Below are 57,671 nucleotides of genomic sequence, written 5' to 3' on the forward strand. Positions count from 1 at the left end.
AATCAAAATTTATGTTTTTGCCAGGTAAAGATATAGATAAAAATGTAAATCTTAACGCATCTGCACCATAATTTATACCCTTTATTACATCAATAGGATCTATAACATTGCCTTTAGATTTAGACATTTTTTGTCCTTGTTTATCTCTAATTAAACCATGAATAAAAATTCGTTTAAAAGGTAATTCATTTATAAGTTTAAGTGTCATCATTATTAACCGAGATACCCAAAACGGTATAATATCAAAACCAGTAATTAAAACACTAGATGGATGAAATAAATTAAATGACTTTGTTCTTATTTGAGGCCAACCTATGGTAGTAAATGTCCATAATCCTGAACTAAACCAAGTATCTAGCACGTCTTGATCTTGATTTAATTTTGTTTTTAAGTTAATAGCATATTTACTTCTTATTTCTTCTTCATTACGTCCAACAAAAATTATATTATTTTTATCATACCAAGCAGGTATTCTATGTCCCCACCATAACTGCCTAGAAATACACCAATCTTTTAAGTTATACATCCAATTTATATATATTTTTTCATAATTTTTTGGTATAAATGTTATATTCCCATTTTTGACTGCATTGATAGCTAAATTAGCTAATTTTTTTATAGAAACAAACCATTGATCTGTTAGTAAAGGTTCAATAATTGCACATGATCGATCTCCACACGGCAACATTAGAAGATGATTATCTACTTTTTTTTCCAAAAACTTATTTTTTAATAAATCTTTAACTATATTCTTCCGTAAACTTTTTATAGACAATCCAACGTATACTTTAGGTAATTTAATTAAATTATACTTTAAAAGTATACCTGATTTTAAAATACATACTTCTGCTTTTTGACGAACTTTAAACCTATTATTAAACATATTTATAAATAGACTATTTTGACGTTTACCAATTTTATAATCAATTAAATTATGTGCTGGTGTTATTTTTACACAACCAGTGCCAAACTTAATATCAACAACTTCCTCCGATATAATGGGTAATATACGACCTATTAATGGTAAAACAACACATTTACCTATAAATGCTTTATAGCGCTTATCGAAAGGATGAACAGCAATGCAGGTATCGGCAAAAATAGTCTCTGGACGTGTTGTAGCAACGATTAAATAAGCTTTTTTTTGACAAAAAGCTTCAACCTTATGAATGTTTAATAAATGATAACGAATATACCATAGTTTACCAAGGTCTTGTAAGTTCTTTACTTCTATGTCAGACAAAGCTGTTAACAAGTTGGGATCCCAATTAATTAATCTTTTTCCTCTATAAATTAAACCTTCTTTGTAAAGTTTTATAAAAGCTTCCTGTACTGCTTGATAAAATCCATAATCCATAGTAAATCGTTCTTTTTTCCAATCAACACTCATACCTATACTCTTCATTTGTAATATTATTTTAGGTATAGTTTTATTACACCACTGTAGTGTTTTTTTTAAAAATAATTTTCGTCCCAAAAACATACGATTAACTTTATCATGAGATAGCTTTTTGTCCATTAGCAGTTGTGTTGCAATACCTGCATGGTCAGTACCAAATTGCAACAATGTCTTATAGCCTTGCATACCTTTTTGACGTATTATTGTATCGATTAATGTGTATTCAAAAGCGTGACCAATATGTATTTTTCCAGTTACATTAGGCGGAGGAATCATAATTGAAAAAGGTACACTAGTATACGTGTTTAGAAGCCGTTTAGTTGTTTCCCAATTTTTATGCCAATTATTATATTTCAAAAGATTTAAACTCCTTAATTACCATTTGTAGGCCATAAAAGCAATTGTATTTGTGGTTTTTGTTCTTTTGATGACGTGTGATATGTTACAAAAACTTGTAAAGTGCTTTTATTTAATTTATTATTTAATTTTCTTAGTTTATTATTTTAACTCTAATATAAAAAGAATACTATGAGCATTAACCCTAAAACTAAATTTAAAGATTTTTATAAATATATTTTACCACTTTATTCGCCTCAAAATAAAATTCCAGTTAAAGGGTATGGTAGTACAATCTGGGTACAAGATGGCAGAGATTATATTGATTTTTCAGGTGGAATAGCTGTTAACGCATTAGGACATAGTAATCCTGTTTTACTAGAAGCATTAAAAGAACAATCAAAAAAAGTATGGCATGTATCGAATAGTTATACGAATGAACCGTCTTTGTGTTTAGCAAAAAAGTTAGTAAAAAACACTTTTGCTGACAAAGTTTTCTTTTGTTCTAGTGGTGCAGAAGCCAATGAAGCTGCCTTAAAACTATCTAGACGTTATGCTTATAATCACTTTGGGTCAAAAAAAAATATTATTATTTCGTTTAAAAAATCTTTTCATGGACGTACTTTTTTTACTGTAAATGTAGGAGGTAAAAATAACTATTCTCATGGTTTTGGACCGTCTCCTTTTTGTATAATACATGCTGAATTTAATAACATACATAATTTTCGTAAAGTAATAAACAATTATACTTGTGCTGTTATTATAGAGCCAATACAAGGTGAAGGCGGTATAAATGTAGCTAATTATTCCTTTTTTAAACAACTACGTAATTTATGTAAAATCTATAATGCATTACTTATATTTGATGAAGTTCAATGTGGAATGGGCCGTATCGGAAAACTTTTTACATATATGCATTTCAAAATTAAACCAGACATAATTACTTTAGCTAAATCTATAGGGTGTGGTTTTCCTTTAGCTGCTATGTTGACAACTAATAAAGTTGGTGAAGCTTTTAGTATAGGTGTACATGGCTCAACATATGGTGGAAATCCATTGGCATGTGCGGTAGGAAATATAGCGTTTGATGTTATTTCAAATAAAGAAGTATTAAGTGGAGTAAAAAGAAAAAATAAGTTATTAAAACAGCATATAAAAAGAATAAATTTAGAATTTAATATATTTAAAGAAGTTCGAGGACTAGGTTTGCTTATAGGCATAGAATTAAATAAAAATTATATAAACCTCGGTAGAAAAATATTAAAAGTAGCTTTTGAAAATGGATTAATGTTATTAAATGCGGGTCCTAATGTATTAAGATTAGCTCCTTCTTTACTAATCTCTATTGAAGAAATAGAGGAAGGTATGAGCCGTTTGTACACAACTATTAAGTGCATTAAACAAAATTTTAAATACTTAGAATACTTATGTTAATAAATACAAAAAACATTCGTAATTTTGCAATTATAGCACATATAAATCATGGAAAGTCAACATTAGCTGATAGATTAATTCAACTGTGTGGTGGTTTGTACAAACGAGATTTTAAAAATCAAGTTTTAGACTCTTTGGATATAGAACGTGAACGAGGAATTACAATTAAATCACAAGCTGTAACATTGTTCTATAAAAGTAAACAAGGTAAAACCTATAGACTTAATTTAATAGATACTCCAGGACACGTTGATTTTATGTATGAAGTTTCCAGATCTTTATATGCTTGTGAAGGTGCATTATTACTTATTGATGCTTCTCAAGGTATAGAATCTCAAACTATAACAAATTTTTATACAGCATTTAAACGTGATTTAACAATTATTCCAGTTGTAAACAAAATAGATTTACCTCAAGCCAGTCCTAAATATACTATTTCAAATATAAAAAAAATATTCAATCTTCATTTTCAATCTGTATGTTGTATATCTACTAAGTTAGGTTTAGGCATAAAAGTTTTGTTAGAAACATTAATTAAAACTATTCATAACCCTAAAGGTGATCCCTATAAAAAATTACTAGCTTTAATTATTGATTCTTGGTTTTCAAAATATCTTGGGGTAATTTCTTTAGTTAGAATTTTTGATGGGAATTTAAAAAAAGGTGATCAAGTTATTATAAATTCAACAGGACAAAGTTGGTATATTCAAACAGTAGGTTTTTATACTCCTAAACGTTGTTTAACTTTAAAATTAAGTGCTGGTCAAGTTGGTTTCTTTGTTGCTGGTATAAAAGACATTCATGGTGCCCCAGTAGGAGATACAATCACACATGCAAATGCTAATACTGATCATAGGATCTCAGGCTTTAAAAAAGTTAAATCAAAAATATTTGCTGGTTTATATCCAGAAAACGTAAAAGATTTTAAACATTTTAGTACCGTACTTGAAAGATTAGCATTAAATGATGCTTCTTTAATTTATACGCCAGAAAATTCTAATGTTTATGGATGTGGTTTTCGTATTGGTTTTCTTGGTTCTTTGCACTTAGAAATAATTAAAGAACGTATAGAACGTGAACATGGTATAAAAATAATAATAACTTTGCCAAGCGTAAAATATAAAATAAAACTCAAAACTGGAAAAATAGAATATATTTATGACCCTTCTAAACTGCCAGAGAATTATAAATTATTTAAACTTTATGAACCTATAGTACTTGCTAGAATTATAGTTCCTAAAATTTACGTAGGTAATATTATTAAAGAATGTATAACTTTTAGAGGTAAACAGCTTTGTGTTGTTTTTATCAATAATTTCATTAAAATGATATACGAATTGCCAATGGCAGAAGTAATAACAAACTTTTTTAATAGACTTAAATCTGTTTCTAAAGGTTATGCATCATTAGATTATGAATTTTATCGGTTTAAAAAATCAAACATGGTTCGTTTAGATATATTAATAAATAACAATCGTATTGAAGCACTAACTATGATTGTTCCTTTTGATAAAGCATATAAACAAGGTCAATTTATTTTAAAAAGAATTAAACTATTATTATCTAAGCAGTTATTTGATTTAAACATAAAAGCAGTTTCTTATAAAAAAACCTTAGCAAAAACACAAATAAAAGCAATAAGAAAGAATGTTACTGCAAAATGTTATGGGGGAGATATTACTCGTAAAAAAAAGTTAATTGAAAAACAAAAAGAAGGTAAAAAACGTATGAAAAGCATTGGTAATATAGAAATTAAACTTAATAAAAATATATTTTTGTCTTTATTTAAAACCCCTAACCTATTTGACCAATTTAGCTAATGTTATTTCTTGTTTTCTTTGCTGTAATTATATAGACCCTATAAGTATTATTCTTCTTTTATTTTCTGACTTTAAACACTTTTTCTGCCCCTATTTTTTTAAACTTTTCTATAGTATATCTTTATTTACTGATTTTTTTTCGTTCATTATTCTTTTAACTTTTTTCTATTGCTTTGATCTATTTCGCTGTTACTAAATCTTTTTTTTCGTTCATTATTCTTTTAACCTTTATATTTTACCAATGACTACCTTTTTTTCCATCATTGTTGTCCTTTGTAGCGTGTTATTATAACCTTTTGTTTTCTTTGTAACCTACAATACAACCAATTTACTTTTATTATATATATACCTGATTTTTTTTAACTTATACAAATATATTTATTAAAGAACATAGTATCTAAGTACCTTTTTAGCTTTTACCTCAAACATCTAAAAACTAACCTTACACCTTATAACAAACTTACCTATAATACAGTACAGTACAGACCAGACCAGACTTATTTTATGAAATAACCATCTATTATATATTGATCCATATAGTCTACTTTTTTCTTCTACCAGATCCTTTGATTGTGAAACCAGTTGCGAACCTTATAAGTGTAGTATTTTGTTTAAATATGTATTTTTTGATGTTTAGATATATTTTGCCACTACTCTATTCATTCTTTTTAGTTTATAATCTGTCCTTGGTTTAATAGTTTTTGCAATACTACTTTTTTTCTTTTTTTACATCTAATATGTTATTACCTTATGTTTACTATTTAGTGTCTACCTGTTTCTTTTAACCTAACAAAAACCTAATCTTTTTTTTTAGTGCTAAACTACAAAACTTTTAGCTAAAGCACTAACTAACTAAGATCTCATACCATTTACCCCATCAGTACTATGAGGCATTTTGTTATTCTCGTCCTGATGATCTGCTATCATTGCTTCAGTTGTGATAATCATTCCACCTATTGAACCAGCTGATTGTAAAACTGTTCTAGTAACTTTAGCTGGATCTAAAACACCCATATTAATTAAATCACCAAACTCCCCAGTACTAACATTATATCCATAATTACCAACACCTTCTTTTACCTTATTTATTATAACTGATGCTTCTTCACCTGCGTTATTTACAATTTGTCTTAAAGGAGCTTCAAACGCTTTAAGAGCTATTTTTATTCCATGTGTTTGGTCTTCGTTGTTGCCTTTTAAATTTTGCAATTTATTTAAAATTCTGATTAAAGCAGTACCTCCTCCAGCTACAACACCTTCTTCAACAGCAGCGCGAGTCGAATGTAAAGCATCTTCTACTCTAGCTTTCTTTTCTTTCATTTCTATTTCAGTTGCTGCACCTACTTTTATAACAGCTACTCCACCAGATAATTTAGCTACTCTTTCTTGAAGTTTTTCTTTATCATAATCTGATGTTGTTTCTTCTATTTGTTTTCTGATTTGTTTCACTCTTGATTCAATATCTCTTTCTGAACCTGCACCATCTATGATCGTCGTATTTTCTTTTGACATCGTGATTCTACGAGCATTGCCTAAATTCTTTATTGTTACTTTTTCTATATTCAGCCCTATTTCATCCGAAATCACAGTACTACCTGTTAGTATTGCTAAATCTTGCAACATTGCTTTACGCCGATCACCAAAACCTGGTGCTTTAGCTGCCGCTACCTTTACTATGCCTCTCATATTGTTAACAACTAATGTTGCTAATGCATCACCTTCAATGTCTTCCGCTATAATCATCAATGGTTTTCCAGATTTAGCTACGTTTTCTAACAAGTGTAATAGTTCACGAATATTTGATATTTTTTTATCTACTATAAGTATATACGGTGATTCTAACTCTACAGTCATATTCTCTTGATTTGTTACAAAATAAGGTGAAATATAACCTCTATCAAATTGCATCCCTTCTACAACTTCTAGCTCGTCTTCAAAACCTCGACTTTCATCGACTGTTATTACACCTTTTTTACCAACTTTTTCCATTGATTTTGCTATTAATTGACCAATATTGCTGTCGCCATTAGCTGAAATTGTACCTACTTGAGCTATTGATCTTGAATCTGTACATTTTACAGAAAGTTTCTTGATCTCTTCTACCGAAGCTAATATAGCTTTATCTATACCTCTTTTTAAATCCATAGGACTTCTTCCTGAATTTATTTGTTTAATTCCTTCATTAACTATCGCTTGTGCTAATACGGTAGCTGTTGTAGTTCCATCTCCTGCTACATCTGCTGTTTTTGAAGCTACCTCTTTTACCATTTGAGCACCCATGTTTTCAAATTTATCTTTTAGTTCTATTTCTTTCGCTACAGAAACTCCATCTTTTGTTATTGTAGGGGCACCAAATGATTTTTCTAAAACCACATTACGACCTTTTGGACCTAAAGTTGTTTTAACTGCATCTGCTAGTGCATTTACACCTCGTACCATACGTGTTCGCGCATCTTCAGAAAATCTAATCTGTTTTGCTGCCATATTATTGTACCTTTAATAAGTATTAATGATTTTAATTACTCTAATATACCAAGAATATCAGATTCACTCATGATTATTACTTCTTCATCTTCGATCTTTTGTTTTTCGACTCCAAAGCTTTCTTTAAAAATCACTGTATCACCAATTTTAACATCTAAAGGACGGATAGCACCATTATTTAGTATTTTTCCTTTTCCAATAGCTACAACCTCACCGCGATTTTGTTTTTCTTGTGCATTTCCTGGCAAAACAATACCACCAGAAGTTTTTTGTTCAACTTCAATACAACGAACCACAACACGATCATGTAAAGGACGTATTTTCATTTTACGTTCTCCTGAATTACTTTATATTTTATCCTTTAAAATTATTTGTGGATAACTAAGTTGATTTCAAGTAGAAATAAAAGAGCATTTATATGTTGTTAAGTCGCTGCAATATTTTAACTGATTTATTTAAACTGTATTAAACTATCTGATTCCTTTAATTTGTATATACCTTTGTTAAATTCACATGCTGCATAATATGATTTTAATAACTATTGATCGGATTTTATGCCTATAATTACTACATTTCCTTTGTATAATTTTATTCTCACAATTCCGTTTACATATTTTTGAGAAGTATCAATTAACGCTTTTAACATTTTTATTTCTTTTGTCCACAAATTTACAGTGTAAACTTTTTCTGCATATAACGGCATTAAAATATCTTTTATTTGTAAAATTTCATGGTCTAAAGTAAAAGATTCTATTGCTCTATGTGCATGATATAAAATAGTTACACCTGGATTTTCATAACAGCATCTTGCCTTTAATCCAGATCCATAGTATCTTATTTTATTTACTCTACCAATCCCATGTTTACTACCTAAATTATTTAGTTTAATCATTATTTCATGTGATTTTAAAACTTCACTATTTATTGAAGTTGGATTTCCTTGCTTAAAAGTTATGTCTATATATGTTGGTTTATCGGGAGTGTTCTTAAAAAAATTACTCAAAATACATCTTTTTTTTTTGGCTTCATTCCATGTGTTATCTAAACAACCACATTTAGAAAAAATATGTAAGAAATCATTATTCACTGAACAAGAAATTTTATGTTTTTGAACAAATTCATTACTGAATTTCTTTTTTTTAAAATAAGTTCTTAGTTTGTTTTGAGATATAAAATTCAAATCACGCCACGGTGCAATTATTTTTATATATGGATTTAATGAATACGTACTTAAGTCTAATCTAATTAGATCTTTACTCTTCTTAGTTGTTCCATATGAAATATTAGTTGTTTTGTTTAATTTAGCAATTTCTATTAACCTTTTAATAATTAACGGCCGTACTATTGATGCACCTATTTTTTTTCCACATTCATAAATTGTATTTGCTCTAAACCTATGACATATATACTTTGTTACAAAACTTTCTTTTAAATCTTCTATATACATTTTTTTTATTCCTAATACTTTTGCTTTTTTGTAAGCTAATTCAATCTTTTTTTTTTCTTGTCCTAAGTCAGCAGTAAATGTAATGATTTCATAACCATAATTGCATTGTAACCAGTTTGCAATTACCGATTGTTTCTCCCCTCCCGAATAAGCAAGAATTACTTTTTTAGACATTTTTACAAATTCCTTATCTTTTTTTTATCAACCTTTTTAATTCCCCAGTTTTATACATTTCAAAGATAATGTCACTGCCTCCTATTAACTTGGAATTTATCCAAAGTTGAGGAAATGTTGGCCATTTAGACCATTTCGGTAATTCATGTCTAATGTGTACACTTTCTAATACATTTATATATTTAAAACGGTTTAAATATTTTTTTATAAACTTAACAGCTTGTGCAGAATATCCACATTGGGGTAAGTTCGGTGTTCCTTTCATATATAATATTATTTTGTTTTTTTTTATTTGGTTTTTTATTATTTCTATTGTTTTATTTTTCATCGTTTGTTTTGTGGAGCTTACCACATGACATCCTACATCCTACACTGCCAGTATTGAGCTTAAGCCCCCTATTTTGGTTTTTTTCTATACGTTCTTATTATATAATAAACTTATTGCTTTGGCTGGATGGCAGAATGGTTATGCAGCGGATTGCAAATCCGTTAAAATCGGTTCAATTCCGATTCCAGCCTCTTAAAATCTTAAACAAACTAAACATTAAAACATTGAAATCTTTAGCCCGAATGGCGAAAATGGTATACGCAGGGGACTTAAAATCCCCCGTCTTATAAGGCATGCTGGTTCAAGTCCGGCTTCGGGCAAATTATATTTTTTTACTTTTTTAAAAATCAAAATCTAAAATAAATAAAACTAATATCTACTAATCTACTATCTAAATACATATTGTTTCATTAGTTCCATAATAAGTAACCAATTTTATAGAAACCCTTTATCATAAACCATTACCTCATCAATTCTTTTATTCCATCTTTATAGCAACAACAACACCCTATCTTTATACCCTTTTTAGCAACAACAACACCCTATCTTTATACCCTTTTTAGCAACAACAACACCCTTTTTAGCTTTTTCTCCAACAACAACAAGCTATATCCTTCTTTGTTTAGTATGCCTTTTAACATCAAACATCAAACACATAACCTTTTATAATTAACATTTAAACATACAGCCCATCTACACAAATACACTGTATTAACACAACCATAACAAAAAGTAAACTATTATCATAGTACGACATATCTTGTACACACAAAACAAAAAGATAACAAAGACAATAAAAACCGTACACACAACAAATAAAGAAAACAAATAAAATCACAAAAAAAAATACAGCATAATCACAAAAAAAAAAGAGAAAAATACAAAACTTTAAATAGAACTAAATACTAACACAACACATAAGTTACTTAAGACAAAAAGAAAGTACAAATAAAGGGAAAACAACAACGAAAATAACATCAAAAAGTATTAAACATTTAATCAAAAAATAATACAAATTCATATAAAAATATAACAAAAAAAAAGAAGCGAAAAAGTAGTAGATGTATATTATTAAAGAGTAATAAATACTAAGATTTTATTAGCTATCAGCTTTAAATTAGTAGAAAACTTTCTGTTTATAAAAACAAAAGGAAATTTTATGATAAATATAAATTATATTATAGCTATAGCTTCTGGAAAAGGCGGAGTAGGGAAATCAACAATAACAGCTAATTTAGCGTTAGCGATGAACGTAAAAGGATATAAAGTAGGTTTGTTAGATGCTGATATCTATGGGTATAGTCAATCAACAATATTAAATGTAAAAAAAAAGATATTTATTAATAAAAAAAAAAGAATACAGCCAATTCCATATTACGGAATTAAAGCAATGTCTTTGGGTTTTATAGTTAAAAAACAAACAAAAGCTATTATAGGGCGTGGCCCTATAATCTCTAAATTGTTAGTAGATTTATTTACAAATACAAATTGGGGTTATTTAGATTATTTATTTATAGATATGCCTCCAGGAACTGGAGATATTATGTTATCTATATCAAAAAGTATAAGTGTATCTGGGGTAATTATCATCACAACACCTCAAGATGTTTCGTTATTAGGTGCATTTAAAGGAATAAATATGTTTAATAAAATTAAAATACCAATCATAGGTTTAATAGAAAATATGAGCTATTATACCTGTAAAAGCTGTGGTTATTCAACATCTATTTTTAATAATAAGTATAACAACATTTTAAAAAAATATAAAATAAAAAAAATTGGTTGTTTTGCTTTACATAAAACCCTTTGTGACAAAAAACCTATTTTGATAGCAAAACCAAATTCTAAAATAAGTGTTTTTTTAAAAGTTATAGCTGATATTGTTGACATTAAACTAAAACCACAATTTCGTATAGGACTATAGCTCATATTGGTTAGAGCACCACGTTGACATCGTGGTGGTAAGTGGTTCGAATCCGCTTAGTCCTAAAATATGGTTTTTATATAGTTATAAAAGATATAGTTAACTGAGTATAAAAGTATCTGAGCATCATAAAAAAACAAGTTATGTTAGGCTTAAGGAATAGTTCAAAAAATATACAAAAATTTATCTTAAATTAGCAAAAGAAAACATAGCTCAATAGTGAGTTATGAAGTGCAAATAGGAATATACTTGCATAAAGAATTGGATATCAACAAAATTCATGTAGAAAGAATAAAAGTAAAAGATAATAAAATTATTGTTGTTCCTATATTATGTGCATGTTTAAGTATGATGATGAATATTCAATAGTGCTCATATTTAGCTTAAAGGTAAAATGTCGTAACAAATTTTATTTTCTATTATTTTGTATCTTGTATCTTGTTTGTTGTTTGTTGTTAAATTTTTCTATTAGTTAAAGCTTTAGTCATAGGCTAGCAACATGAGTTAATTTGATTTCTTTAACAATTATGCTTAAAGAACAAGTTAAGAAAGTTGTATTAATTGCTTAATTAGTTAGCTTAGGTATAACAACATTTTAAATAGCACTATTAATAGTAAAATAAATACAGGTTCAACAAAAAAGAAAGTAATAAAAGATTGTTATATAATAATATGTATCTGTGATGCTTAAGTTAAGAAGAAGTTTTGGCATTAGATAAAAACAATAAAGTATAGTGGTAAGAAAAAAAACAAAAGATATAATATGTTACTATGGGTCGTTAGCTCAGTGGTAGAGCAGTTGGCTTTTAACCAATTGGTCGTAGGTTCAAATCCTACACGACCCATTTATATTCATAAAAAAATAATAACATGAAAAGAATTCTTATTTATAAAGAAATCATATCAGATTTAGATACTCCTCTTTCTCTTTATATGAAAGTAGCAAATTATCATTGGACTTTTTTATTAGAATCGATAGAAGGAAAAAAGCAATGGTGTAGATATTCTATAATTGGTTTACGCTGTCATCAAAGAATAGAAATATATAATAATAAAATAAATTTATTTAAAGACAAAATAAAAATTGAAAAAACAAAAAAAATAGATACGTTAGTTTGGCTTTCAAAATATATAAAAACAATAAAAAAAACTATTCTTAAAAAAAATAAAAGCAAAACAATATTGGATGGAGGCTTAGTAGGATATTTGGGCTATGATATAATAAGATTAATTGAACCAACTATTAAAACGTATAAGCAATATAATCCCATTAATACACCTGACATATTTTTGTTAAGAGCTAATGAACTATTGATAATAGATAAGTATTCAGGCAGATTAACAATCTTAGTAAATGTTAATATATATGATTTAAAAAAAGGTTTAGAACGCATAAAAATAATATTAAAGAAACTAAGTCTATGTGCAAATTTTAATAAAACAGAATTAGTTACACATTCATTCCAAACACATATCAAACATAAATATACACTTAAACCTATATTTTCTAGTTTTAATAAGTTTACTTTTCAAAATTATATTATTAACCTACAAAAATATATTAATTCTGGAGATGTAATGCAATGTGTACCTTCACAACGCATTATTATACCGTTTTATTCTCAACCATTTAATCTTTTTCGCGCATTAAGAGTTTTAAACCCATCACCATATATGTTGTTTTTTAATTTTAACGATCATTATGTTGTTGGTTCTTCTCCTGAGATTTTGGTAAGAGTAGATAATAAAACAATTACTTTAAGACCTATAGCTGGAACAATTCAAAAACGAAGTGGTATACACAATGAAATATTAAAGGATTATAAAGAAGTTTCAGAACATATTATGTTAATTGATTTAGGCCGTAATGATGTAGGAAAAGTTAGTAGTACTGTAAGAGTTCAAAATCAATTTTTAATAGAAAGATACTCACATGTAAGACATATAGTTTCAACATTAATTGGTATATTAAAACATAAAATAGATCTGATTGATATTGTACGCGCTACTTTTCCAGCTGGTACTATTGCTGGTGCACCAAAAATAAGAGCTTTAGAGATTATAAATACACTTGAACCTATTCGACGTGGTATATATTCAGGAGCAATAGGTTTTTTATCTTGGAATGGTAATATGAATATAGCTATTGCAATTAGAACAGCAATAGTTAAAAATTATAAACTACATATTCAAGCTGGTGTAGGAATTATAGAAGAATCTCAATATAAGAAAGAATGGAATGAAATATTAAATAAAAGTAGCGTTATATTGAAAGCCGCACTTATTGCTATAGTTGAAGAAAAAGGAGACAAAGTTGAGAATATTAATTATAGATAATTATGATAGTTTTACATTTAACATTGTACATTATTTTTTTGAATTAGGTGTTGATGTCAATATTATTCGTAATAATCTAAATATAAAAAATATAGAAAACGGTTATTTTACTCATTTAGTTATTTCACCAGGACCATGTACTCCGAATAAGGCTGGTTTTTCCATAGAAGTAATTAAGCATTTTGCAAATAAAATACCTATTTTAGGAATTTGTCTTGGTCATCAAATAATAGGACAAGTTTTTGGATGTAAAATGAGAAAATCAACACAACTTTTTCATGGAAAAACGTCAAGAATAAAACATATAAATAAAGGTTTATTTAAAGGATTTAAAACTCCTATTTTGATAAATAGATATCACTCGTTAATCATTGATAGAAAATATTTGCCTGATAATTTAGAAGTTACAGCTCAAACGGATTGTTACGATATAACGCCAAATGTTATTATGGGCATAAAACATAAACAATATAATATTGAAGGGTTACAATTTCATCCAGAATCAATTTTGTCTTTTAAAAGTCATGGATTATTAAAAAACTTTATAAAAAAGTAAATAATATGATTAATACAATTTTAAACAAATTAATAAATAAAAGAAATATAAAGTTTAATCAATTTTATAAAATAATGAAGGTTATCAATTTTGGTAAAATAAAATCAACACAACTAGCATCTATATTAACAGCATTATCTATCAAAAAAGAAACAAGTGATGAAATCGCAGCAACAGCTAAGGTAATTAATGATTATTATAGTTTTAATATACACAATAACAAGGTTATGGATTTAGTAGGTACAGGCAGTGATAACTTTAATTTTTTTAATATTTCCACATCTTCAAGTTTTGTTGTTGCTGCTGCAGGTTCAATAAACGTTGCTAAATTTGGTAGTAAAAGTATTTCATCATATTCAGGTAGTTTAGATTTGCTTAATGTCTTAGGGATAAATTTGTATTTGAAAAAAAAAGATATTAGAAAGTGTATAAAGCGGTTACAATTAGTTTTTTTAATATCTGAGTTTAAATATAAAAAAAAAATAAGAAAAATAAGAATGGATATAAGAATACCTACAATTTTTAATATTGTAGGTCCGTTAACAAATCCTATTAAACCGTTTAAACAATTAGTTGGAGTATATGATAGAAGGTTATTAAATATATTTTCTAAAGTTTTTATGAAATTAGGTAGCAAAAAAACGTTGATAATACACTCAAAAGAAGGTTCAGATGAAATATCTTTAAATAAAGCCACTTATATTTCTGAATTAAATAATGGTAAAATTATAAACTTCTTAATAAATCCTACAAAATTTTTTTTAAAAAAAAACACATTAGATTTTATACAAATCAAGAGTGTTTTACAAAGTTTAGATATCGTAATTCATTCTATAAAAGGGCATTTTGGTTTAGCTTTTGAAATGATTTTATTAAATGCTGGAACAGCTTTATATGTCTCTGGAATAGTCAATAATATTCATAATGGACTTGAATTGTCGAAATATATATTGATTTCTGGAAAAGCATATAAAAAGTTAAAAACAATTGTTTTTTTTACTAAATGTTTTAAAAAAGGTATACTGTAATGAAAATATTGTTTAATATTTTAAAATATAAACGTAATACAATTAATGTTTGTATAAATAAATTATCTTTAAAAATTTTACGTAAAGGGTTTTATTCAAATAAAGAGCAGTTTTCTAATAACAAATTTATTAAATCCATAAAAAACAAACAATATAAGAATCAAACTTCAATAATTGCAGAAATTAAACGATGTTCACCTTCTAAAGGAATTATTACTGAAACTAAGAACATTGAAAAACTAGCTTTGAATTATTTTTTAAATGGAGCTGTGTGTATTTCAATATTAACAGAAAAGAATTTTTTTAAAGGTAGTAAAAAATATATATTAACTGTCAAAAAACTTTTTGATATACCTATTTTGTTTAAAGATTTTATTATTGATGAATATCAAGTTTTTGAAGCACGGTTACTATGTACAGATTGTATTTTGTTAATAGTTTCAATTTTAAAACTTGATTTATTAAAAAAGTTATATAATTTGGCCTTATCAATTGGTTTAGATGTATTACTTGAAATACATAACCTTTTAGAATTAGAAGTAGCGTTATTTTCTTTAAATGCAAAATTTATAGGTATCAATAATCGAAATTTATATACATTTAATACATCTATTAACATAACCATTTCATTATTAAAATATATGCCTTCAAATGTTGTTTTTGTTACAGAATCTGGAATTTTAAATGTTAATGATTTTATAAAATTACAAATGTTTGGTGTTAATGTTTTTTTAATAGGAGAGTTTTTATTAAGTAATAATGATATCTTTTTAAGAACTTTACTTGATAAAGCTAATAAATATATATTAACATATTAACTATCCCCGATAGCTCAGTTGGTAGAGCAAATGACTGTTAATCATTTTGTCACAGGTTCGAGCCCTGTTTGGGGAGTTTAAGTTTTATAGCTTAGCTTAGCTTAGCTCTGCTCTAATCTAATTTAATTTAACACTATTAAAATTTATAAATATAGCTACGCCCTGATTTGAACAGGGGACCTCATCATTATGAGTGAAGCGCTCTAACCAACTGAGCTACGTAGCTTTTGTCTATATATGTGTTTTATATATAAAAAACCAGTTTGATTGATTTTCAAAAAAAAATATTTGTTAATGAAATTTATATAGGATTAATTTTTATTTCCTTTAATGTTTTTGCTTTGAAGTTCAATTAGGTTTAATTATTGTTGTATTAGTTTGATAATACTTCTTCTAGTATTTAATTTTTGCTTTCTTTTGTTTTATGTTATGAATTTAAAAAAAAGTATTGTTTGATTTTTGTTTAATGTTATTTATATTTAACAGCTTGTTGTTTTGCTAAAATATTAGTTTGTAAGTTGTTAATTAATTATGTTTTTTTATTTTGTTTAAAAAAAATTATTTATATGTTGTTTGCTTATTACTATTGTTTTGTGTTTAACTTTACAGCATTAATCTTTTAAAGGTTATATGGTATAACTTATTTTTTTAAAGTTTTTGTTACAATAGGTAGGATGGCATTCTGTATTTATGAACTTATGATAGGTGTAAATTTTCGTGTTTTGTATAGTTTTATATTAGATTTTTTATTGTTAGTTAATAGCTTTTGCTGTCATATTGTTAAGTGTTTATGCTGTTAGAGTATATATTATTTGATATGTGTAATATTTTATTTACTTAATACTTGTTAGGTTGTTTTTACTAGATAGGTTTAATTTTTTAGTTGCTATGTTGTTAAACTTTGCTTTTGTTTTTTTGTTCAAACTGGTAATTTGTTAATTTTTTAGTTTATATACTTTATTTATTAGACTATCCATTTTTGTATTTGTTTTATAAAAATAGTATTGTGTATGTTTGTTATTATTTTAACTTCATTTAGTTTTTGTATTTGATTTTAAAGAAGGTATGTGTTATTTAAAGGATTGATTAATGGGTTATGTACTTTATGTTGTGCTTAATGTATAATCAGTTATGTGCTTGATGTAAGTATTTGTGTTATTATGTGGACTGTGGACTGTGGACTGTGGATTGTGCAATGAATTGGTGTTTGGTGTTTGGTGTTTGCAGTTTGCAGTTTATGTTTTAGCTGGTTGATGTTAGGAGTTCTGTTAAAGGTTATGTATTTTGTTAAAAATTTGTTAGATGTATTTTGTATTGCTGTTATTTAAATAGTTATACGGTAATTAAATGTTGTTATTAAATAAAAATCTGTTAGATGTTAACTTGTATTTTTAGATGTTTGGTGTAAGATGATTGTTTTATAGTGATTGGTAAAGTTAGATAAAATAAGTTGTATGAAGCTTTGTAAAAAAATATAAAAGGTTGCTTAAAAAAGGCTGTATATATGTAAGATTATGCTTTATAAAGAGGCAGTTTCGTTTCATTGGTTTTATGAAATATGTTTTATAAGAATAAGTTTGATTAGTTGATTCTATTTAATTTGTCACATGTTTAACTGTAACTATTTTATTTGTTTTTTCTATAAAAAAAAAGTTGTTTGTTTTATAAAATTGCTTAATATCTACAGATTGTCCTACTGATAAATTGCTAACATTTATTTCAAAAGCTTTAGGAAGAAACTTAGGCAAACATTTTATTCGAACATAGCTTTTATGTAGAACCAGTAAACCTCCATCTTGTTTAACACCTTTACAAAGTTCCTTTCCTATTAGCTTAATTTTTACTAAAACTGTAATTTGTTTATTTTCATTTATTCGTAACAAGTCTATATGATTTATTAAGTTTTTATAAGGATGCCGTTGTATATCTCTTAAAATAACTTTTTCTTTTTTATTAAACAACTTAATATACAAAATCGTTGAAGAAAATGTTTCTTGCTTTATAAAGTTTAAAATTATTTTTTTTTCTAAACCAATAAGTACATTTTGTTTCTTATCTCCATAAATTATAGCAGGTATAATATCGTTATTACGTAAATTTTTATTTGCTTTTTTTCCTATATTATATCTTACAAAAGCATTTATTTGCATTGTTAATTTTTCCACATAATTTTAAATTAATTAAACATTTCACTTATTGATTCTTCATTATTCACTCTTCGAATAGCTTCTGCTATAATACTAGCAACAGATATTTGTTTTATTTTTTTACTACTCATAGCATTTGTTGATAAAGGAATAGTGTCTGTAACTATTAATTTGTCTAAAACTGAGTTGTTTATAATATTTAAAGCATTACCTGACAAAATAGCATGAGTAATATATGCAAAAACATATTTAGCTCCTTGTTTTTTTAATGATTCAGCTGCTTTGCACAAAGTACTAGCAGTGTCCACGATATCATCTATTAAAATACACGTCCGTTCTTTAATATCTCCAATAATATTCATTACTTGTGTCTGATTTTTTTTTGGACGACGTTTGTCTATAATTGATAAATCTGCATTTATTTTTTTAGCTAATGCTCGAGCACGTACAACACCCCCAATATCGGGGGATACTATTACAAGATTTTTATATTTTTGAGTTTCTATATCTGTTATAAACACAGGAGATCCATAGATATTATCAACAGGTACATCAAAAAAACCTTGTATTTGATCAGCATGTAAATCCATAGTCATAACACGGTTTACACCAGCTTTAACAATCATGTCTGCTATAACTTTTGCAGAAATAGGAACCCTGGTAGTTCTTATTCTCCTATCTTGCCGTGAATACCCTAAGTATGGAATTACAGCTGTAATTCTTGTAGCTGAAGCTCTACGTAAAGCATCTATAATTAAAATTAATTCTATTAAATTATTATTAGTAGGTACACAAGTTGATTGTATTATAAATATATCTTTACCTCTTACATTTTCTTCTATTTCAACAGAAATTTCACCATCACTAAATTTATTAACTGTCGATCTACCTAGATTTGTTTTTAAACAAATAGAAATTTGTTTTGCTAATTCAATATTGGAATTTCCAGTAAATAACATTAACTTAGAAAGAATCATATTATAGTTACCTATAACAAATTTATTATATATTTAAATATAGTATAATATATACTTTTGAATTCATATATTTATAGGTATTTAATTTTGATAAAAACCAATTTAATACATTTTTTTTATAAACTTGAAAAAAAGTTTTATTGTTTATCTATTTTACTTTCTAAATATGAAATTAGTTATAAACAGGATAAATATATAAAATATGCACAGGATTATTCACGATTGGCAAAGTTAGTTAGCTTGTGGAAACTTTATCAAAATTTAGAAATAGAACTTAGTTATAATAACAAACTATATAATGATTCTGATAATGATTTAGAATTACGTAGTTTAATCACTGAAGAAATTAAGCTTATTAAAAGTAACTTATTTAAATTTCATTTTCAAATACAACAAACTTTAATAACTTATTCTAATAAAGAAGATAAAAACGGTATATTTTTGGAAATACGTGCTGGAACAGGGGGTTCAGAAGCTGCGCTTTTTGCAGGTGATTTATTTCGAATGTACTCAAAGTATGCTGAAAAACATAATTGTAATTTTGAAATAATTAGTTTTAACTCAGGTGAATATGGGGGCTTTAAAGAACTAATTTTAAGAATAGAAGGATATGGTATATATGGAAAATTTAAATTTGAATCAGGTACACATCGAGTACAAAGAATACCTGACACAGAATCTATGGGAAGAATTCATACGTCTGCTTGTACGGTGGTTGTCATGCCAAACTTACATAAGAAAGTACATAATATAAAAATAAATACAAAGGAATTAAGAATTGACACTTACAGATCAAGTGGTGCAGGCGGGCAACATGTAAACACTACTGATTCCGCTGTAAGAATAACGCATTTGCCTACAAAGATCGTTGTTGAATGTCAAAGTGAACGCTCTCAACATAGTAATAAAGCAAAAGCTATTGAACTATTAAAAGCAAAAATTAAACAAAAAAAGAAAGATGAAGTTAAAATTAAACAAACAACATTAAGAAAATCATTAATTGGTTCTGGCGATAGATCAGAAAGAATTCGTACTTACAATTTTGCACAAGGGCGCGTAACAGATCATAGAATAAAGTTAACAATTTATGATTTAAATAATATTCTTTCTGGTAATTTAGATGAAATAATAATTCCATTGATTAATCAGTTAAAATCAGAACAACTAATGGATATTAGTTGAATAAATAAAAAAAGATAGTATACAAAAACAAAGTTTTAGGTTGTATAAAGAATAAAATGTTTAATAAATCAAATAAGTTAGAAGTATTTGTAAAAAAATAAATTAAAGAATTAGAATTAATTTTATAGAATAAATTGGTATATAAAAACAAAGATAGTTTGGGATATAGTTCAATTGTTTTCATAAAAATATAATCAAAAAATAAAAGAAAATAAGAAATATTTGGTAAGATAAGTTCTTTATTAATTGAAAGATTATAAGCACATTTTATAGCCCAGCTTTGAATTTCATGAAATGAAAATCCATTTGATGTGCGTATATAACTCCCATATAGGGTAACTAAATTTTTTATTCTTGTTTTGTTAGTTACATAAGCCATAGGTATATGTCCTGTTTCGTTTCTTAAAAGTTTATAATTATATTTTCCTATTATAAGATTTATATTAAATAATAATAAAGTATTTATAAAAATTTTATCTTTATCAGAAAAACTAGTCCATTCAAACAAAAACTCATTTATTTTGTTTGGTAATACATACATAAAATTTATTTTGTTGTATTTAAAATATTTGTTTATAAAAAAATTCATTAAATATGGTTTTTCAAAACCTATAATTTTAGAATATAATTCTATTTCTAGACCAATAAAATTTTGCCATTTCCAAGGTGAGTAATAAGGTATCTTTAAAAATTTAGGTGTAGTATCTATTGCCCAACTGGCGGTTTTATATGTTTCATTATTTAATTTCACTGATACATAATTATTATACTCTGTTATTCTAACACATTCTTTATGATATAATTTAATATTAGAACTATGTTGTATTCTGTTTAAAATCTTTTTATAAAAAATTATTGATTTGATGTTTTCATATGGAATAGAAGAATTAATTATAGAGCAATATTTTGTTGTTTTGTTTATATAATAAGAATACCAAAATATTTTGCAGCACTTTACAAATGCATGGTTTTTAGTTCTCCAACCACACCATGTTTTATCGTTGTTATATATAAATTTGTTTTCAATGAGAAAAATTCTAACGGTATTTGGTAAAAAACTTAAATAATATGCTAAAGATAAACCAGTACATCCCCCTCCTAAAATTAAAATATCTATATCATTTTTGACCATAAAAAAAAGATTTTAGTGTTAAAAACAGTTTGTACTGTAAAGATATAAAGATACGTTTATATATCCAATTTGTTTTTGATTTACATATGTTTATATAGATTTTATAGTAGATTGAACTAATTATATTAATAAAAACCCGGTTGGTATAACTTAATTGATAAAGATTATTTATACCTTTTTTATAAAAAATTTGAGATAACATAAGTAGTTTTCTAACAGCATGAGTAATTTTGATCTGGTTTTTATTTATGGGACTATTAGATAAAAAAATAATTTCTTGTGCACTTGTATTGTTAACCCAACATGCAGGTAAATAACGTCTGCCTTTAAAAGCATCTTCTAATACATCTCTAGCTATATTAATTAGTTGCATAAAGATCCCTAAATGTATTGCATTAACAACATTCTGTCTCGATTGTTTTATATTTACTATTGGTAAAATTAATAAACCTATAGTACCAGCTACTCCATAACAATAATATAATAATTCTTTTTCATTCTTTATATTCGCTGGATATTGTATGTCTTTTATTAAAACATCAATAAATTCAATAAAAATTTTTATATTTAATGATGTATTTTTTTTTAAAAGTTTTATAAATAATGAAATTTTATCTAATTTTTCGTTATACTTAGTTTTTAGTTGCTTTAAAATTAAAATAAATCTTTTTAATGATTTTGTTTTAGCTGTTAAATTATTATCAGCAAGTTCATCAAGAGTTCTACAAATTAAATACAAATTTTGTATATAGGTAGAATATTTCTTTTTTATAAAAAAACTTGTAAAGTTAATATTTTTACTATAAATTTTTACTAACTTTTTTGATTTTTTAAAAACCGTTTCTTTCATATAATTAATTTATCTATTATTTTAGCACTTAATAAAACACCAGGAATACCAGCTCCAGGATGTGTACCAGCTCCTACTAAATAAAGATTTTTAATCTTCTCAGATTTGTTATGAAATCTAAACCATGCTATTTGATTTAAATTAGGAGAAATGGAAAAACCACAACCAAATGTACTAAAATATCTTTCTTTGAAAAAAGTGGGTGTAATATAAAAACATGTATTTATGTGTTGTTTAAATTTGGGTAAGAAGTTTGAATCTAATATTGTTAAAATATATTGAACAAAGGCTTCACATTCATACAGTGACCAATTGTTAAAAAGTTTTAAATTAGGCACTGGGATTAATGCATAAAAAGTAGACGATTTGCAAAAATGATCAGTTTTATTTGGATGATGTAAATAAATACAAATGTTTTTTTTCTTTATATATTGTTTATAAAAAATATTTTTGAGTGCTTTAGTGCAAGTATTATTAAAAAATATTGTATGATGAGAAATATTTGAATAAAAACAATTTACACCAAAAAACAATATAAATAATCCAAAAGAATAATTTAAGTCATATAATTTTTTTTTTCTAACTAATTTGTTTTTAAATCCATTTATAATATTTTTATATAAATGTTTAGGTTCAATATTTGAGATAATATAATTTGAATTAATATAATGTTTATTATTTAATATTACTGATATAGACTTTGTTGTATTTTTTATAATTGTTTTAACAGATACACCTGTATATATTTTAATTCCTTCTTCACGCATTAAAAGTTCTAATTGTTGTATTAAATTACCTATACCTCCGTAAGGAAAATGTATACCCCATTTCAGTTCTAAATATAAAATTAATGAATATAAACAAGAAACTGTATAAGGATTACCTCCTAGTAACAAAGGATAAATAGAAAAAATTTGTTTTAATTTATGATTTCTCATTAAAATATTTATTAATGAAAAGTATGACTTATAACATTTGACTTTAACAAAATTAGGCATACACTTTAACATTTGATATAATTTAGTAAATGGTTTATTTGAAAATAGTTTAAAACAAAGGTCAAAAAAGTTTTGTGAAATGAATAATAGCTTTGTATAATTTTGGAGATCGTTTTTCGAAATAAATTTGATATTATTTTGAGTTGTTGTTAGCTTATTACAATATTTTAATGAAGTTTTATCAAAAAAACAAAACTTATACAAATGTTTTATTTCTTTAAAGTAAATATAATCATTAAGTTTTTTACCAAAAAGATTAAACAATTCTTCAAATAAATAAGGTGCTGTAATAATTGTAGGACCAGCATCAAAGAAGAAAAGATCATCTTTAAATAGTTGCGCTTTACCACCTATATTATTATTACGTTCTATTATTATGACATCAAATCCTTTTTTTTTTGCTCTTAAAGCAGCAGCAATACCACCAAAACCAGAACCAATAATAGTAACTATATTGTTCATATTATTTTTTTTATTAAAGACTTAATTTGTTTAGGATTTGCTTTATTGTTTGAGTTTTTAACTATACGACCTATTATAAAATTTAATAATTTTTTCTTTTTTTGTACATTACATTTTTTATATAATTTGATTTGTAATACATTTTCTTGAAAAGTTAAATTTAATATGGTTAATAAATTCTTATCATTTATTTGTTCTTTTTTTATTTCATTAATTTCTTGTTCTATATTAGTTATATTTGTTGTCCATAATTTATTAAAAATAATTTTAGCAATATTAACGGTAATAATATTTGTTTTTATATAACTTATTATTTTACCTAATACCTTTGGCTTTATTGGATTTTGTATTGTATTTAAATAATATAACTTAAATTTTTCAAAAAGATAACATCTTATCCACACAGAAGTTAACTGAACATCCTTACAAATATTTAAAGTTATTTCAACAAACTTTGCTAAATCTAAAGTAGTCGTAAAAATTTTAGCTTCTTTAAAAGAAAATCCTATTTGTACAAACAATTCTATTTTACTATGAGGTAATTCTGGTAGGTTTTTTTTTTGATTTACGATCAAGTTATTTTTTATATTAATGGCTAATAAATCAGGACAAATTAAAAACAAATAATCGTTTGTATTTTCTTTTTTTCGTAAAGTATAAGTTTTATTTGTTTGGAAATTATATAAACGAGTTTCTTTAACTACTTTACCACCTGAATTTAAAATGTTTATTTGTCTTTTAGTTTCATATAAAATAGCACCTTTTATGTATTTATAAGAATTTAAATTTTTAACCTCTATATAATTGTTAATTTGTTTTGTTATTTTATTTCTTATAGATATATTTATATCACAACGCAATTCACCTTTTGATAAATCTGCATTAGAAACATTTATATATTTGACTACCTGTTGAACATACTTCACATACCGTATAACATCTATATAAGTTAATATACAAGGTTTAGTGATTATTTCAAACAAAGGCATACCTGATCGATTAAAATCAATAATACTGTATTTTTTATAATGTATTAATTTACCGGCATCTTCTTCTAAATTTACATGATCTATATAAATAGTTTTATTTTTGATTGTAATTTTTCCTGGTCCTAAAATAGGCTTTTTTTTTTGACTAAGTTGATATCCTTTAGGTAAATCTGGATAAAAATAATTTTTTCTTTCAAATATAGTTTTATTATAAATTTGAGTAGTTGTAACTAAACCAAAGCTAACAGCCATTTCTATAGCAGTTTGGTTAAAGATTGGTAAGACACCAGGAACTCCAATATCGTAATTACATATTTGTTTGTTAGGGTATAAACAAACTTTTGTTGAACAATTAGAAAATAATTTAGATTTTGTAGATAGTTGTATATGAGTTTCTATTCCTATAATAGTGTCCCACGAATTTAACATTATTTATATAACCTTACAAACTATTCGGATAGTTTAAATGCCAATGTGTATGTTTTTGATAACAATGAGCTATGTTTAACAATAGATGCTCAGTAAAATGAGGTGTTATTATTTGTAACCCAATAGGACAATTTTTAACAAAACCAATAGGTATATTAATTGCAGGTAAGCCCGCCAAATTCACTGATATTGTGTAGATGTCTTCTTGTATATTTAAATTGTTCTTTTTTTGAGTTTGTTTTGCAATATAATTATTTGTAGGTAATATGATGCAATCAACAGTTTTAAAAAGTTTTATAAAGTTATTATAAATGAGTTTTCTAATTTTTTTTGCTTTTATAAAAAGATTAGATTTATTTAAAAAATATGTTCCTAATAAAATACGAGTTTTTACCTCTTTACCAAATCCATTTGTACGAGTATTAACATATAGTTCTTCTATAGTTTTAGGATTTATTTTATAGTAACCATATTTTATGCCATCATATTTTGATAAATTAGAAGCAGCCTCAGCTGATGCTATAATATAATAAGCGGAAATTGCTGAGTCGATATAAGGTAAACTAATATCAATAAACTTTATACCTAACTTTGAAAAAACGCGTATTGCTTCTTGTGTAATACAAGAAACGTTTGAAGTTAGATTTTTAAAATATTCTATTGGCAATCCTATTTTTTTCCCCTTTATAGATTTATTTATATATTTTAAATAATTATCAGTTTTAAAATTTATGTTTGTAGAATCAAACTTATCACAACCAGAAATAATATTTAATAAGATTGCACAATCTTTTACTGTATGAGCCATTGGACCCGCTTGGTCTAAGCTAGATGAATAAGAAATAATACCATACCTTGAAAGAAAACCATAACTAGTCTTTAAGCCAGTAATACCACAAAAAGAAGAAGGTAATCTTATAGATCCTCCTGTATCTGTACCTAAAGAAGCTGGTATTAAACATGCAGATATAGCAGAAGCTGATCCTCCAGAAGATCCACCTGAGACTAAGTTGAAGTTCCAAGGGTTTTTTACTCGTCCAAAAAAACTATGTTCATTATAAGAACCCATTGCAAATTCATCCATATTAGTTTTACCTATATTTATAAGACCAGCATGTTGAATTTTTTCAATAAGAGTAGAGTTATATGTTGGAATAAAGTTTTTTAACATTTTAGAACCACATGTTGTTTTAAGACCTTTTGTACAAAATAGATCTTTAACCGCTATAGGTACTCCATACAACTCATTTGTTTGATTAAATTTACGTAAGAAATCACATTGATTTGCTTGCTTTAGAGCTTTTTTATAGTCTATAGTAATAAAACAATTTAAATGTTTATTGGTTTGTTTAATTTTAGTTAATAAAAATTTTATTAATTCATAACAAGAAAAATGTTTGTTTTTTAATCCTTTTATAATATCAACGATTGTCATATAAATATTAAAAAATATTAGGAATTATTATAAAATAATTATTTTTATTAGGTGCAGATCCTATATACGTGTTTAGCTTATTATTGCTTTTTACTTGATCTTTTCGTAACCCAACATAAGTTTTAGCATTTAATGTATTTGTAATCGGTTTAATTTTTATTAATTTTATATTAACTATTTTTTTTACTATTCTATTTATAAACGTTTTTAATTTAATCTTTTTTGTTTTAATTTTAGATAACCTATATAACAACTTGTTATTTATTTTCATATAGCCTTTTCCTTAAAATAATAATATTATATAATATACTTTTTTAAATTTACTCTTATTTTGGTTGAATAAATATATGATAGAGCCTTTAGTAATTGCTTTATCAAAAGGACGTATCCTTTTTAAAAGTTTATCATTGTTAAAAAAAGCAGGAATAATTCCTATAGAATCTGTAGAAAACAATAGAAAATTATTATTTAATACTAAAAAAAAATATTTAAATTTAATAATTTTAAGAGCTATAGATGTGCCTACTTATGTTAAATTAGGTGCAGCTGATATGGGTATTGTAGGGAAGGATGTTTTATTAGAAAATGGGTCAAAAGGTTTATATGAACCGATAGATTTTAAGATTTCTAAATGCAGATTAATGACAGCAGGACTAATTGGTTTTAATGTAAAAAATACAACTCGTAAAGTCGCAACTAAATTTGTAAATATAGCAAAGAGATATTATGCAAGTAAAGGTATTAAAGCAAATATTATAAAATTATATGGCGCAATGGAATTGGCACCTATTATGAATTTAGCAGAGGAAATTATAGATATTGTTGATACAGGTAATACATTAAAAGAAAATGGAATGGAGCCAAAAACATTAATAAAAAATATAAGTACTAGATTAATTGTAAATAAAACATCTATGATTATAAAATATAAATCCATAAATCCATTAATAGAATTATTAATATCTATTATATAAGAAGGAATAATAAATATGAAAACTTTAAATGTTAAAATTAATGATTTAAAAACAGAATGGTATATTATAAATGCATATAACAAAAAATTGGGTAGGTTATCTACTAAAATAGTTCATTTTTTATTAGGTAAAAATAAAGTTATTTATAATAGTTATTTAAATATTGGAGATAATATTATTGTTATAAATGCCGATCAAATAAAAATAACTGGAAATAAATTAATACAAAAAAAATATTATTATCACACAGGATATCCAGGTGGTTTACGTAAAACAACTCTATTAGAACTGATGAAAAAAAATCCAGAAAAAGTAATTAAACAATCAGTTAAAGGTATGTTACCAAAAAATTCATTAGGTAGATTGATTAGTAAAAAACTAAAAATTTATAAAGGAAAACAACACCCACATATTTCTCAACAACCTTTAGAATTGTTAATTTAATTTATTAAAGTATTAAGGATATTTTTATGTATTTTTATGGTACAGGACGTAGAAAAACAGCTAGTGCAAGAGTATTTCTTAAAATAGGTAATGGTAAATTTATAATAAATAACAACACCTTAAAAAAATATTTTCATAACATAAATCTCTATTATCTAATGATTCAACCTTTAGAATTAACAAATAATGTAAACACTTTTAATATTAAAATTACTGTTAATGGTGGAGGTGTTAAATCACAAGCTGAAGCTATAAGACATGGAATTTCTCGTGCTTTAGTAGCTTATAATAATAATTTACGTTATAAACTCCGACTAAATGGTTATTTAAAGAGAGATTCAAGAGAAGTTGAAAGAAAGAAAATTGGTTTTAAAAAAGCAAGAAAATCTCCACAATTTTCAAAACGATAATTTTATTTTTAACATAATTATGCAGTCACTTATAATAAGTTTTTATAAGAGGAAAGTCCGGACTCTTTGAGCAAAAGTGCCAGTTAATTGCTGGGCAAAAATTTTTGACGGAAAGTGCACAAGAAAAAATACAATCTATTGGTTTTTATAGATAAAGGTGAAAAGGTTTGGTAAAAGCATACCACGTATTTGGAAACAAATTCGTTATGTAAACCCCACTTTGAGTAAAACTAAATAAGAATTTAAAGAGCTCTTTTTTTTTATAAACAATTCTGGTAGGTTGCATAAATATATGTAGAAATATATATATTAGATAAATGACTGTAATTAAAACAGGATCCGGCTTATTATATGTTAATAATAAACATTAGATACATAAATCTATATGACACATAAAAGTTTGTTTTTTAATAAAGCAATTGATTATTTGATAACTAATAAAGATGGTTTATATATTGATTGTACTTTGGGTTTGGGTGGCCATAGTAAACAAATTTTAAATAGATTGTCTATAAATGGTCTGTTAATTGCACTAGATAATGACTTAAATACAAAAACATTGGTTAAAAATTTAGAATTCTATTTAGATAAAAGGTTTAGTTTTATCAATATCAATTTTAAGTATTTAGAAATCATAGCCAAAAAAAAACACTTGTTTGGAATTGTTTCAGGCATCTTATTAGATTTAGGAATTTCTACATATCAAATTAAGGATTATAAAAGAGGCTTTAGTTTTTTTATAAATGGTCCTTTGGATATGAGAATAAACAATACTTTCGGTATCACCGCTTGTTGCCTTTTAAATCATTATAAATTTAAACAAATCTTTAAGATATTTAAAACATATGGAGAAGATGAACAGTTGTATAGACTAACAGTAGAGATTTGTAATCGTAGACATCACTTTCCGTTTAAAATGACCTTGGAATTATCAAATTTGATAAAAACTTTAAAGTTTACAAACTATCATATAAAACACCAATTAATTAAAACAAAACCTAAAATACAAAAAACATACATTATACATCATAAATCTATTAAAATAAAACAAAAATTCATCAAACATTCTAAATCAATTAACACCAAACACATTATAATAAAAGAAAATACAACAAAAAACAAAATAATAAAAACCAATAACAATAGCATAAATAAAAAAAAGAAAAAACACATACATCCATCAACTAAAATTTTTCAAGCAATACGTAGTTACATAAATAATGAAATACAAAACTTGGAAATAGTCATTATTACATCTTTAAAACTTTTAAAAACAAACAAAAAGTTAATAATTATTACATTTAATTCTTTAGAATCACAAATAGTAAATAAAGTACTAAAAACAACTTTAAATAAAGTAAATAAAATCTATCCTTCAATTGAAGAGGTATTTTATAACAATAGTTCACGTTGTTCTGCTATATTTATTATTCAAAAACTTTAAACTTTTTATTTATCTTGAACTTGTATTCTTTTCTATTAGTTTTAAACTCTTTTGGTTCTTTCTTTTTTTTTTTTTTTTTTTTTACTCTTTTTTATGCTTTTTTTGTTATATCTAATAATTGATTTTATGTTTTTTTATTTATGTGTTGATATTTTTTTTTGCTTTGTTTGCTGTGTTTTGTGATTTGCGTTTGTTTTATGTGTTTTTTATTCATTTTATTTGTTGTTTTTAGCCTGTTTAGATTTTGTTATTGCTTTTTGTGTTTTAGTTTTGATGTTATTTGTTAGTTTAGATGTTATGTCAATTCAAAAGTATGTTGTATAGTTTAAAAAGAAGTAAAATGTGCTTATGTAAGTTGTTTAGTTTAAAAGCTTTTAGATGTTGTTTAGAGTATAGCGATTATGTTTTGATTTTGGTGTTTTGTTGTTAAATTGGTTTGTGTTTAGTTATTATAATAAAAATATGTTTGTTGTTAATTGAAAGTTTTTGCTGTTAGTTAATTTTTTAGCTTTTAGCTTTTAGCTTTTAGCTTTTAGATGTTAGATGTTAGATGTTAGATGTTGTATTAAAGATGTAAGCGTTTATTATATTTGAGTCTTGATATTTGTTATTGTATTTTTGTATTTTTTTTAATTTATTGGTTTGGTTTGTTTAAGATGTTTTAAAAACTTAATTGTTTTAAAAGTATGTTGTATTGGTGTATAATAAATGTTCACTAGTTAGTTGTATGTTTGTTGTTTATCTTTAAGGTTAAATAAAAAAAGTTGTAAGTTAGATGAAGGTTGTTTAATGCACGTTGTAGTTTGTATGTTAGAGGTTTAAAATGTTTGCTTTTATTAGTTGTTAGTTGTTATTTATTATTTATTAGATGTTGTTTGTTAAAGCAAAGATTTTTGACTTTGTATGTAAACTAAATAAGATTGTTGTTTAAGATCAAAAAAGTTGTATAACATTAAATAAGTTTAAATGTAAGAAGATTAGAAAATAGAGGGTAGTAGTTGTTATTGTTAAGAGGTTAGTTATTATTTTTTAAGAGGTTTAAGGTTGCTTTAAAGATTAAAGTTAGGTTTGAGGTTTATTTATTAGAGGTTAGAAGTTTATTAATTGTTTAGTTAGTAAAGAAGTTTGTGTTATACTAGAAAGTTTAAAAGTTATGGTTTTGTTAGTTGATTGGTAGCTTAGTTGATGGTTAGAGGAAGGTAGGTTTATTAGTTGGTAATGGTTAGTTATAAAAAAAGTTAGTGGGTTAGTTGTTGTTTAAATAGGTTAGTGTTTTGTGTTTTGTGGTTTGTGGTTTGTGTTAAGTAGTTGCTTTTTAGAGGATAGAGTTTTGTTGATTGTTGATTGTTGATTGTTGATTGTTGTTTGTTAGTTGAGGGTTGAGGGTTGAGGGTTGTAGGTTGTAGGTTGTAGGTTGTAGGTTGTTAGTTGTTAGTTGTTAGTTGTGGTTTAGGTTTGATGGTTAAAAGGTCTTAACAAATTATCTTGTATAGTGGAAGACGATAGTAGAGGTTTAGGTTTGATGGTTAGTAAAAAAAAAGTTAGTGGGTTAGTTGTTTAGTTAAAAAGAGGTTGGTGTTTTGTGGTTGTAAAATATAAAATAGTTAATTATTAGTTGTTAGATAGAAGAAAGGTTGTGTAGTAGTATGTGTTGTTGTAAAAAAGTGAAAAACATGTAAAAGAAGAAAACAATAGAAAAAAGTATATAAGAAAATACTTAAAAGATGAAAAAAAAGAACGGTAATAAATCAGAAAAGAATATATGTATAACATATAAAAAAAGAAAAATAGAACATAGATTAGAACATGGTATATAGGAGATGGCATAAGAATAAACAGATTACAGAAACAGAAAGGAATAAAAATGTAAACGTAAACAGGAATCATGAATAGTTAGTTAATAGGAAGATATGGGTATGTTATTACTGAATTAAAAATAAAGAACATTTAAAGAAACATATAAAAATAAATAAGTAAAAATAAACATACACCATAAAACAAAAAAAAACAAACAAAACAGAAAAAAGATAATAAAATATGAAGACAAAAATAAAAAAAAACATATATAATGCAACCCCAGCAATAACACAATACCTTAGGATAAAAAACCATTATCACAAAATTTTGTTAATGTATCGTATGGGTGATTTTTATGAATTTCTTTTTGAAGATGCGCACACAGCCTCTGCTTTATTAAATATTCAATTAACTAGCAAAGGAAAATATAATAATAAACGTATTCCTATGGCAGGAATACCTTGTCATAGTTTAAGAACATATTTAAAACGTATTATCACAGCAGGAATATCGGTTGCTATTTGTGAACAAATAAAAACAAAAAAAACAAAGAAAAGTAAATTGCTTGAACGAAAAGTAATTCGAGTAATTACACCAGGCACTTTATATGAAGACAGTTTATTAGATGAAAGTAAAGATAATTTGATTATATCAATAATTCAAAAAAATAATAAATGGGGTATTTCTTGGCTAGAATTCACAACAGGTGCTTTTGGTGTTTTGGAAGTTGATAATATACACGATTTACGTTTGGAATTAGATCGATTAAACCCTGTTGAGCTCTTAATTTCTAGATTACATAAAAAATTACCTAAACTTCCCGTACACAAATCAATAATTAAACCTATAAGTGATATTAATTTCGATTATAACAATGCTTGTAAAGTTTTGTTTAAAAAACTAAATATAAAAAATATAAATAAAAAACTTAATGCTGGTGTTTCTGCAGCTGGTGCTATAATACAATATATAAATAATAATAAAATTTATAATTTAGCACATATTAACCATTTAATTTTTGAAAATAAAAAAGATAAGTTAAAAATAGATCGTATTACTAAAAAACATTTAGAACTTGATGTAAATGTTAATGGCAAACAAGAAAATACTTTGTTTAGTGTTTTAAATAATACAATGACACATATGGGGAGTCGTTTATTAAAAAAATGGATTAATAACCCTATTACTAATTATGATTTAGTTTTTTCTAGACAAAAAGGCGTTGAGATTGTTTTAACAAATAATTTCATAGATATTTTACAAAAATATATAAAAAAAATTGGAGATATAGAACGTATTGTTACGAGAATATCTTTAAAAACAGCAAAGCCCTTAGATTTAATCAAATTTAAAATTGCTTTAAACGTTTTTCCTAAACTTAAAACTTTGTTAAAGGGACTATTAATAGTAAATAAAAACAGCAAGTCTATACTAAATTATATTCATAAAGAGATTTTTACTTTTCCCAATATTGCTTTACTTTTAGATGAAGCATTAGTCGATAATCCTCCTAACTCCTTTAGATATGGATATGTAATAAAGTCACATTTTAATAAAAACTTAGATAAGTTGCGTAAAATCTATACTAATTCAGAAAAGTTTATAAAAACGTTTGAAAACAAAGAAAAATTACGTACCGGAATAATAAAATTAAAAGTTACTTATAATAAGCTTCATGGTTTGTTTATAGAAATACCTAAAGGTCGTAAACATAAATACAAAATTCCTAAAAATTATATAAGAACAAAAACATTAAAAAATTCAGAAAGATTTTATACTAGTGAATTAAAGTACTTTGAAAAACGTTTAATAGAATCAAAAGAAAAGTCAATAAAATATGAAAAAAGTATTTTTAAAAAATTAATAAAGGTTCTTGTAGGTAATATACCTTATTTTATAAAAACATCAAAATCACTAGCCACGTTGGATGTTATTACTACTTTTGCTGAAAGAGCTTTAACACTGAATTATTGCAAACCAATAATAAATAAAAACAAAATAGGCATAAAAATCATGGAGGGTAGACATCCTGTAATTGAATCTACAACTAACCATCACTTTGTACCTAATAATTTATTTTTAAATCATAATAAAAGTATACACATTATTACAGGACCGAACATGGGTGGAAAGTCTACTTTTATCAGACAAATTGCCATTATTGTTTTATTAACATATATTGGAAGTTATGTACCTGCTAAATATGCTGAAATCGGTCCTATTGATCAAATTTTTACCAGAATAGGTGGTTATGATGATTTAAGTGCAGGAAAATCAACTTTTATGATTGAAATGCATGAAACTGCTAAAATATTAAACACCGCAACTTTTAAAAGTTTAGTACTAATGGATGAAATAGGAAGAGGAACTAATCCTACAGAGGGTTTATGTCTCGCTTGGGCATGTTTAGAAAGAATAATACAAATTAAAGCTTTAACGTTGTTTTCTACTCATTATTTTAGTTTAACTCAAATAGCAAAAAAATTTAAACAAATAACAAACTTACACTTTAGTGCTTCCATCAAATCTAATAAAGTTAGTTATATTTACAATATACAAAAAGGTGCTACAAACAATAGTTACAGTTCGTCGGTTGCTAGTTTGGCTAATATAGCACAAGGCGTTATAAATAAATCCAACAATCTTATAAAGCACTTTCAAGATCATCAAAAAAGCCTAAATAAAAGACATACGTTAATGAAATATATAAAATCTTTTAAATATAAAGACTTAACACGTTATCTAAAATTTATAAAAAGTTTTTTCAAAAACCTAAAAGATATGTTTTAACAACTTTGTCTTATAAACTTTCCTTATTTTACAAATAACTCTTTACCACAACTAACCACTATAGAATTTACAGTTACTATTTTTTTACAATTCTATCATCAATTTCTTAAACAACAACCTTCTTTTATAAAAACATCTACTTCAATATTCTTTTATATGTCATACTTCTATATACCCCATATATATCCTATCATACCAATACTTCTTACACACAGCATTTAAACTTAACAACTAACTTTTTATAAGTATAACAAATTACATTAAACATTAATCAACCTTCTAAAGCAATAACCATTTAAATTAATGACAAATAAAAAAATCAATGTTTAAAACATACCATCAACCTTTTTAACTTTTAATATAAAAGCACAAACCTTTTCCATTTTCCTTTTCCCTTTCCCTTTCCCTTTCCCTTTCCCTTTCCCTTTCCCTTCCCCTTCCCCTTAATCCCCTTTCAACCTTTTTATTTTAACCAAAAACCTTTTACCCTTTATTTTTTTTCCAACCTACAACCTACAACCTACTACCTACTACCTACAACCTACAACCACTAAACACTTACCAACAACCAACAACCAACTACCAACTACCAACTACCAACTACCAACAACCTACAACCTACAACCAACAACCAACTACCAACTACCTACAACCTACAACCTACAACCTACAACCACTAAACACTAAACACTAAACACCATTCAAACCTTACTACTAACATCAACCCATACTATCAGCAAACAATTACCAACCAACACTTACTTCCAACAACTCCTTACATTTACCCATCTTCTTTTTTAACTAACATAATCAAGTTTAATCAAACTCTTTTTTAACTAACATAATCAATAACTTAATTTTAACTATAAAACTACATATTTTTTTGTTTTGTTTTCTAACAACTATTTACCTAACAAACAACCTCTATCTTTCTACTAATTTAACAAAATCTAATAACTTAACAACTAAACCAATAATTTTTAACTACCAGCTACCAGCTACCAGCTACCATCAACCATCAACCATCAACCATCTAATTTAATACTACCAACATCTAACATTTAATAACTTCTACTTATTTCATATTATATATATATACAACTTCTAACATCTAACATCTAATTTTAGCAACATCTAATAACTATTTACTACAAAACTACCAACTATCTTTCATATAACTACTATACTATATACTACTATTATCTTTCATATAACTACTATACTATAATGTATCAATATAAATCAGTTTATATCTTAAATAAAATACAACAAATAATGAAGTAACTAATTCAAATACAAAGTTATAACATATAAATACTATATTTAAAATAATATAACTTGGTGCTTTAAACTAATAACTACTGTATTACATATTACAAAACATATAAATACAAAGTACAAACAAATTACTAACAACTAACAACTAACAACTAACCTAACACCTAACACCTAACACCTCAAACCTAACAACTCTAACCTAACACCTCAAACCTCAAACCTCAAACCTCAAACCTAACAACTCTAACCTCTAACCTCTAACCTCTAACCTAACACCTAACACCTAACAACTCTAACCTCTAACTGATAACAATAACAACAACAACAACAACAACAACAACAACAAATAACAACTTTAAAGCAAAACTCAAACATCTATTAACTAATAACTAACAACTAACAACTAACAATTTACAAATACAAACTATTAAACAAAAAAGCATCAATTAACTAACAACTTTTAATCTATTTTTTTTAATCTAACCTCTAATAACAAACATCAAAAACTTTAACTCAAAAATCAACAATACAAAACAGCAAACATAACCATCAACAATACAAACTCTAAACTTTAAACAAAAATATAACAAATAACACAAAACTGAAAAATACTAGTAGAAAACAACGAAAAAAGAAAACCTAAAAAGCAATAACAAAACACCTAACTGCAACTACAAAACTAAAAAACAGCTAACAAACAACAAACAACACATAATATAAAGAGAGATAAACCCAAATATTAGATATAACAACAAAAATATTTGTAATAATATACGACCAGTATTAGCGGTAATAAAGTCAGTACCAGCGGTAATATACGACCAGTATTAGCGGTAATAAAGCTCCATAGACCAGTATTAGCGGTAATAAAGTCAGTAATATATGGAGTTGTTTTTTTGAGCCAATTTAAATGAAGAATCTGTACATAAATAATCAGGTAAGTCAAAAAAAGTAAAAATGTAAGTTTGTCCATAATAGTATTGGTTGACACATTCTATAAAAATACATTAATAAACCACTTGAAAACGATGTAAATGCAAAATCTCTATCACTTACTGCATCGAAAAATTTTTATAAGATCAAAACATAGTAGCTTTTTAATTAAGGCACAAATTCAAGTTGAATATGTAGTTACAGCAGATCATATCCTAAAGGTAATATATTTATTATTTTCCGCCAATCTAAAAATACGTAAATAAGCTCTAAATAGCTTTTAATTTTAAGCTAATACATGATGGCAAAAAGTAATTGTGTGCTGTGATGATTGTAACTGATTTTATCCAGTTAATATAGTATAAGAATCACTAATCACTAATAGCTAATAGCTAATAGCTATTTTTCTTAAAGCTGGTCTTAACTTTAGTTAGTTAATGCATCTATTTTTTTTCTTAAATTAAGATGAATAGCTGTAGAAAACAATCACATATATGCATTTTTTTTTCAAAGCTTTCTATTCTTTATTATTTTGCTAAACCACTTTATATTCTTTCTTAATACAACTTTCAATTACTTTTTATTCCTTTTTTTATACTTTTACTTTCTTTTCAACAACTAACATTTTTCTTATTGTTGTATTTTTTATATTTACGTTGATATCATACCAATAAATACGAAAATAAAACTTATAGAATTTAACTACGAAATTATCAGTATAAAAATTAAAACAGCTACGTCTAATCAGGTTATTTTAACGTGTTCATTTTAAATTTTGCTATATGCTATTAAGTTTATATTATATATAAGCCGGAGTAGCTCATATGGTAGAGCACCGCATTCGTAATGCGAAGGTAATAGGTTCAATTCCTATCTCCGGTAAATTAATTATATTACTTTTTCATTTGTCAATTCACATTTAAAATACGCGTAATACATAGGAGCAGCTATTAAACCTGAAAAACCAAATGCTGCATCAAAAAATAACATAGCAAATAATAATTCCCATGCATTTGAGTTAATACGCAAACCTATGATACGAGCATTTAAAAAATATTCTAATTTATGAATAGCTATTAAATAAGTAAGTGCTATAACTGCAGTCCACAAAGATACTGAAAGTGATACAATAAAAATCAATATATTCGAAATAAGATTTCCTATTAAAGGTATTAACCCCATTATGAATGTAATTAATATTAACGTTTTTGTTAACGGTATATACACATTTAAACAAGGTGCACAGATTAATAATAAAATAGAACTTAACAATGTATTAACTAAAGATATTTTTAGTTGTGCAAAAACTACGTTATGAAAAGCGTTACTTAAAGTAATAGATCTTTGTAATAAAGCATAAGTTAACGGAGTAAGTGATTTAATATCAGGAATATCCTGTAAAGCAATTATTGCTCCTAAAATCATACCTGATAATAATGAAAAACAAGTATGAATGGCACATCCAAAAACAAATTGAAGTTCGTTTACATGCTTATATATCAATTCATTTATAATTTGACTTAATTCATCTGCACTTTCTGGTAAATAAATGACAACACTATGCGGCAATTGATGTCTAGCTTTATCAAAAATTAACATATATCTTTGAATTAAATTATCAGGTGTTTTTATGTCTTGTAAAATAAAACTAATAACTGTAAAAAAAAATAAACTTAAAATAGTTACTATACTGGCTCCTAATAAAACTACTGAACTTAATCTGGCTTTATTTACTGGGATTAATGTTTGTAACAAAGGTGTAATTGCCTTAACTAATTCAAATACAAATAAACCAGATAATAAACAAGGTAAAAGATGCAAAGGAAAGATTAATAACAAACCCATAAAATAAATTAATAAACTTATAACGGTAGCTCTTGTCAACATATAATTGTTCATAAAGATTCAATTTTTAAAATAAAGAGGGTATTTGTTTTTACAATGAGAAACTAATATATCTCTATATTTTTTTGGTTCTTTATGTCTTAAATTATGAGTAACAGGAAAAATATTTTTAACTAATAAACGAGAAATCCAATATCTCAAAGCTGTTAACCGTAACATTTTTGGCAAAATATATACTTCTTCCTTTGTAAAAGGCCGTTCAAGAACATAATGATTTAATATTGCTTTATATTTATCTTCTAAAAGATTCCCATGTTGATCACTACACCAATCATTTATTAAAATTGCTAAATCAAAAATTAAATCCCCTGTACATCCATTGTAAAAATCTATTAACCCACAAATATTGTTACCATTAAATAATGTATTGTCTCTAAACAAATCACCATGCAGAATACCTTGTGGTAAGTTTGTTACTATATGTTTTAATAAATAAATTTGATTAAACATTAACTCTTGATCTTCTTTAGTTAATAAAGATATTACTTTATAGTAATTTAAAACAATCCAATTAATATCTCTTAAATTTTGTTTTTTTAATTTAAATTTATTAGAAATAGAATGTAATCTTCCCAAAGTTTTACCTATAATAGAACATTGTTCAATATTTTGTGTTCTTGGGTGTATACCATACAACTTAGGAAACAATAAAGCATGTTTACCAGATAACTTTTTTATTATTATATTATTTTTATCAATTAAAGGCATTGCTATTGGTAAACAATGTTCATAAAGAAATTTTAATAAGTCTATAAACCCCGTTAAATCCTTATAAGAACCTTGTTCAAATAAGGTTAATACAAACTTTTTAGTTTCTGTTTGAATAAAAAATGTTGAATTTTCTGTTCCTTGTTTTACTTCTTTAAATTTTATTTGTTTTTTTATATTAAAACTTTTTAAAAATAAACTTAATTTTTGTTTTTTTATTTTAGTAAATACAGCCATATAATATTTACTTTAATATATATTTAATCGTTTCTATTAAATAATTCATTTGTTGTATAGTTCCTATTGATATGCGTATATATTTTTTTATATTATTAAAATATCTTAATAAAATACCATGATTGCGTAATTTAATAAACATTGTTTTTGCTGATATATTATTTGGTTTAACTAACATAAAATTAGCTTTAGACGGCAAAACAGTAAAACCAACATCTTTTAATTGCTTTGATAAAGTTTCACGTATATAAATAATATAATTACAAATTTTTTTTAAATACTTAATGTCTTTAATTGCTTCAATAGCTATTAATTCACTAATAACATCAATAGGATATGAATTAAATGAATTTTTAACTTTTTCTAATCCTTTTATTAAATAAGTAGATCCTATAGCAAAACCAATTCTTATCCCAGCTAAACTATAAGCTTTTGATAAAGTGTTTACAATTAATAAATTTTTATATTTTTTTATCAGTGGTATTGCACTTTCAGAACCAAATTTTATATATGCTTCATCTATTAAAACTACATATTCATTATGTATATCAAGCAACTTGTTAACTTCTATATAAGAGATTGCATGACCTGTAGGTGTATTAGGATTAGCAAAGATTATACCTCCATTACTGATATTCATTTTCTTTAAATTTATTTCAAATTTGTTTTGCAATGGTATTGTTTTATATCTTATATTATACAACTTACAGTAAACTGGGTAAAAACTATAAGTTATCGTTGGCATTAATAATGGTAATTTCTGACAAAAAAACGTCATAAAAGCTAACGCTAATACTTCATCTGAGCCATTACCAATAAAGATTTGTTCAGATTTAACATTATATACTTTTGCAATAATTTTTCTAAGCTTACTAGTTGTTGGATCAGGATAAAGTCTTAATTTATAATAATTAAAATTTTTTAATAACTTATTTATTTTAGGAGTAGGAGGATAAGGATTTTCATTTGTATTTAATTTAATCATTTTTTTATATGGTTGTTCACCAGGTGTATATGGATGTAATTTATTAATTTTATAACTCATTCTCATTTTATGTTACCTTAAAATCTAACAGAAATTCCTTTTTTTGCCATATATTTTTTAGCTTTATCAATTGTATATTCACCAAAATGAAATATACTAGCTGCTAAAACAGCATCTGCTTTACCTGTTTTTATGCCTTCAACAAAATGATCTAAATTACCAACTCCTCCTGAAGCTATAATTGGTACGTTAACTCTTTGACTAATAGTTTTAATAAGATTAATATCAAAGCCTCTTTTAGTTCCATCTCTATCAATGCTAGTAATTAATAATTCACCTGCTCCATATTTAACCATTTTACAGGCCCAATCTATTGCACTAATACCACTATTTTTTCTGCCTCCATAAGTTAAAACTTCCCAATCTTCTTTTATATTTTTATTTGTTTTTCGTTTGGCATCTATAGCTACTACTATGCATTGACTCCCAAATTTATCAGATGCTTCACGCACTATTTTTGGATTTAATACAGCAGCAGTATTTATTGAAATTTTATCAGCTCCTGCATTCAGTAATTCTCTAATGTTCTTACAAGTTTTTATTCCGCCTCCTACAGTTAATGGTATAAAAATTTCATTTGCTATTTTCTTAACTACTTCTATAGTATTATTTTTTCCACTATAACTTGCTTTTATATCTAATAATGCGATTTCATCTGCCTTTTGTTCGTTATAAAACTTAGCAATTTTTAAAGGATCGCCTGCATAACGAGTGTTTTCAAACTTTATACCTTTTACTACTTTTCCACAATCAATATCCAAGCATGGAATTATACGTTTAGACAAGCTCATATAAAATAAAACCTATTTTTTTTATTATTTTAAATTAATAGTGCTTTATATAAATCTATTTTACCTTCATAAAAAGCACGACCTATAATAGTTCCTAATATAAAAGTGTTTTTATTTGTTTTTAAATTTACTATATCAAATACATTATTTAATCCCCCTGACGCAATTATTGGTATTTTGGCGAAATTAGCTAATTTAATTGTTTTTTTTAGATTTAATCCTTGCATCATACCATCTCTAGAAATGTCTGTATATATTATTGAGCTGATACCACAATTAGAAACGTTTTTTGCTAACTCTGTAGATTTTATATTTGCTATTTTTTTCCAACCATCTATAGCAACATATCCCTTATATGAATCTATACTTAAAATAATATGTTTACCAAATTTTTTACATAGATTATATAATCTATGTGGTTTTTTTATTGCTAATGTACCTATGATTACATATTTTATACCAACATCTAAATATTTTTTTATTGTGGCACTATTTCTAATACCCCCACCTATTTGTAAAATCAAATTAGGATAATGTTTAATAAGTTTGTTTATAATATATTTATTTACTGGCTCTCCTAAAACCGCACCATTTAAATCTATTACATGCAATCTTTTTATACCTATTTTTACAAATCTTTGTACAACTTTTAAAGGATCACCATAATCTGTAGTTTTATACATACGTCCTTGTTTTAATCTTACACATTTACCATTTTTTAAATCTATAGCCGGTATTATTAGCATTACTTATCTCTTTTTTCCATATTTTTCTTAATAACATACCTATTAGAAACTTTTTCTCTCTAATATTGAGTTTACAATACATACTGCTTGACCTTCTTTTACTCTAACTTTCTTTTACCAATATTTTTTTTCATACACACAACCCTTTTTCCTACTTCTACAACTAGTCTTTCTTCTAACAAATACACTAACAATATTCAACCATTTTTATACCCCTACAACCACCACCACCAATACCAACACTTATTTTTACATCCTTTTACCGTTTATATACCCCTTTTACACCAATACCAACCCTTAACTATTACCTCCTAACCGCTAACCGCAAACACCAACCACTTAACATATATTCTTTTTAACCAAAACTATTAACAACTATCCTCAAACCTATACCTATACGCTTTTTACAATACAAGCATTACAACCATCTTTGAATCCTATTCTTTTACCACGAACTAAACAGCTTTAAGACCTATTAACTAAACATATATTGTACCGCCTACTTTTCCTCATACAGCATATTACCTTGTTTTTTTTGTTTTACATTATACAGCCCTTACCACGAACTAACTAGCTAACAAAAATATAATAACTAATAACATACAGCTTAGTTTAACATCATACATTTCCTCTTAAACACTTCAATTAAAGCACATAACAAATTAGCCACAATTAAACAGAAATCAAATACTATAAAACACAAATCTAATACTATAAAACAAGCACATCTGCTAACAACAAACCCACAACACATTTAATCCATTGATCATAAATATAGAAGCATAAACAACAAAACATCAAACCAAAAATCACACAACCCATAAATAAAAACATTATTATCAACAAAACAACATTTAGCCATTACAATTTTCCTATTTTTTTTTAATAATACATAAACAAACTAACAAAATACTAAAGACATAAACAACACAAAAACCTTTTTTATTGTCCTTTTTCTTTCATTTAACACCTTTTTCAGCAAACACAATTTCTTTTGCCTAACAGCTAACAGCTAACAGCTAACAGCAAACAGCAAACAGCTAACAGCTAACAGCTAACAACTAACAACTAACAACTAACAACTAACAAGCAAATGTTTTTACATACAATATCTTCTTTTAGTATATATATTCTTTTTTTTATATAACTCCTTTCTGCTTACTGTAAACATTTATCAGCATACACATAACATCTTAATATCTTCCCATTAACACCTCTTAACATTTAGATCTATATCTTAACCTTTACTACTTTTTTTTCACTTACTATATAACCTTCTACTTACTTTTCTATAATACTTTAGCCTTACTGCCTATACCTTACAATCTTTAGCATTCCACCATTCTCTTATACTTTTATATAACCTTTCACCTTTTACCTTTATGAACCTACCTTTAGCCTTATCTTCCTGTTACCACAGAACCTGCTACAGCAAATACACACCACTTTTTTATTCTACTATCTTCATATAACACTGTTTCCATAACCAATATTTATTAATTATCTTATTAAAGATTTATACAACTTTTGTTATTAACCAAAATTAAACAATAACTTTTAAACTATTTTCTAAAAACTTAACAAACAATTACTTAGCAAAAAAAAAACACACAAATTTAACATAAAAACTAATTTGATATAAAAACTGTTTGATAACAACAATAAACAACAATAGCAAATAATTTTAATAACAAAATATATTTAAAAACAATAAACAAGAACAATTTTTTTTTTAATCAAAACAAGTAAACACCAAGCCACATCTTTAAACTTTTAACACTTAACTACAAATCAAATCACAAAACCTCTAATAACTAACTACACAAAAACATAAAACACAGCACGTAATATCTAATTACTAACATAACTTTTTAAATTAACTACACAAAAACATAAAACACATATCTTAACACATAATAACATAAACACAAATATCTAAAGAATATAATTTACTTTTAATTTTTTATTTAGTACATATAACACTTTATACATATCTTATATAAACCTAACATTAAGCCTACTGCAATTAATATAAGATACCTGTTGTAATAGAATAGACCAACTTTTTACATTACTATTAATAATATAACAACTAATGTACTAACAACATACAGAGTTTAAGAAGCTAAAAATAAAACAAAAAGTTTAGAATATAGTAAACAGCAGATAAATAAAGCATAATAATTTTGAAGCATAAGTTCAATTAACTTAATACAAAAAAATTAAAAAGATAAAAAGTAACATAATTAGTATTAAACTACAGATTATATTGTTGAACTTTAAGGCAACCAATTAATAAAATTCTTTAAAAATTTTAGTCCTAAAGATGAACTTTTTTCAGGATGAAATTGAACCGTTATTACTGAATTATAATATGTAATAACATTAGCACATTTTCCACCATATTCCGTAACACCCAACACATTATTTTTAAACCTTGTTTTTACATAAAAGCTATGCACAAAATAAAATCTTGATCCGCTCTTTATTCCATTCCAAATTTGATGTTCTTTGTGTTTATAGACGATATTCCATCCTGTATGTGGAATTTTAAAGTTTTTATTTTTATAGTTTTTAACTATACCTTTAATATAATTAATACCAAAAACACCTTTGTTTTCTTCACTCGATTCCATTAACAAATGTTGGCCAATACAAATTCCTAACACTGGTTTGTTTGTTGTATTAATTATTTCTTTTAATAACCAATATAGTTCTTTTTTTTTTAGTTCTTTTATACAATCTTTTATAGCGCCTTGACCTGGTAGTATTATGCGATTAGAAAGTTTTATTTTTTTAGCATCATTAGTAATATAAACCTTTTCCTTCGTAACTTTTTTTATTGCATTTGCTACAGAATATAAATTACCAATTCCATAATCAATAATTATTATTGCCATAATATATACTTTTATAACGTACCTTTGGTTGAATATAACTTGTTAGTTATACGTTTATCTTTTGTAATGGCCTTTCGTATAGAAATACCAAAAGATTTAAATATACTTTCTATTTGATGATGTGAATTAAATCCCTTTAAAATATCTATATGTAGTGTACTTTTGCAATTGTTAACCCAACCTTTGAAAAATTCTCTAAAAAGATCAAACTTACCTACTTTAGTCATATGTAATGATGGTCTGCCTGATAAATCAATAACTACACGTGATAAAGATTCGTCCATAGGTACATAAGAACACCCATATCTTTTAATGCCAATTTTTTTACCTAACGCTTTTTTAAACGCTTTACCCATTGCTATTCCTATATCTTCTATAGTATGATGATGATCTATATGTGAATATACGTTTGTTTTTATAGTTAAATCTATTTGTCCATTATTTGTTATTTGATCTAACATATGTTCTAATAATTCTATTCCACATTTTATATTTATTTTACCTTGACCATCTAAATTCACATATACCCTAATTTTTGTTTCCTTTGTTTCTCGATATATATTTGCAGTCCGATATTTTTTTTTCTTATTAACAGACATACCCTTCCCTATTCTATTCTTGTTTTTTTTTTTTATAATTTTATAATTATATCTTCTTTTGGCTAGATAGCTCAGATGGTAGAGCAGAGGACTGAAAATCCTTGTGTCGGTGGTTCAATTCCGCCTCTAGCCACTTTTTTCTTCTCATACTTTTTTTCTTTTTTTTTGGGGTATAGCCAAGTGGTAAGGCACCGGTTTTTGGTATCGGCATCCCAGGTTCAACTCCTGGTACCCCAGTATACAGCCGATATAGCTCATTTGGTAGAGTATCTGATTTGTAATCAGGTGGTATCAGGTTCGAGTCCTGATATCGGCATTTAAGTAGAGGGAAGTGGAGGCGGCGGGGATCGAACCCGCGTCCATAAAATATAAAATGATTAAGTTTCTACATGTTAAGCTTCATCTTTATAATACTTGTTAAAAAACCTGATGAGCAAGATTAATTAAGGTAAGTCTTAGTAAAGGTTAACGTTCAATAGTAAAGACAGTAATGAACGATATACTACTCTTTATAGCTCTTGATTCATTAATTATGGAATAGTAAACATAAAGTTATGAATTTGAATTATGCAGCTAAGCTATAATTCTGAGCACAACTTGTATTTTTGGAATATAATAAATATTAACTTTTGATTAACGAGAGAAGAAAAATCTCGACATGCTCTTAAAAATTTTTATTTATGTCGAATCCATAACGCCCCCAGTAATATTATACTAATTAAACTTATTATCTATGTCAAATCAAACAAAACATTGTTTATATAGTCGCTGTGTTTATATTTGTTAGTTTTTTTGTTTGTTAATATCTTTTGTTTAAAGATAATTAATGTTTGTTAATTAGAAAAGAAAATGTGTGTGTTATATAAAAGGAAAAGAATGGTCTATATAATAGAAAGAAAAAAGTTTAGAATATGAAAACGATAAAGTGTCTTTTAAGCATCAGGAAGGGACTGCGACTAGATAAAACATCAAGAAAGCTTTTTTATATTACTAGAGAAAAAATAAAAACATTTATAAAAAAAAAAATAAGATTAGACGGTTTCACAGTTAAGCAAAATATATTTTTAAAAAAATTCAAATGGATAAGCCTAATACATTATACGAAGTTGTATATTGTTGAACGAGTGTTTGAACCTGATTATTTTTACAAAAATTATGAAAATAACGAAATACTGGTTATAAATAAAAGATTTGGTTTAGTTGTACACCCTTCTAAAAGTAATATTAAAGGAACTTTAGTTAATGCAATTTTGTCTTATAAAAAGACCGACTTTATAAACTTACCAAGAGCAGGTTTGGTACATCGTATTGATAAAGATACGAGTGGGCTAGTAATAATAGCTAAGAACTTAGTATCATATAGAGACCTTAAAACAAAAATAAAAGAAAAAAGCATTATTCGAGAATATGATGTCGTTGTCCTAGGTCAACTTGATATAGGCGGTTATATAAATTCCCAAATAGGTCGAAATATAAAATATAGAAAGAAAAAAAATATAGTTAATGATGAAGGGAAAATAGCGATAACACATTTTAGAGTACTTGAAAGGTTTAATACACATACATACCTACGTTGTTGGTTAGAAACAGGACGTACTCATCAAATAAGAGTTCACATGCAATCTATAAGTCGTGCTGTAATAGGTGATGAATTGTACTTAAATAACAAAATATTGCCTAATCTTAATATTAGGCAAGCTTTACATGCTCATTGTTTAATTTTAAAACATCCTTCAAAACAAATATATATTAAATTGTTAGCTAAATTGCCAAAAGATATGACACTTTTATTAGCTCTATTGAGGACAAATAAAATACACACCATAAGCCATACTTTATAAAAGTTATATAATTTCATTTTTTCTGGTTTTTTCATTTTTTTAGATTCTGTTACTATATTTTGATTAACTGTATATTGTTAGATTTTTATTACAGTATTGTCATTATATGTTGTTATTTATGGAAATGTGTGAAAGTTGTTTAAAGATAGTGATTTGTATAAGTTGTGCGTAGTGGAATGGTTAGGGAAGTTAAAATCTGTATGCACATGTTAATCAACTCTGTATCATTATTTTGTGTAATTGTTTTATTATTTAAATTAGAAACTAAATAGCACATTTATATCATCTTTTGTATTGATGTAATTGTTGTAACGGTGTGTTTGTTTTTATTTTTTTTAATTCGTATTGTTTTGATAGACCTTTTTATAAATGAAATAGTACTATTAACATATTCTGGAAACCTGTAATAATAAATTGTACTCCCATAGAAATCAATATAAATCCCATAATACGAGAAATAGCATCAATACCAGAAGGTCCAATTCTTTTAAATATCTTATTCGCACTTAACAAACAAATTAAAAACATTAATGTAAACAACGCTGTAACAGACCATATTACAAAATGTATCAAACATGAAGAAGGCAAACTTGAAGATGAACTAATAATCAAAGCAATTGTGCCAGGACCAGCTGTTCCTGGTAAAGCAAGTGGAACAAACGATATGTTGAGGTGTGATTGTTGTAAATGATTTTTTTCTGTAATCTGTTTCTTTTCGGTAACATTAAACAACAAGTCAAATCCAAAATATAACAAAATTATGCCTCCAGCTAACCGTAGTGCATTTATAGAGACACCAAATGCATTTAGTATATTTTTTCCTGCATAAAAACAAACAAGAATAATAATACCAACATATAAAGTAGCAAAATAGATTTGTTTTTTTCGTTCCTTTGCTTTAATTTTCTTTCCTAAAGTCAACAATAAGGTCGTGCTTGCAATAGGGTTAGCAACAGGTAATAATGTTATAAAAAAAAATAGAACTGAATGTATATATTCTATAAACATTGTTTTTTCAAATCCTTGTTTTTTTTTTTGACTGTACTTTATGTTGTATTTTATATTTATTTTGTTTGTGATCCTTTTTTGTCCTTATGTTTTATAATTAATACATTTGTTTTTAGCTTTTTGATATTTATGTACTTTTCTGCCTTTTTTTGTTTTTTGCTCTCACTTCATGCTTAACAGTTACTGTGCTTAGCTCAATGCTTCATATAAACTTTGTATTTATGTATTTAGAGATTAAAATATGTGTTTGTTGTTAGATGAGAAATGTAATTTAGTAAAAAGTTGAGTGTTGTTAGAGGTTGAATAAATGAGTGTTTAGATTGTAGAATTAGATTGTTGTTAAAAGTATTAAGTTTTAAGATAAAAGATTAAAGTTTTGAGAAAGTAGATTGTAGATTATAGATTAGAGTGTTTAGTTTAGATTAAAGTTTTTATGTTTAGAGGTTATATTAAAATGTTTAAGGCTAGTGGCTAGTGGCTAGTGGCTAGTGGTTTGTGGTTTGTGGTTTGTGTTTTTTATTTTGTGGTTAGAGGTTATTTTGGTATTTTGTGTTTATCTTATTTTGCTGATAGTTGTTATAATGTTGTTTGTTGCTTAAAAGTTTTTAGAATTTATGTTTTAGAGGTTGTTATTCTAACATATAATTTGTATTATCACTATTTAGTTTAAGTTTGTACATTTTTTGTTTTTTTGTTTTTTTGTTAGATGTTGATTTTTATGTTGTTAGATGTTAATAAATTAATGGTTTATTTAGTGTTTGTTAGATGTTTATTTGTTAGTTGAGAAGAGGTTGTAGTTTAGAGTTTTATTTTTAAGAGGTGTTTGTTAGAGGTTGGTTAAAAGATTAAATATTAAAGATTTTAGATTTTAGATTTTAGCTTTTAGCTTTTAGCTGTTAGCTGTTAGCTGTTTGCTGTTTGCTGTTTGAGGTTGTATAAAAGAGGTTATCTGTTATCTGTTAGTAGTTAGTAGTTAGTAGTTAGTAGATGTTATCTGTTAGAGGTTATGTTTTGTGGTTAGAGGAGGTTTTTTGCTTAAATTATTAATTAGATGTTTAAGGCTTGTAGCTTGTAGGTTAGAGTTGTTAGGTTAGAGGTTAGTTGTTAGAGTTGTTAGTTGTTAGGTTTGATGTTTCTTTTTGTTTAGAGTTTTTAGGCTTGTAGGTTACTTTGATGTTGTAGTTTAGAGGTTTATTTAATTAAAATGGTTGCTTTGATTGTTTGTTATTGATTATTTATTAGATGTTTGCTTAAAAGATATTGTAGTTTAGAGGTTATTTGTTTAGAGGTTAGAATTATAATGGTTGCTTAAATTGTTTATTAGAGGTTGTTTATGTTTGTTGCTTAACTTGTTTTTTATTAATTATAAGTTAGAAGTTAGAAGTTAGATGATAGTTGTTAGAGTATTGTTATCTTGTTCTTGTTGTTAGTTTAGAGTAAATATGTTAGATAATTTAGATCTTGTTGTTGTTGTTAGTTTAGAGGTTTGCTTATTAGAGCTTTGGTGTGTATGACTTAAAATTATTTAGGTATGGTTCTGTGGTAGAGTGCATTTAAATTTGTTTGTTATTAATTTTGATAGTTATACGCAATATTAAATTGATAAATAGCTGTTAGTAGTTATGTTAGTCGTTGATATTAGGTGTAGTGTATTTGTGGAAGGTGTGTATTTAAAGATGTTAGAGTGATTTGCTGTAGTGTTTATAAGGACTTGTAATTGATATAAGGTTTAAAATTGCTAGATAAGAGCTATATATAGGGTATAAAATAAAAATAAAGAGTTGTATGTATATAAAACTTAAGTAAAAGAAAAAGGAAAAAATTGTTTGATATATGAAAATGGTAATTCATTATACTAAAAAGTTATTGGTAAATGTTGTGTAAAAAGGTTTAAGTTGATAGTAGATGAAATGAAAATGGTAGAGCGATAAAAATAGTGTGTTATTTGTATAATTAAAAACAAAGTAAGTAGGTTGTAAAAGGAAATTGTAGAATAAGGTTTAGGAAAAAAGGATTTTTGTTAAAGGTAAATGCATGTGAATAATGTTTGTTGAAGACTGGTAAGAGGTTATTTGTTATTAGATAAAATGTTGCAGTATGATTGATATTATTTTGTTGTGTGGTATTAAAGTCATAATGTGATGTAAAAAAAAGTAACTCTAATAGTTTAGCATAAAAATTGTAATAAATTGAACTATGTTATAAAATAAAAACAAATTTATCTATATAAAAAGGAGCTAAAAAGTGGAATTGTTGTCAGGAGCAGATATGATAATACGGTTTTTAAAAGATGAAAACGTGAAATATGTTTATGGGTATCCAGGTGGAGCAGCTCTTCATATTTATGATGCTTTATTTCGTCAAAAAGTTGTTAAACACATTTTGGTTCGCCATGAACAAGCAGCTACACATATGGCAGACGGATATGCAAGGGCTAGTGTAAAACCAGGGGTAGTATTAGTAACATCAGGGCCAGGCGCTACAAATGCAGTAACGGGTATTGCAACAGCATATATGGATTCTATACCGATGGTAATACTTTGTGGACAAGTTGTAAGTAAATTAATAGGAGAAGATGCATTTCAAGAAACGGATATAGTCGGTGTAACTAGGCCAATAGTTAAACATAGTTTTACTATCCGTGATACGGCAGATATACCTACAATATTAAAAAAGGCATTTTATATAGCAAGCACAGGAAGATTAGGTCCAGTTTTGGTAGATATTCCTAAAGACATGACGGCACCTAATGAGTTATATGAATACATTAAACAAAATGATATAAAACTAAGAGAAAAAAAGAAAAATGTTTGTAACAATAAAGAGTTTATAAAAAAAGCATTAAAATTATTGTTAAAAGCAAAAAAGCCTGTATTATTTGTCGGTGGTGGAGCAATAACAGGAAAAGCGAGTCAGAAAATAAGAGAATTTGCAAACATAGCGTATTTACCAGTTGTCACATCTTTAATGGGAATTGGTGCGTATCCTCAAAGTGATTTCCAATATATAGGTTGGCCAGGGATGCATGGATCTTATGAAGCAAATAATGCTATGCATAATTCAGATCTTATATTTTGTGTAGGGGCGAGATTCGATGATAGAGTAACAAACAATACAGAAAAATTTTGTCCTAACGCAAAAGTAATTCATGTAGATATTGATCCGTGTTCAATTTCAAAAACTATATTGGCAGATATACCTATAATAGGATCGGCAAAAAAGGTAGTAAAAGAATTGTTAAGTAAAATTAACAAGAGCTATAAAGATGAAATTAATCTTGAAAATAGAAAAAAGCATTTAGAAATTTGGTGGAAATGTATAAACAAATGGATAAAAAATAGAGACGGTAAATTATATAAGCCAGTTACAGCTTTAAGTAGAGATTTAATAAAACCTCAACAAGTAATTGAAGCTGTATATAAAAAAACAAAAGGAGAAGCTATTATAGCAACTGACGTTGGGCAACACCAAATGTTTGCAGCACAATATTATAAGTTTAATAAACCTAATAAATTGATAACTTCTGGTGGTTTAGGGACTATGGGTTTTGGGTTACCGGCTGCTATGGGGGTAAAATTAAGTTATCCTCATGAGAACGTTGTATTAATTACTGGAGAAGGAAGTTTTCAAATGATGATGCAAGAATTATCAACATGTAAACAGTTTGATATATCATTAAAAATTATACATTTAAATAATGGTTCGTTAGGTATGGTGAGGCAATGGCAAGATATAAATTATAAGGCACGGCATGCTAATTCTTACGTTGAATCTTTACCAGAGTTTCATAGATTGTTTGAAGCATATGGATTAAACGCTATCACAGTAAAAGTAATAGAGGAATTAGAATCGGCTTTAGAAACAGTATTTATTAATAAAAATGAGCTAGTATTTTTAAATATTTATATTGATCCACTTGAACATGTTTATCCTATGCAAAAACCTTTAGGAGCTATTAATGATATGATCATTTCAAAAGCGGAGTAATAAATAATGCGGCATATTATATCTATTTTATTAGAAAACGAGCCAGGGGCATTATCAAAAATAGTAGGAGTATTTTCACAACGTAATTTTAACATAGAAACTCTAAATGTAGCTCACACAGAAGATATAACATTGTCTAGATTGACATTAACGACAAATGGAGATGCATGTGTAATAGAGCAAATTATAAAACAGTTAAATAAATTAGTAGATGTAGTGAAAATATTAGATTTAACAGAAGTATCTCATATTGCTAGAGAATTAATGTTAGTAAAAGTAAAAGCAGAAGCAGATGACAGGAGAGCTGAAATAAAAAGGATTACAGATATTTTTAGAGCTAATATTGTGGATGTAACAACAACAGATTATATAATACAAATCACTGGAGATGAAGATAAATTAGATGCTTTTATTAATGCATTAAAAGGTATTAATGAAGTAGTTCGCACTGGAGTTTCAGGGATACCGCGTGTTTGGGTAAAAGTAAAATTAAGTTAGAAAAAGAAAAGGAAAAGAAAAATGAAAATATATTACGAAAAAGATTGTAATAGATCTTTAATTAAACAAAAAAGAGTAGTAGTAATTGGTTATGGATCACAAGGGCATGCTCATGCTAATAATTTAAAAGATTCAGGAGTAAATATAAAGGTAGCCTTATATAAAGGTTCACGCTCATGGAAAAAAGCAGAAGTAGCTGGTTTGAAGGTAGAAGTAATAGAAAAAGCAATTATAGATGCAGATATTGTAGTTATGTTAGTTCCAGATGAATTACAAAAAAATATTTATTATCGTTATGTAGAAAACAATATAAAAAGTGGTGCAGTATTAATTTTTGCTCATGGTTTTAATGTTCATTATCAACAAATAGAACCTAGGCAAGATATAGATGTTGTATTAGTAGCTCCTAAAGCGCCAGGACATACAGTACGCACAACTTATATGCAAGGTGGTGGTGTACCTAGTCTAATTGCTATTTATAAAGATAATTCAGGTAAAGCTAAAGATATTGCTTTATCTTATGCAAGTGCTATTGGATGTGGAAAAACAGGTATTATTCAGACCACATTTAAAGAAGAGACTGAAACAGATTTATTTGGAGAACAAGCTGTATTGTGTGGTGGCGTATCAGCATTAATAACAGCTGGATTTGAGGTTTTAGTAGAAGCTGGATATTCTGCAGAAATGGCTTATTTTGAGTGTTTGCATGAATTAAAACTTATTGTTGATTTAATATATGAAGGGGGTTTGGGTGATATGCGTTATTCAATATCTAACACAGCTGAATATGGGGATTATGTAAGCGGCCAGAAAATCATTAACAATGATACAAAAAAAAATATGAAAACTTTATTAGAAAATATACAAAATGGGAAATTTGCAAAAGATTTTATTATTGAAAAAAAAACAGGATTTACGTTACTTAAAACAAAACGGCGTATTAATTCGGAGCATAAAATTGAAAAAGTTGGAAAAGTTTTACGTAGTATGATGCCATTGATTTGCAAAAATAAAATAATAGATAAGAACAAGAATTAATAAGCATGGAGTTAGTGTAATGGTTAAAATACGGATGACGCGTTGTGGATGTAAAAATAGGCCATTTTATCAGATTAATGTTAAAGATTCTAGAAGTTCACGTGATGGAAAATTTATTGAAAAAATAGGTTATTATAATCCATTAGTTATAAGTGAAAAAAGATTTTGTATAAACAGTAGTAGATTAGGTTATTGGAAAAATAAAGGTGCAAAAATTTCTAATAGGGTTTTATCCTTATTAAAAAAAAATAAGAAAGACAAAAAGTGAATATAATTATGGGAAGTATAGCTAAGTCTTATGGGGTTAAAGGGTGGATAAAAGTTAACTCTTATACAAATCAAAGATGTAACATAATAGATTATAGTAGATTGTGGATTTTAGAAATAAAAGGTAAAAATATATATTTTAAAGTAAAGCGTATACGTTTAGTGCATAGATTTTTTATTGTGCAATTGTATGGAATTAAAACATGTGAAAAAGCTAAAACTCTTATTGGATCTTTAATTAAATTACAAAAAAAATTATTACCTAACTTACAAAAAGGTGAGTATTATCTGTATCAATTTAAAAATTTAAGAGTTTAATATTAAAAATATATAGGAAAGGTACAGTAGATTTTTGTAACAGGTAAGAATTATATTCTAGTAGTAAAGAATAAAAAATAATATTTATTGACTGCTAGTGTTCTTACTAATGTAAATATAGATAAATTTATACTAGCAATTTCTTATCTGTGAGGGTCTACTATTAAACAATTTAAAAGGAGTGTACAGTGAGTATTAATCAATTAATTCAAGCAATAGAATTAGAACAAATGAAAACTAAAATAATTCCAAAGTTTATGACGGGTGATACAGTTATAGTACAAATTAAGGTGCTTGAAGGTTCTATTGAAAGATTACAAGCTTTTGAAGGATTAGTTATTGGAAAACGCAATAGGGGTTTAAATTCGTCTTTTACAGTGCGTAAAGTAACTAGTGGAATAGGTATCGAACGTACATTTAAGACTTATTCTACATGTATATTTAGCATTAAAATTAATCGTAAAGGCAAGGTTCGTAAATCTAAACTTTACTATCTTCGTGATCTGAAAGGTAAATCGGCACGTATAAATAATATAAGTTAAGGGAATATGAAAATTGATACGAATAGGTATTTGTGGATTAGGAACTGTAGGTGGAGGGACTTTTAATCTTTTAAAAAAAAATTATAATGAAATTTTTCGGAGAATAGGTAGTCAATTTATTATAGAACAGATAGGTACACGTAGTGATAATCCAATTTGTAATTTAACAGGTATTAAAGTAACGAGAAATATTTTTGAAGTTGTGCGAAATCCTAATGTTGATGTAGTTGTTGAATTAATAGGGGGGTGTAATATAGCTAGAAAACTTGTATTAGAAGCTATTAATAATAAAAAACATGTTGTTACAGCAAACAAAGCAATGATTGCAATACATGGGAAAGAAATTTTTTGTGCTGCTAAAAAACGAGGGGTAATGGTAGCTTTTGAGGCAGCAGTAGCTGGAGGTATTCCAATAATAAAATGTATTCGTGAAGGGTTATGTGCCAATCGTATTTATAGTATAGCTGGAATTATTAATGGTACAGTTAATTATATACTTACAAATATGAAAAAAGGGATATCTTGTGAAAACATACTTAATCAAGCTAAATTATTAGGATATGCAGAAGAAGACCCTACATTGGATCTAGAAGGAACTGATACTGCACATAAATTAACAATTTTAGCGGCAATAGCTTATGGTATTCCTTTACACTTTGAAAAGATTTATATTGAAGGTATTGGTTGTATAAACCTAACTGATGTAAAAAAAGCTGATAAATTAGGATATAATATAAAACATTTAGGACTTTCTAAACGAAAGAAAACTGGAATAGAATTAAGAGTACACCCTGTTCTACTTCCAAAAAACAGATTATTATCTAATGTACATGGAGTAACAAACGCTATTGAAATAAATGGTGATGCTGTTGGATCAACATTGTTTTATGGCATAGGGGCTGGTTCAGAACCTACCGCTTCAGCCATAATATCTGATTTGTTAGATGTATCTAGAAATAAATTAACAGAACATATTAATCGTACTCCTTATTTAGCTTTTAGTACTATGGCAACGGTATCTATTTTACCAATAGATCAAGTAATTACAGATTATTATTTGAGATTTATGCTTATTAGTTTCAATATGATAGGACATGTAGTAAATATATTTTATAAACTAGGAATTAGAATAAAACATTTATTGCTAAAAAAACAGGAAAGTTCATTTGTTATTATTTTATTAACTTATAGTACAAAAGAAGCAAATATGAATTTAGCGATCGGTAAACTAGAATCTACAAATGTTATTCTAGGACATATTACTAGAGTAAGGGTTGAAAACGTTTAAAGTTTTATGACAAAAAATGGGTGGTAAATAATGCGTTACGTTAGTACTCGCGGTGTTGCTCCTGTACTTTCATTTGAAGATACAGTATTGACTGGTTTAGCAAGTGATGGTGGTTTATATGTTCCAGAAATAATTCCTAAACTTTCGCATAAAGAATTTATCGAATTAAGTAAGTGTTCATATATTGAATCAGCATATCGTATAATGCGTCTTTTTATTGATGATGTTGATGATATGTCCTTAAAACTTTTAATTAAAAAAAGCTATACAAGGTTTTGTAATGATTCAATAGTTCCAATAAAACAAATAGGTAACAATCAATTTTTATTGGACTTGTTTACTGGTCCTACATTTGCTTTTAAGGATATAGCTTTACAATTTATGGGTAATTTAATAGATTATTTTTTAAAAAAACGTGGCGAAAAAGCTGTTATTATGGGTGCAACGTCAGGAGATACAGGATCAGCTGCTATTGCTGGTTTTTGTGATTGTAATAATTTAGACATGTTTATTTTACACCCAAATAAAATGGTATCAGAAATTCAAAGAAGACAAATGACTACAGTTAAACAAGATAATATACATAATATAGCTTTAAAAGGAAATTTTGATGATGCGCAGGCAATAGTTAAAGATAGTTTTAATAATCGTGGCTTTATTAAAGGAAGAAGGTTAATTGCTATAAACTCAATAAATTGGGCACGTATTTTAGCACAAACAGTATATTATATTGTTTCAGCACTTGCAGTAGGTGCTCCTTTTAGGAATGTAAGTTTTACCGTACCGTCAGCAAATTTTGGAAATATTTTTGCAGGATATATAGCTTATAAAATGGGCTTGCCAATTAGGCAACTAATAATTGCAACAAATGTTAATAATATACTTCATCGTATTATAGAATATAATGATTTTTCTATAAGAAATTTAGTTAATACTATAGCGCCAGCTATGGATATAGTTGTTTCTTCTAATTTTGAACGGTTGTTGTTTTATGCTTATAATAAAGATTCAAATGCTATTAACAATTTGATTTATAACTTTAATAATAAAAATTACACTATACTAGACGAAAAACCTTTGAAGAAATTAAGAACTTTGTTTTATAGTACGAGTGTAAATGATAACACTATTTTGTCTATACTAAGTCAGTTTTATAACCGTAATGGTTTTATAGTAGACCCTCACACAGCTATAGGT

The 57,671-nt window shown here is 26.2% G+C and carries 44 protein-coding genes, 10 tRNA genes and 2 other RNA genes (2 of these 56 only partly in view); 33 read left to right on the plus strand and 23 right to left on the minus strand.

Annotated elements, in window-relative coordinates:
• Nucleotides 1-1,756, minus strand: the 5' portion of a protein-coding gene (locus C530_RS01185) for a valine--tRNA ligase (protein WP_014895129.1). It extends 893 nt beyond the left edge of the window; only the first 1,756 of its 2,649 coding nucleotides appear in the window; its start codon is at nucleotides 1,754-1,756; its stop codon lies beyond the left edge, outside the window.
• A gap of 171 nt (nucleotides 1,757-1,927) precedes the next feature.
• Here C530_RS01185 and C530_RS01190 point away from each other — a divergent pair, with 171 nt between their 5' ends.
• Both C530_RS01190 and lepA read left to right on the plus strand, forming a co-directional pair.
• Complete coding sequence (locus tag C530_RS01190; RefSeq protein WP_014895130.1) at nucleotides 1,928-3,169, plus strand: acetylornithine/succinyldiaminopimelate transaminase; 1,242 nt, start codon at nucleotides 1,928-1,930, stop codon at nucleotides 3,167-3,169.
• On the plus strand, nucleotides 3,163-4,989 hold the full coding sequence (gene lepA, locus C530_RS01195; RefSeq protein WP_014895131.1) for a translation elongation factor 4: 1,827 nt from the start codon (nucleotides 3,163-3,165) through the stop codon (nucleotides 4,987-4,989). The genes C530_RS01190 and lepA overlap by 7 nt, the downstream gene beginning before the upstream one ends.
• Before the next feature lie 852 nt (nucleotides 4,990-5,841).
• On the opposite strand, the gene groL is transcribed toward lepA, so the two are convergent.
• From groL to grxD, 4 genes are all read right to left on the minus strand, one after another.
• On the minus strand, nucleotides 5,842-7,473 hold the full coding sequence (gene groL / locus C530_RS01200) for a chaperonin GroEL (RefSeq protein ID WP_014895132.1): 1,632 nt from the start codon (nucleotides 7,471-7,473) through the stop codon (nucleotides 5,842-5,844).
• Between the two features lie 35 nt (nucleotides 7,474-7,508).
• Nucleotides 7,509-7,799 (minus strand): co-chaperone GroES, encoded by a 291-nt coding sequence (locus tag C530_RS01205; RefSeq protein ID WP_014895133.1) that lies wholly within the window; start codon nucleotides 7,797-7,799, stop codon nucleotides 7,509-7,511.
• Nucleotides 7,800-8,011: 212 nt separating this feature from the next.
• Entirely contained in the window at nucleotides 8,012-9,094 is a 1,083-nt protein-coding gene (locus C530_RS01210; protein ID WP_014895134.1) for an argininosuccinate synthase, read from the minus strand.
• Between the two features lie 13 nt (nucleotides 9,095-9,107).
• Nucleotides 9,108-9,422, minus strand: a complete 315-nt coding sequence (grxD, locus tag C530_RS01215; RefSeq protein WP_016858028.1) for a Grx4 family monothiol glutaredoxin — start codon at nucleotides 9,420-9,422, stop codon at nucleotides 9,108-9,110.
• Between the two features lie 120 nt (nucleotides 9,423-9,542).
• On the opposite strand from grxD, the gene C530_RS01220 reads away from it, so the two are divergent.
• The 11 genes from C530_RS01220 to C530_RS01265 all read left to right on the plus strand — a co-directional run bounded on the left by C530_RS01220 (nucleotide 9,543) and on the right by C530_RS01265 (nucleotide 16,161).
• Nucleotides 9,543-9,613 (plus strand) — tRNA-Cys (locus C530_RS01220).
• Nucleotides 9,614-9,658: 45 nt separating this feature from the next.
• Nucleotides 9,659-9,742, plus strand: a tRNA-Leu gene (locus tag C530_RS01225).
• 839 nt (nucleotides 9,743-10,581) lie between these two features.
• Nucleotides 10,582-11,346 (plus strand): P-loop NTPase, encoded by a 765-nt coding sequence (locus C530_RS01520; protein ID WP_014895136.1) that lies wholly within the window; start codon nucleotides 10,582-10,584, stop codon nucleotides 11,344-11,346.
• Nucleotides 11,337-11,411: transfer RNA gene (locus C530_RS01235), tRNA-Val, on the plus strand. The genes C530_RS01520 and C530_RS01235 overlap by 10 nt, the downstream gene beginning before the upstream one ends.
• A 154-nt stretch (nucleotides 11,412-11,565) precedes the next feature.
• Nucleotides 11,566-11,715, plus strand: coding sequence for a hypothetical protein (locus tag C530_RS01580; RefSeq protein ID WP_157677923.1), 150 nt, complete (start codon nucleotides 11,566-11,568; stop codon nucleotides 11,713-11,715).
• A gap of 404 nt (nucleotides 11,716-12,119) precedes the next feature.
• Nucleotides 12,120-12,191 (plus strand) — tRNA-Lys (locus C530_RS01240).
• A gap of 25 nt (nucleotides 12,192-12,216) precedes the next feature.
• On the plus strand, nucleotides 12,217-13,683 hold the full coding sequence (locus C530_RS01245) for an anthranilate synthase component I family protein (RefSeq protein WP_014895138.1): 1,467 nt from the start codon (nucleotides 12,217-12,219) through the stop codon (nucleotides 13,681-13,683).
• Nucleotides 13,661-14,239, plus strand: coding sequence for an anthranilate synthase component II (locus C530_RS01250; RefSeq protein ID WP_014895139.1), 579 nt, complete (start codon nucleotides 13,661-13,663; stop codon nucleotides 14,237-14,239). The genes C530_RS01245 and C530_RS01250 overlap by 23 nt, the downstream gene beginning before the upstream one ends.
• A gap of 5 nt (nucleotides 14,240-14,244) precedes the next feature.
• Entirely contained in the window at nucleotides 14,245-15,267 is a 1,023-nt protein-coding gene (gene trpD, locus C530_RS01255) for an anthranilate phosphoribosyltransferase (RefSeq protein ID WP_014895140.1), read from the plus strand.
• Nucleotides 15,267-16,085: an indole-3-glycerol phosphate synthase TrpC gene (locus C530_RS01260; protein ID WP_014895141.1), complete on the plus strand. Its 819-nt coding sequence runs from the start codon at nucleotides 15,267-15,269 to the stop codon at nucleotides 16,083-16,085. The genes trpD and C530_RS01260 overlap by 1 nt, the downstream gene beginning before the upstream one ends.
• Nucleotides 16,086-16,088: 3 nt before the next feature.
• Nucleotides 16,089-16,161, plus strand: a tRNA-Asn gene (locus C530_RS01265).
• A gap of 76 nt (nucleotides 16,162-16,237) precedes the next feature.
• On the opposite strand, the gene C530_RS01270 is transcribed toward C530_RS01265, so the two are convergent.
• The 3 genes from C530_RS01270 to C530_RS01280 all read right to left on the minus strand — a co-directional run bounded on the left by C530_RS01270 (nucleotide 16,238) and on the right by C530_RS01280 (nucleotide 19,209).
• Nucleotides 16,238-16,311 (minus strand) — tRNA-Met (locus C530_RS01270).
• Between the two features lie 1,369 nt (nucleotides 16,312-17,680).
• Complete coding sequence (locus C530_RS01275) at nucleotides 17,681-18,235, minus strand: 50S ribosomal protein L25 (protein WP_014895142.1); 555 nt, start codon at nucleotides 18,233-18,235, stop codon at nucleotides 17,681-17,683.
• Between the two features lie 26 nt (nucleotides 18,236-18,261).
• Nucleotides 18,262-19,209, minus strand: coding sequence for a ribose-phosphate pyrophosphokinase (locus C530_RS01280; RefSeq protein WP_014895143.1), 948 nt, complete (start codon nucleotides 19,207-19,209; stop codon nucleotides 18,262-18,264).
• 87 nt (nucleotides 19,210-19,296) lie between these two features.
• Here C530_RS01280 and prfA point away from each other — a divergent pair, with 87 nt between their 5' ends.
• Nucleotides 19,297-20,391: a peptide chain release factor 1 gene (gene prfA / locus C530_RS01285; protein ID WP_014895144.1), complete on the plus strand. Its 1,095-nt coding sequence runs from the start codon at nucleotides 19,297-19,299 to the stop codon at nucleotides 20,389-20,391.
• Here the strand turns inward: prfA and C530_RS01290 are convergent.
• From C530_RS01290 to C530_RS01315, 6 genes are read right to left on the minus strand one after another with little or no spacing between them, the layout of a single operon-like run.
• Entirely contained in the window at nucleotides 20,384-21,523 is a 1,140-nt protein-coding gene (locus C530_RS01290; protein WP_014895145.1) for a lycopene cyclase family protein, read from the minus strand. The genes prfA and C530_RS01290 overlap by 8 nt on opposite strands.
• Complete coding sequence (locus C530_RS01295) at nucleotides 21,510-22,373, minus strand: phytoene/squalene synthase family protein (protein ID WP_014895146.1); 864 nt, start codon at nucleotides 22,371-22,373, stop codon at nucleotides 21,510-21,512. Before C530_RS01295 ends, C530_RS01290 begins: the two co-directional genes overlap by 14 nt.
• The gene (locus tag C530_RS01300) at nucleotides 22,370-23,833 is read right to left on the minus strand and encodes a phytoene desaturase family protein (protein WP_014895147.1); all 1,464 of its coding nucleotides are present in this window, start codon (nucleotides 23,831-23,833) and stop codon (nucleotides 22,370-22,372) included. Before C530_RS01300 ends, C530_RS01295 begins: the two co-directional genes overlap by 4 nt.
• Nucleotides 23,830-25,251, minus strand: coding sequence for an Asp-tRNA(Asn)/Glu-tRNA(Gln) amidotransferase subunit GatB (gene gatB, locus C530_RS01305; protein WP_014895148.1), 1,422 nt, complete (start codon nucleotides 25,249-25,251; stop codon nucleotides 23,830-23,832). The genes C530_RS01300 and gatB overlap by 4 nt, the downstream gene beginning before the upstream one ends.
• Before the next feature lie 13 nt (nucleotides 25,252-25,264).
• Nucleotides 25,265-26,686, minus strand: coding sequence for an Asp-tRNA(Asn)/Glu-tRNA(Gln) amidotransferase subunit GatA (gatA, locus tag C530_RS01310; RefSeq protein WP_014895149.1), 1,422 nt, complete (start codon nucleotides 26,684-26,686; stop codon nucleotides 25,265-25,267).
• A 7-nt stretch (nucleotides 26,687-26,693) separates the two neighbouring features.
• Nucleotides 26,694-26,957 (minus strand): hypothetical protein, encoded by a 264-nt coding sequence (locus tag C530_RS01315; RefSeq protein WP_014895150.1) that lies wholly within the window; start codon nucleotides 26,955-26,957, stop codon nucleotides 26,694-26,696.
• Nucleotides 26,958-27,033: 76 nt separating this feature from the next.
• On the opposite strand from C530_RS01315, the gene hisG reads away from it, so the two are divergent.
• The 7 genes from hisG (at nucleotide 27,034) to C530_RS01345 (ending at nucleotide 37,638) form a co-directional block, all read left to right on the plus strand.
• Nucleotides 27,034-27,660, plus strand: a complete 627-nt coding sequence (gene hisG / locus C530_RS01320) for an ATP phosphoribosyltransferase (protein WP_014895151.1) — start codon at nucleotides 27,034-27,036, stop codon at nucleotides 27,658-27,660.
• Nucleotides 27,661-27,675: 15 nt separating this feature from the next.
• Nucleotides 27,676-28,104, plus strand: coding sequence for a 50S ribosomal protein L13 (rplM, locus tag C530_RS01325; RefSeq protein WP_014895152.1), 429 nt, complete (start codon nucleotides 27,676-27,678; stop codon nucleotides 28,102-28,104).
• Between the two features lie 26 nt (nucleotides 28,105-28,130).
• The gene (rpsI, locus tag C530_RS01330; protein WP_014895153.1) at nucleotides 28,131-28,514 is read left to right on the plus strand and encodes a 30S ribosomal protein S9; all 384 of its coding nucleotides are present in this window, start codon (nucleotides 28,131-28,133) and stop codon (nucleotides 28,512-28,514) included.
• Between the two features lie 9 nt (nucleotides 28,515-28,523).
• An RNA gene (gene rnpB / locus C530_RS01525) (RNase P RNA component class A) lies at nucleotides 28,524-28,875 on the plus strand.
• 24 nt (nucleotides 28,876-28,899) lie between these two features.
• Complete coding sequence (mraW, locus tag C530_RS01335) at nucleotides 28,900-29,958, plus strand: 16S rRNA (cytosine(1402)-N(4))-methyltransferase (protein WP_014895154.1); 1,059 nt, start codon at nucleotides 28,900-28,902, stop codon at nucleotides 29,956-29,958.
• A gap of 2,037 nt (nucleotides 29,959-31,995) precedes the next feature.
• Complete coding sequence (gene mutS / locus C530_RS01340) at nucleotides 31,996-34,545, plus strand: DNA mismatch repair protein MutS (protein WP_014895155.1); 2,550 nt, start codon at nucleotides 31,996-31,998, stop codon at nucleotides 34,543-34,545.
• Nucleotides 34,546-37,565: 3,020 nt separating this feature from the next.
• Nucleotides 37,566-37,638: transfer RNA gene (locus C530_RS01345), tRNA-Thr, on the plus strand.
• Nucleotides 37,639-37,644: 6 nt separating this feature from the next.
• Here the strand turns inward: C530_RS01345 and C530_RS01350 are convergent.
• The 7 genes from C530_RS01350 to hisB form a co-directional block, all read right to left on the minus strand.
• Nucleotides 37,645-38,655 (minus strand): AI-2E family transporter, encoded by a 1,011-nt coding sequence (locus C530_RS01350; protein ID WP_014895156.1) that lies wholly within the window; start codon nucleotides 38,653-38,655, stop codon nucleotides 37,645-37,647.
• Between the two features lie 6 nt (nucleotides 38,656-38,661).
• Nucleotides 38,662-39,606, minus strand: coding sequence for a homoserine kinase (locus tag C530_RS01355; RefSeq protein WP_014895157.1), 945 nt, complete (start codon nucleotides 39,604-39,606; stop codon nucleotides 38,662-38,664).
• Nucleotides 39,607-39,613: 7 nt separating this feature from the next.
• The gene (gene hisC, locus C530_RS01360; RefSeq protein ID WP_014895158.1) at nucleotides 39,614-40,657 is read right to left on the minus strand and encodes a histidinol-phosphate transaminase; all 1,044 of its coding nucleotides are present in this window, start codon (nucleotides 40,655-40,657) and stop codon (nucleotides 39,614-39,616) included.
• A gap of 11 nt (nucleotides 40,658-40,668) precedes the next feature.
• Nucleotides 40,669-41,442 carry an imidazole glycerol phosphate synthase subunit HisF gene (gene hisF / locus C530_RS01365; RefSeq protein WP_014895159.1) on the minus strand — a complete coding sequence of 258 codons (774 nt, stop codon included), beginning with the start codon at nucleotides 41,440-41,442 and terminating at the stop codon, nucleotides 40,669-40,671.
• A 29-nt stretch (nucleotides 41,443-41,471) separates the two neighbouring features.
• Nucleotides 41,472-42,188: a 1-(5-phosphoribosyl)-5-[(5-phosphoribosylamino)methylideneamino]imidazole-4-carboxamide isomerase gene (gene hisA, locus C530_RS01370; RefSeq protein ID WP_014895160.1), complete on the minus strand. Its 717-nt coding sequence runs from the start codon at nucleotides 42,186-42,188 to the stop codon at nucleotides 41,472-41,474.
• 2,279 nt (nucleotides 42,189-44,467) lie between these two features.
• Nucleotides 44,468-45,088, minus strand: coding sequence for an imidazole glycerol phosphate synthase subunit HisH (hisH, locus tag C530_RS01375; protein WP_014895162.1), 621 nt, complete (start codon nucleotides 45,086-45,088; stop codon nucleotides 44,468-44,470).
• Nucleotides 45,089-45,099: 11 nt separating this feature from the next.
• Nucleotides 45,100-45,687, minus strand: coding sequence for an imidazoleglycerol-phosphate dehydratase HisB (gene hisB / locus C530_RS01380; protein ID WP_014895163.1), 588 nt, complete (start codon nucleotides 45,685-45,687; stop codon nucleotides 45,100-45,102).
• A 60-nt stretch (nucleotides 45,688-45,747) separates the two neighbouring features.
• On the opposite strand from hisB, the gene C530_RS01385 reads away from it, so the two are divergent.
• The 3 genes from C530_RS01385 (at nucleotide 45,748) to C530_RS01395 (ending at nucleotide 46,003) form a co-directional block, all read left to right on the plus strand.
• A tRNA-Phe gene (locus tag C530_RS01385) sits at nucleotides 45,748-45,820 on the plus strand.
• A gap of 33 nt (nucleotides 45,821-45,853) precedes the next feature.
• A tRNA-Gln gene (locus tag C530_RS01390) sits at nucleotides 45,854-45,924 on the plus strand.
• A 6-nt stretch (nucleotides 45,925-45,930) separates the two neighbouring features.
• Nucleotides 45,931-46,003: transfer RNA gene (locus C530_RS01395), tRNA-Thr, on the plus strand.
• Between the two features lie 13 nt (nucleotides 46,004-46,016).
• On the opposite strand, the gene ssrA is transcribed toward C530_RS01395, so the two are convergent.
• Nucleotides 46,017-46,389: a transfer-messenger RNA gene (gene ssrA / locus C530_RS01540) on the minus strand.
• Between the two features lie 209 nt (nucleotides 46,390-46,598).
• On the opposite strand from ssrA, the gene C530_RS01400 reads away from it, so the two are divergent.
• The gene (locus C530_RS01400) at nucleotides 46,599-47,528 is read left to right on the plus strand and encodes an RluA family pseudouridine synthase (protein ID WP_014895164.1); all 930 of its coding nucleotides are present in this window, start codon (nucleotides 46,599-46,601) and stop codon (nucleotides 47,526-47,528) included.
• 363 nt (nucleotides 47,529-47,891) lie between these two features.
• Here C530_RS01400 and C530_RS01405 read toward each other — a convergent pair whose 3' ends face one another.
• Entirely contained in the window at nucleotides 47,892-48,536 is a 645-nt protein-coding gene (locus tag C530_RS01405) for a MarC family NAAT transporter (protein WP_014895165.1), read from the minus strand.
• A 2,244-nt stretch (nucleotides 48,537-50,780) separates the two neighbouring features.
• On the opposite strand from C530_RS01405, the gene ilvB reads away from it, so the two are divergent.
• From ilvB to thrC, 8 genes are all read left to right on the plus strand, one after another.
• Nucleotides 50,781-52,523 (plus strand): biosynthetic-type acetolactate synthase large subunit, encoded by a 1,743-nt coding sequence (gene ilvB, locus C530_RS01415; RefSeq protein ID WP_014895166.1) that lies wholly within the window; start codon nucleotides 50,781-50,783, stop codon nucleotides 52,521-52,523.
• A 6-nt stretch (nucleotides 52,524-52,529) separates the two neighbouring features.
• Nucleotides 52,530-53,021, plus strand: a complete 492-nt coding sequence (gene ilvN / locus C530_RS01420) for an acetolactate synthase small subunit (RefSeq protein WP_014895167.1) — start codon at nucleotides 52,530-52,532, stop codon at nucleotides 53,019-53,021.
• A 21-nt stretch (nucleotides 53,022-53,042) separates the two neighbouring features.
• A complete protein-coding gene (gene ilvC / locus C530_RS01425; protein ID WP_014895168.1) occupies nucleotides 53,043-54,059 on the plus strand; it encodes a ketol-acid reductoisomerase in 1,017 nt (338 codons plus the stop codon).
• 19 nt (nucleotides 54,060-54,078) lie between these two features.
• Nucleotides 54,079-54,327 carry a 30S ribosomal protein S16 gene (gene rpsP, locus C530_RS01430; protein WP_014895169.1) on the plus strand — a complete coding sequence of 83 codons (249 nt, stop codon included), beginning with the start codon at nucleotides 54,079-54,081 and terminating at the stop codon, nucleotides 54,325-54,327.
• Complete coding sequence (rimM, locus tag C530_RS01435; RefSeq protein WP_236858728.1) at nucleotides 54,324-54,644, plus strand: ribosome maturation factor RimM; 321 nt, start codon at nucleotides 54,324-54,326, stop codon at nucleotides 54,642-54,644. The genes rpsP and rimM overlap by 4 nt, the downstream gene beginning before the upstream one ends.
• 188 nt (nucleotides 54,645-54,832) lie before the next feature.
• On the plus strand, nucleotides 54,833-55,186 hold the full coding sequence (gene rplS, locus C530_RS01440; RefSeq protein ID WP_014895171.1) for a 50S ribosomal protein L19: 354 nt from the start codon (nucleotides 54,833-54,835) through the stop codon (nucleotides 55,184-55,186).
• A 13-nt stretch (nucleotides 55,187-55,199) separates the two neighbouring features.
• A complete protein-coding gene (locus C530_RS01445) occupies nucleotides 55,200-56,474 on the plus strand; it encodes a homoserine dehydrogenase (RefSeq protein ID WP_014895172.1) in 1,275 nt (424 codons plus the stop codon).
• A gap of 30 nt (nucleotides 56,475-56,504) precedes the next feature.
• Nucleotides 56,505-57,671 carry the 5' portion of a threonine synthase gene (gene thrC / locus C530_RS01450; protein ID WP_014895173.1) on the plus strand. It continues 219 nt past the right edge of the window, so 1,167 of the gene's 1,386 nt are visible here — the first part of the coding sequence; it begins with the start codon at nucleotides 56,505-56,507; the stop codon falls past the right edge of the window.

The sequence above is a fragment of the Candidatus Portiera aleyrodidarum BT-B-HRs genome, from assembly GCF_000300075.1.
Lineage (GTDB): Bacteria > Pseudomonadota > Gammaproteobacteria > Johnevansiales > Johnevansiaceae > Portiera > Portiera aleyrodidarum.

Coding starts and splice junctions, on each gene's coding strand:
- C530_RS01295 (WP_014895146.1), bottom strand. CDS start 22,373: ATGAAAGAAACGGTTTTTAAAAAATCAAAAAAGTTAGTAAAAATTTAT.
- groL (WP_014895132.1), bottom strand. CDS start 7,473: ATGGCAGCAAAACAGATTAGATTTTCTGAAGATGCGCGAACACGTATG.
- C530_RS01350 (WP_014895156.1), bottom strand. CDS start 38,655: ATGAACAATTATATGTTGACAAGAGCTACCGTTATAAGTTTATTAATT.
- C530_RS01300 (WP_014895147.1), bottom strand. CDS start 23,833: ATGAACAATATAGTTACTATTATTGGTTCTGGTTTTGGTGGTATTGCT.
- mraW (WP_014895154.1), top strand. CDS start 28,900: ATGACACATAAAAGTTTGTTTTTTAATAAAGCAATTGATTATTTGATA.
- hisA (WP_014895160.1), bottom strand. CDS start 42,188: ATGCTAATAATACCGGCTATAGATTTAAAAAATGGTAAATGTGTAAGA.
- trpD (WP_014895140.1), top strand. CDS start 14,245: ATGATTAATACAATTTTAAACAAATTAATAAATAAAAGAAATATAAAG.
- hisG (WP_014895151.1), top strand. CDS start 27,034: ATGATAGAGCCTTTAGTAATTGCTTTATCAAAAGGACGTATCCTTTTT.
- C530_RS01190 (WP_014895130.1), top strand. CDS start 1,928: ATGAGCATTAACCCTAAAACTAAATTTAAAGATTTTTATAAATATATT.
- hisB (WP_014895163.1), bottom strand. CDS start 45,687: ATGTCTGTTAATAAGAAAAAAAAATATCGGACTGCAAATATATATCGA.
- rplM (WP_014895152.1), top strand. CDS start 27,676: ATGAAAACTTTAAATGTTAAAATTAATGATTTAAAAACAGAATGGTAT.
- C530_RS01355 (WP_014895157.1), bottom strand. CDS start 39,606: ATGGCTGTATTTACTAAAATAAAAAAACAAAAATTAAGTTTATTTTTA.
- C530_RS01520 (WP_014895136.1), top strand. CDS start 10,582: ATGATAAATATAAATTATATTATAGCTATAGCTTCTGGAAAAGGCGGA.
- mutS (WP_014895155.1), top strand. CDS start 31,996: ATGAAGACAAAAATAAAAAAAAACATATATAATGCAACCCCAGCAATA.
- rpsP (WP_014895169.1), top strand. CDS start 54,079: ATGGTTAAAATACGGATGACGCGTTGTGGATGTAAAAATAGGCCATTT.
- ilvC (WP_014895168.1), top strand. CDS start 53,043: ATGAAAATATATTACGAAAAAGATTGTAATAGATCTTTAATTAAACAA.
- C530_RS01205 (WP_014895133.1), bottom strand. CDS start 7,799: ATGAAAATACGTCCTTTACATGATCGTGTTGTGGTTCGTTGTATTGAA.
- hisF (WP_014895159.1), bottom strand. CDS start 41,442: ATGAGCTTGTCTAAACGTATAATTCCATGCTTGGATATTGATTGTGGA.
- hisH (WP_014895162.1), bottom strand. CDS start 45,088: ATGGCAATAATAATTATTGATTATGGAATTGGTAATTTATATTCTGTA.
- ilvN (WP_014895167.1), top strand. CDS start 52,530: ATGCGGCATATTATATCTATTTTATTAGAAAACGAGCCAGGGGCATTA.
- lepA (WP_014895131.1), top strand. CDS start 3,163: ATGTTAATAAATACAAAAAACATTCGTAATTTTGCAATTATAGCACAT.
- gatB (WP_014895148.1), bottom strand. CDS start 25,251: ATGTTAAATTCGTGGGACACTATTATAGGAATAGAAACTCATATACAA.
- C530_RS01315 (WP_014895150.1), bottom strand. CDS start 26,957: ATGAAAATAAATAACAAGTTGTTATATAGGTTATCTAAAATTAAAACA.
- C530_RS01405 (WP_014895165.1), bottom strand. CDS start 48,536: ATGTTTATAGAATATATACATTCAGTTCTATTTTTTTTTATAACATTA.
- gatA (WP_014895149.1), bottom strand. CDS start 26,686: ATGACAATCGTTGATATTATAAAAGGATTAAAAAACAAACATTTTTCT.
- C530_RS01275 (WP_014895142.1), bottom strand. CDS start 18,235: ATGCAAATAAATGCTTTTGTAAGATATAATATAGGAAAAAAAGCAAAT.
- C530_RS01280 (WP_014895143.1), bottom strand. CDS start 19,209: ATGATTCTTTCTAAGTTAATGTTATTTACTGGAAATTCCAATATTGAA.
- C530_RS01260 (WP_014895141.1), top strand. CDS start 15,267: ATGAAAATATTGTTTAATATTTTAAAATATAAACGTAATACAATTAAT.
- grxD (WP_016858028.1), bottom strand. CDS start 9,422: ATGAAAAATAAAACAATAGAAATAATAAAAAACCAAATAAAAAAAAAC.
- rpsI (WP_014895153.1), top strand. CDS start 28,131: ATGTATTTTTATGGTACAGGACGTAGAAAAACAGCTAGTGCAAGAGTA.
- C530_RS01290 (WP_014895145.1), bottom strand. CDS start 21,523: ATGGTCAAAAATGATATAGATATTTTAATTTTAGGAGGGGGATGTACT.
- hisC (WP_014895158.1), bottom strand. CDS start 40,657: ATGAGAATGAGTTATAAAATTAATAAATTACATCCATATACACCTGGT.
- C530_RS01400 (WP_014895164.1), top strand. CDS start 46,599: ATGAAAACGATAAAGTGTCTTTTAAGCATCAGGAAGGGACTGCGACTA.
- C530_RS01210 (WP_014895134.1), bottom strand. CDS start 9,094: ATGTCTAAAAAAGTAATTCTTGCTTATTCGGGAGGGGAGAAACAATCG.
- C530_RS01245 (WP_014895138.1), top strand. CDS start 12,217: ATGAAAAGAATTCTTATTTATAAAGAAATCATATCAGATTTAGATACT.